The sequence below is a fragment of the Stenotrophomonas genospecies 3 genome, assembly GCF_054473855.1.
This window is the reverse complement of sequence record NZ_JBTMUR010000008.1, coordinates 57,132-114,608: the sequence shown is the minus strand read 5'-3', so window position 1 is coordinate 114,608 and position 57,477 is coordinate 57,132. Positions and strand designations below refer to the sequence as shown.

49 protein-coding genes (2 of these 49 running past the window's edge) are annotated in these 57,477 nt (G+C 63.7%); 14 read left to right on the top strand and 35 right to left on the bottom strand.

All coding sequences use genetic code 11. The annotated features are described in order from the left end of the window. The 8 genes from ACX9OT_RS12315 to ACX9OT_RS12280 all read right to left on the bottom strand — a co-directional run. Positions 1 to 505, bottom strand: the 5' end (the start) of a protein-coding gene (locus tag ACX9OT_RS12315) for an amino acid ABC transporter permease/ATP-binding protein (protein ID WP_459002307.1). The gene continues 1,241 nt to the left of window position 1, outside the view; only the first 505 of its 1,746 coding nucleotides appear in the window; it begins with the start codon at positions 503 to 505; its stop codon lies off the left edge, out of view. Then, positions 502 to 1,053, bottom strand: coding sequence for a GNAT family N-acetyltransferase (locus tag ACX9OT_RS12310; protein WP_459002305.1), 552 nt, complete (start codon positions 1,051 to 1,053; stop codon positions 502 to 504). Before ACX9OT_RS12310 ends, ACX9OT_RS12315 begins: the two co-directional genes overlap by 4 nt. Then, positions 1,050 to 2,270, bottom strand: a complete 1,221-nt coding sequence (locus ACX9OT_RS12305; RefSeq protein ID WP_459002303.1) for a M20 aminoacylase family protein — start codon at positions 2,268 to 2,270, stop codon at positions 1,050 to 1,052. The genes ACX9OT_RS12310 and ACX9OT_RS12305 overlap by 4 nt, the downstream gene beginning before the upstream one ends. 4 nt (positions 2,271 to 2,274) lie before the next feature. Further along, on the bottom strand, positions 2,275 to 3,618 hold the full coding sequence (locus ACX9OT_RS12300) for an LLM class flavin-dependent oxidoreductase (protein ID WP_459002301.1): 1,344 nt from the start codon (positions 3,616 to 3,618) through the stop codon (positions 2,275 to 2,277). Between the two features lie 18 nt (positions 3,619 to 3,636). Next, complete coding sequence (locus ACX9OT_RS12295; RefSeq protein WP_459002299.1) at positions 3,637 to 4,614, bottom strand: MsnO8 family LLM class oxidoreductase; 978 nt, start codon at positions 4,612 to 4,614, stop codon at positions 3,637 to 3,639. A gap of 14 nt (positions 4,615 to 4,628) precedes the next feature. Then, positions 4,629 to 5,006: a DUF3088 family protein gene (locus ACX9OT_RS12290; protein WP_219626372.1), complete on the bottom strand. Its 378-nt coding sequence runs from the start codon at positions 5,004 to 5,006 to the stop codon at positions 4,629 to 4,631. Between the two features lie 142 nt (positions 5,007 to 5,148). Then, positions 5,149 to 5,730: an FMN reductase gene (gene msuE / locus ACX9OT_RS12285; RefSeq protein WP_459002297.1), complete on the bottom strand. Its 582-nt coding sequence runs from the start codon at positions 5,728 to 5,730 to the stop codon at positions 5,149 to 5,151. A gap of 80 nt (positions 5,731 to 5,810) precedes the next feature. After that, positions 5,811 to 8,387 carry a TonB-dependent receptor plug domain-containing protein gene (locus ACX9OT_RS12280; protein ID WP_459002295.1) on the bottom strand — a complete coding sequence of 859 codons (2,577 nt, stop codon included), beginning with the start codon at positions 8,385 to 8,387 and terminating at the stop codon, positions 5,811 to 5,813. Positions 8,388 to 8,704: 317 nt separating this feature from the next. Here ACX9OT_RS12280 and ftrA point away from each other — a divergent pair, with 317 nt between their 5' ends. Continuing rightward, a complete protein-coding gene (gene ftrA, locus ACX9OT_RS12275; protein WP_459002293.1) occupies positions 8,705 to 9,706 on the top strand; it encodes a transcriptional regulator FtrA in 1,002 nt (333 codons plus the stop codon). Between the two features lie 79 nt (positions 9,707 to 9,785). Further along, complete coding sequence (locus ACX9OT_RS12270) at positions 9,786 to 11,030, top strand: hypothetical protein (protein ID WP_459002291.1); 1,245 nt, start codon at positions 9,786 to 9,788, stop codon at positions 11,028 to 11,030. A 43-nt stretch (positions 11,031 to 11,073) separates the two neighbouring features. On the opposite strand, the gene ACX9OT_RS12265 is transcribed toward ACX9OT_RS12270, so the two are convergent. Both ACX9OT_RS12265 and ACX9OT_RS12260 read right to left on the bottom strand, forming a co-directional pair. Further along, entirely contained in the window at positions 11,074 to 12,843 is a 1,770-nt protein-coding gene (locus ACX9OT_RS12265; RefSeq protein WP_459002289.1) for an oleate hydratase, read from the bottom strand. A gap of 142 nt (positions 12,844 to 12,985) precedes the next feature. Next, complete coding sequence (locus ACX9OT_RS12260) at positions 12,986 to 13,510, bottom strand: GNAT family N-acetyltransferase (protein ID WP_459002287.1); 525 nt, start codon at positions 13,508 to 13,510, stop codon at positions 12,986 to 12,988. 165 nt (positions 13,511 to 13,675) lie between these two features. On the opposite strand from ACX9OT_RS12260, the gene ACX9OT_RS12255 reads away from it, so the two are divergent. From ACX9OT_RS12255 to ACX9OT_RS12245, 3 genes are read left to right on the top strand one after another with little or no spacing between them, the layout of a single operon-like run. Further along, on the top strand, positions 13,676 to 14,131 hold the full coding sequence (locus ACX9OT_RS12255) for an SRPBCC family protein (protein ID WP_107432716.1): 456 nt from the start codon (positions 13,676 to 13,678) through the stop codon (positions 14,129 to 14,131). Positions 14,132 to 14,142: 11 nt separating this feature from the next. Continuing rightward, entirely contained in the window at positions 14,143 to 14,457 is a 315-nt protein-coding gene (locus ACX9OT_RS12250) for an ArsR/SmtB family transcription factor (protein ID WP_005416268.1), read from the top strand. Positions 14,458 to 14,459: 2 nt separating this feature from the next. Then, positions 14,460 to 14,921, top strand: coding sequence for an SRPBCC family protein (locus tag ACX9OT_RS12245; RefSeq protein ID WP_107432724.1), 462 nt, complete (start codon positions 14,460 to 14,462; stop codon positions 14,919 to 14,921). Positions 14,922 to 15,175: 254 nt separating this feature from the next. Here ACX9OT_RS12245 and ACX9OT_RS12240 read toward each other — a convergent pair whose 3' ends face one another. From ACX9OT_RS12240 to ACX9OT_RS12220, 5 genes are all read right to left on the bottom strand, one after another. After that, a complete protein-coding gene (locus ACX9OT_RS12240; protein ID WP_197655297.1) occupies positions 15,176 to 16,336 on the bottom strand; it encodes a hypothetical protein in 1,161 nt (386 codons plus the stop codon). A 269-nt stretch (positions 16,337 to 16,605) separates the two neighbouring features. Next, on the bottom strand, positions 16,606 to 17,388 hold the full coding sequence (locus ACX9OT_RS12235; RefSeq protein WP_049462069.1) for a 3-hydroxybutyrate dehydrogenase: 783 nt from the start codon (positions 17,386 to 17,388) through the stop codon (positions 16,606 to 16,608). Positions 17,389 to 18,753: 1,365 nt separating this feature from the next. Further along, on the bottom strand, positions 18,754 to 19,233 hold the full coding sequence (locus ACX9OT_RS12230; RefSeq protein WP_459002284.1) for a hypothetical protein: 480 nt from the start codon (positions 19,231 to 19,233) through the stop codon (positions 18,754 to 18,756). Between the two features lie 79 nt (positions 19,234 to 19,312). Continuing rightward, positions 19,313 to 20,044, bottom strand: a complete 732-nt coding sequence (locus tag ACX9OT_RS12225; RefSeq protein ID WP_459002282.1) for a hypothetical protein — start codon at positions 20,042 to 20,044, stop codon at positions 19,313 to 19,315. 98 nt (positions 20,045 to 20,142) lie between these two features. Next, positions 20,143 to 20,982: a type 1 glutamine amidotransferase domain-containing protein gene (locus tag ACX9OT_RS12220; RefSeq protein ID WP_459002280.1), complete on the bottom strand. Its 840-nt coding sequence runs from the start codon at positions 20,980 to 20,982 to the stop codon at positions 20,143 to 20,145. A gap of 96 nt (positions 20,983 to 21,078) precedes the next feature. On the opposite strand from ACX9OT_RS12220, the gene ACX9OT_RS12215 reads away from it, so the two are divergent. The 3 genes from ACX9OT_RS12215 to ACX9OT_RS12205 all read left to right on the top strand — a co-directional run bounded on the left by ACX9OT_RS12215 (position 21,079) and on the right by ACX9OT_RS12205 (position 23,957). Then, positions 21,079 to 21,996 (top strand): LysR family transcriptional regulator, encoded by a 918-nt coding sequence (locus ACX9OT_RS12215; RefSeq protein ID WP_459002278.1) that lies wholly within the window; start codon positions 21,079 to 21,081, stop codon positions 21,994 to 21,996. Positions 21,997 to 22,545: 549 nt separating this feature from the next. Continuing rightward, positions 22,546 to 22,902: a hypothetical protein gene (locus ACX9OT_RS12210; RefSeq protein WP_046430208.1), complete on the top strand. Its 357-nt coding sequence runs from the start codon at positions 22,546 to 22,548 to the stop codon at positions 22,900 to 22,902. Between the two features lie 212 nt (positions 22,903 to 23,114). Further along, positions 23,115 to 23,957, top strand: coding sequence for a hypothetical protein (locus ACX9OT_RS12205; RefSeq protein WP_201118837.1), 843 nt, complete (start codon positions 23,115 to 23,117; stop codon positions 23,955 to 23,957). Between the two features lie 102 nt (positions 23,958 to 24,059). Here the strand turns inward: ACX9OT_RS12205 and ACX9OT_RS12200 are convergent, their stop codons facing one another. The 11 genes from ACX9OT_RS12200 to moeB all read right to left on the bottom strand — a co-directional run bounded on the left by ACX9OT_RS12200 (position 24,060) and on the right by moeB (position 41,429). Continuing rightward, complete coding sequence (locus ACX9OT_RS12200) at positions 24,060 to 24,911, bottom strand: restriction endonuclease (RefSeq protein ID WP_236494419.1); 852 nt, start codon at positions 24,909 to 24,911, stop codon at positions 24,060 to 24,062. Between the two features lie 232 nt (positions 24,912 to 25,143). Further along, positions 25,144 to 26,085 carry a DUF5655 domain-containing protein gene (locus ACX9OT_RS12195; protein WP_459002275.1) on the bottom strand — a complete coding sequence of 314 codons (942 nt, stop codon included), beginning with the start codon at positions 26,083 to 26,085 and terminating at the stop codon, positions 25,144 to 25,146. Between the two features lie 142 nt (positions 26,086 to 26,227). Continuing rightward, a complete protein-coding gene (locus ACX9OT_RS12190) occupies positions 26,228 to 29,416 on the bottom strand; it encodes a type I restriction endonuclease subunit R (RefSeq protein ID WP_201118835.1) in 3,189 nt (1,062 codons plus the stop codon). Beyond that, positions 29,417 to 30,709: a restriction endonuclease subunit S gene (locus ACX9OT_RS12185; protein ID WP_459002272.1), complete on the bottom strand. Its 1,293-nt coding sequence runs from the start codon at positions 30,707 to 30,709 to the stop codon at positions 29,417 to 29,419. It lies immediately after the preceding gene. Then, complete coding sequence (locus ACX9OT_RS12180) at positions 30,706 to 32,682, bottom strand: type I restriction-modification system subunit M (protein WP_459002270.1); 1,977 nt, start codon at positions 32,680 to 32,682, stop codon at positions 30,706 to 30,708. Before ACX9OT_RS12180 ends, ACX9OT_RS12185 begins: the two co-directional genes overlap by 4 nt. Positions 32,683 to 32,910: 228 nt before the next feature. Then, positions 32,911 to 34,476 carry a glutamine-hydrolyzing GMP synthase gene (gene guaA, locus ACX9OT_RS12175; RefSeq protein ID WP_329916095.1) on the bottom strand — a complete coding sequence of 522 codons (1,566 nt, stop codon included), beginning with the start codon at positions 34,474 to 34,476 and terminating at the stop codon, positions 32,911 to 32,913. Then, positions 34,473 to 34,949: a hypothetical protein gene (locus tag ACX9OT_RS12170; RefSeq protein ID WP_459002458.1), complete on the bottom strand. Its 477-nt coding sequence runs from the start codon at positions 34,947 to 34,949 to the stop codon at positions 34,473 to 34,475. The genes guaA and ACX9OT_RS12170 overlap by 4 nt, the downstream gene beginning before the upstream one ends. Before the next feature lie 107 nt (positions 34,950 to 35,056). Beyond that, the gene (guaB, locus tag ACX9OT_RS12165) at positions 35,057 to 36,514 is read right to left on the bottom strand and encodes an IMP dehydrogenase (RefSeq protein ID WP_005409308.1); all 1,458 of its coding nucleotides are present in this window, start codon (positions 36,512 to 36,514) and stop codon (positions 35,057 to 35,059) included. Between the two features lie 434 nt (positions 36,515 to 36,948). Continuing rightward, a complete protein-coding gene (folD, locus tag ACX9OT_RS12160) occupies positions 36,949 to 37,827 on the bottom strand; it encodes a bifunctional methylenetetrahydrofolate dehydrogenase/methenyltetrahydrofolate cyclohydrolase FolD (protein WP_014036908.1) in 879 nt (292 codons plus the stop codon). Positions 37,828 to 37,995: 168 nt separating this feature from the next. Next, positions 37,996 to 39,828, bottom strand: coding sequence for a monovalent cation:proton antiporter-2 (CPA2) family protein (locus tag ACX9OT_RS12155; RefSeq protein WP_180859368.1), 1,833 nt, complete (start codon positions 39,826 to 39,828; stop codon positions 37,996 to 37,998). A 464-nt stretch (positions 39,829 to 40,292) separates the two neighbouring features. Next, complete coding sequence (gene moeB / locus ACX9OT_RS12150; protein ID WP_459002266.1) at positions 40,293 to 41,429, bottom strand: molybdopterin-synthase adenylyltransferase MoeB; 1,137 nt, start codon at positions 41,427 to 41,429, stop codon at positions 40,293 to 40,295. Positions 41,430 to 41,518: 89 nt separating this feature from the next. Between moeB and ACX9OT_RS12145 the strand changes: the two genes are divergently transcribed. From ACX9OT_RS12145 to ACX9OT_RS12135, 3 genes are all read left to right on the top strand, one after another. Beyond that, a complete protein-coding gene (locus tag ACX9OT_RS12145) occupies positions 41,519 to 42,334 on the top strand; it encodes a helix-turn-helix domain-containing protein (RefSeq protein WP_459002264.1) in 816 nt (271 codons plus the stop codon). Between the two features lie 74 nt (positions 42,335 to 42,408). Further along, entirely contained in the window at positions 42,409 to 43,044 is a 636-nt protein-coding gene (locus ACX9OT_RS12140) for a LysE family translocator (protein ID WP_459002262.1), read from the top strand. A 94-nt stretch (positions 43,045 to 43,138) separates the two neighbouring features. Then, the gene (locus ACX9OT_RS12135) at positions 43,139 to 43,921 is read left to right on the top strand and encodes a lysine transporter LysE (RefSeq protein ID WP_459002260.1); all 783 of its coding nucleotides are present in this window, start codon (positions 43,139 to 43,141) and stop codon (positions 43,919 to 43,921) included. A gap of 137 nt (positions 43,922 to 44,058) precedes the next feature. Here the strand turns inward: ACX9OT_RS12135 and der are convergent, their stop codons facing one another. From der to ndk, 7 genes are all read right to left on the bottom strand, one after another. After that, positions 44,059 to 45,456, bottom strand: coding sequence for a ribosome biogenesis GTPase Der (gene der / locus ACX9OT_RS12130; RefSeq protein WP_049453247.1), 1,398 nt, complete (start codon positions 45,454 to 45,456; stop codon positions 44,059 to 44,061). A 17-nt stretch (positions 45,457 to 45,473) separates the two neighbouring features. Further along, complete coding sequence (gene bamB, locus ACX9OT_RS12125) at positions 45,474 to 46,682, bottom strand: outer membrane protein assembly factor BamB (protein WP_032130494.1); 1,209 nt, start codon at positions 46,680 to 46,682, stop codon at positions 45,474 to 45,476. Beyond that, the gene (locus ACX9OT_RS12120; protein WP_049399466.1) at positions 46,682 to 47,320 is read right to left on the bottom strand and encodes a YfgM family protein; all 639 of its coding nucleotides are present in this window, start codon (positions 47,318 to 47,320) and stop codon (positions 46,682 to 46,684) included. The genes bamB and ACX9OT_RS12120 overlap by 1 nt, the downstream gene beginning before the upstream one ends. A 65-nt stretch (positions 47,321 to 47,385) precedes the next feature. Next, entirely contained in the window at positions 47,386 to 48,258 is an 873-nt protein-coding gene (locus ACX9OT_RS12115) for a RodZ domain-containing protein (RefSeq protein WP_032130492.1), read from the bottom strand. Positions 48,259 to 48,276: 18 nt separating this feature from the next. Then, positions 48,277 to 49,062 (bottom strand): type IV pilus biogenesis/stability protein PilW, encoded by a 786-nt coding sequence (gene pilW / locus ACX9OT_RS12110; RefSeq protein WP_458074200.1) that lies wholly within the window; start codon positions 49,060 to 49,062, stop codon positions 48,277 to 48,279. Beyond that, on the bottom strand, positions 49,049 to 50,254 hold the full coding sequence (gene rlmN, locus ACX9OT_RS12105) for a dual-specificity RNA methyltransferase RlmN (RefSeq protein WP_005409296.1): 1,206 nt from the start codon (positions 50,252 to 50,254) through the stop codon (positions 49,049 to 49,051). The genes pilW and rlmN overlap by 14 nt, the downstream gene beginning before the upstream one ends. Positions 50,255 to 50,264: 10 nt before the next feature. Further along, positions 50,265 to 50,690 (bottom strand): nucleoside-diphosphate kinase, encoded by a 426-nt coding sequence (gene ndk / locus ACX9OT_RS12100; RefSeq protein WP_008265389.1) that lies wholly within the window; start codon positions 50,688 to 50,690, stop codon positions 50,265 to 50,267. 325 nt (positions 50,691 to 51,015) lie between these two features. Here ndk and ACX9OT_RS12095 point away from each other — a divergent pair, with 325 nt between their 5' ends. From ACX9OT_RS12095 to ACX9OT_RS12085, 3 genes are all read left to right on the top strand, one after another. Beyond that, positions 51,016 to 51,681, top strand: a complete 666-nt coding sequence (locus ACX9OT_RS12095) for a TetR/AcrR family transcriptional regulator (protein WP_241882127.1) — start codon at positions 51,016 to 51,018, stop codon at positions 51,679 to 51,681. A 26-nt stretch (positions 51,682 to 51,707) separates the two neighbouring features. Beyond that, positions 51,708 to 54,080: a 3-hydroxyacyl-CoA dehydrogenase/enoyl-CoA hydratase family protein gene (locus ACX9OT_RS12090; protein ID WP_329914417.1), complete on the top strand. Its 2,373-nt coding sequence runs from the start codon at positions 51,708 to 51,710 to the stop codon at positions 54,078 to 54,080. Between the two features lie 105 nt (positions 54,081 to 54,185). Continuing rightward, positions 54,186 to 55,394, top strand: a complete 1,209-nt coding sequence (locus ACX9OT_RS12085) for an acetyl-CoA C-acyltransferase (RefSeq protein WP_005409292.1) — start codon at positions 54,186 to 54,188, stop codon at positions 55,392 to 55,394. A 494-nt stretch (positions 55,395 to 55,888) separates the two neighbouring features. On the opposite strand, the gene galU is transcribed toward ACX9OT_RS12085, so the two are convergent. After that, the gene (gene galU, locus ACX9OT_RS12080; RefSeq protein WP_019336276.1) at positions 55,889 to 56,767 is read right to left on the bottom strand and encodes a UTP--glucose-1-phosphate uridylyltransferase GalU; all 879 of its coding nucleotides are present in this window, start codon (positions 56,765 to 56,767) and stop codon (positions 55,889 to 55,891) included. Beyond that, positions 56,764 to 57,477, bottom strand: the final stretch of a protein-coding gene (locus tag ACX9OT_RS12075; RefSeq protein ID WP_032130079.1) for a polysaccharide biosynthesis protein. 1,200 nt of this gene lie beyond the right edge of the window; 714 of the gene's 1,914 nt are visible here — the last part of the coding sequence; its start codon lies beyond the right edge, outside the window — the gene reads right to left on this strand; the stop codon is at positions 56,764 to 56,766. The genes galU and ACX9OT_RS12075 overlap by 4 nt, the downstream gene beginning before the upstream one ends.

The following is a 57,477-nucleotide window of genomic DNA, read 5'->3' as shown; positions in this document are numbered from 1 at the left end:
TCAGGCCCAGCACTGCGGCGGTGAACACACCGATCAGCTGCGTGGTCGGGTACGAGAACAGGCTGATGCCGGTGAACGGCACCCCCAGCTCGATGGTGCTGTACAGGTAGCCCAGGTTGTTCAACAGCAGCAACAGCACCAGCAGCGGGATCGAACGGAACAACCACACATAGCCCCACGACACCGCCGACAGCAGCGGCGAGCCGGACACGCGGGCCAACGCCAGCAAGGTACCCAGCGCGAATCCCAGTCCGGTACCCAGTGCGGTCAGCAGCAGTGTGCGACCCAGGCCTTCCATCACCGGGCGTGCGAAGAACCATTCGGCGAAGGTGCCCCAACCCCAGCGCGGATTGCCCAACACTGATTGCAGCCCGATCAGGATCAGCGCCAACGCGAGGAGGGTTCCGACCACCTGCAGCGGATGCCGGGCCGGCACGATCTTCAACGCCGGGGTTGGCGCCGGGCGTGTGGCAATGCCATCCAGCGCAGTCGAAGGCGTGCTCATGCGTGGGCTCCGTGCCGCTCGGTCTGTGATGGCACGGCGGCTGGCGCAGATACGCCCAGGTGCTTCTCGAACGGCAAGTGGGCGATGGATTCCGGATCGGCCTCCAGATCGAACAGCGCGGTGTAGCCGTGGCTGAGGTACAGGCCGACGGCTTCAGGCTGGCGGAAGCCGGTGGTCAGGAACACCCGTCGGTAACCCTGGCGCGCCGCCTGGTCCTCCAGTTCCTGCAGTACACGCCGCGCGATGCCCTGGCGGCGCAGGCCCGGCAGCGTCCAGATGCGCTTGAACTCGGCGGTGTCCGGATCGCGGTGCGGCATGAAGGCACCGCCGGAGATCGCCACACCATCGCGCAGCAGCAACACGAACGCCCCTACCGGCGCCGCGAACGCCTGCGCCGGGTAGCGCTGCAGTTCCTCGCGGGCGCTGCCGCCGATGCGTCGACGCACGTCGGCGTAGCGGCTGTCGTACTCCTGCTCCAGGCCATCGAACAGCGGCCGCGCCAGAGGATCATCCACCGAGGTGTAGAGGAAGCGTTCGTTGCTGCTCATGCCACGTCCTTCACCAGATAGTCCTCGGCCAGCCGCGACCACAGGCTGGCGGCGGGTGCGATGGCGGCGTCGTTGAACACATAGCGCGGGCTGTGCAGCGGTGCGCTATCGCCGTTGCCGACGAACACGAAACTGCCCGGCCGCGCCTGCAGCAGGAAGGCGAAATCCTCGCTGGCCGTGCGTGGCGCGAATTCGGGCAGCACGTGTTCGCTGCCGAAGCCCTGCACGGCCACGTCGCGGATGTAGGCGGTCTGCTGCGGATGGTTGATCACGCTGGGGAAGCCACGCGGAAACGCGATCTCGGCGCGCGCGCCGAACGCCGCGGCCGTCTGTTCGGCGATTTCGGTGACCCGGCGCCGCAGCGTGTCGCGTACTTCCGGCAGGTAGGCGCGCACGGTCAGCTTCAGCTCGACGACGTCCGGGATCACATTGGCGGCCTGCCCGCCGTGGATCGAACCGACGGTGACCACGCCCATCTGCCGCGGATCGACATTGCGCGACACCACGCTCTGCAGCGCGGTGACGATGTGCGCCGCCGCCAGTATCGGGTCGACGCTGCCCTGCGGCTCGGCACCGTGGCCGCCCTTGCCGATCACCTTCAGCCGCGCCCAGTCCACCGACGCCATCGCCGGGCCATCGACAAAGCCGAAGTGGCCCACCGGCACGCCCGGCCAGTTGTGCAGGCCATAGATCGTGTCCACCGGGAAGCGCTCGAACAGGCCGTCGGCAATCATCTTCGATGCGCCCGAACCCGTCTCCTCGGCCGGCTGGAACACCAGCTGCAGGGTGCCGTCGATATTGCCGTGATGGGCCAGGTAATGCGCGGCGGACAGCAGGATGGCGGTATGCCCATCGTGGCCACAGGCATGCATCAGCCCTTCGTTCTGGCTGGCGTAGGCCAGGCCGGAGTCCTCGTGGATCGGCAGTGCATCGATGTCGGCGCGCAGGCCGAGACGACGGTTGCCCTGCCCACGCTGCAACGTGCCGACCACGCCGGTGCCACCGAGACCGGTGGTCACCTCGTAGCCCCATTGCTGCAGCAGCTCGGCTACTCGGGCGCTGGTGCGGTGCTCCTCGAAAGCCAGCTCCGGGTGCCGATGCAGGTCATGGCGGATCGCGATGGCCGCCTCGCCGCGTGCCGCGATTTCAGGCAGCACGCCAGTCGTTGGGGAATTCCGCCGGGCATGGCCCGGTGCTGCTGCCGATTCTCCGCTCATCGCCCTACCCCACCTTCCGCGCCGGTTCGGCATCGGTCGCATGGCGGCTGGCCTTGTACGGCAGGCCCAGATGCGCGCGCAGGGTCTGTCCTTCCAGCTCGCGCTGGTGGTAGCCGCGCGCTTGCAGGATTGGCAGCACCTGGGTCACGAAATCGTCCAGTCCTTCGCGCTGTGCGGCGAATCCAAGAATGAAACCGTCGCTGGCACCGGCATCGAACCAGCGGATCAGCTCATCGGCCACGTGCTCCGGCGTGCCGATGAAGTTCGGTCGTGGGCTCACGGCTTCCAGTGCCACCTGGCGCAGGCTCAGGCCCTTCTCACGCGCATCCTGCTTGATGCGGTCGGTGGTGGAACGGAACGAATTGCTGCCGATGTCACCCAGCTCCGGGAACGGCGCGTCCGGATCGTACTGGCTGAAATCGTGATGGTCGAAGAAGCGCCCCAGGTACGCCAGCGCATCCTCCAGCGTGGCCAGTGCGGCGATCGCCTGGTACTTGGCTTCAGCCTCCTCCGCGGTGCGACCGACGATGGGGCCGATGCCCGGGAAGATCTTCACGTCATTGCCGCTGCGGCCGTGGGCGATCGCCGAGTTCTTCACCTTCTGGGTGAACGCGCGGGTCTCCTCCAGCGATGGCGAATGGGTGAACACCGCATCGGCGTACTTGCCGGCCAGCGCGATGCCATCGTCGGACGACCCGGCCTGGAAGATCACTGGCTGCCCCTGTGGCGAACGCTGGATGTTGAGCGGCCCTTCCACCTGGAAAAAGCGGCCCTTGTGGTCGAGGCGGCGGAACTTGTCCGGCGCGAAGAACGTGCCGCTGTCGCGCTCACGCACGAAGGCATCGTCGTCCCAGGAATCCCACAGCCCTTGCACTACGTCCAGGTACTCGTCGGCGATCTGGTAGCGCAGCGCGTGCTCCGGGTGCGGGCGACCGTAGTTGCGCCCCGAACCCTCCAGCGGCGACGTCACCACGTTCCACCCCGCACGACCGCCGCTGAGCAGGTCCAGCGAAGCGAACTGCCGGGCCACGGTAAACGGGTCGCTGTAGGAGGTCGACAGCGTGCCCGCCAGGCCGATCTTCTTCGTCGCCGTGGCCAGCGCCGACAGCAGCGAGATCGGCTCGAAGCGGTTAAGGAAGTGCGGGATCGACTTCTCGTTGATGTACAGGCCGTCGGCTACGAAGCCGAAGGCGATGCCGTTGTCCTCGGCGGTACGCGCGATGTCGATGTAGAACTGCAGGTTGACGCTGGCATCGACCGGATTGGAGGGATGCTTCCAGGCATGCATGTGGCTGCCAGGGCCCTGCAGCATGATGCCGAACGGAATGTGGCGCGGGGTCGTGCTCATGGGAATCGCTCCTGCAGGTCAGGCCACCGCCGCGCGCGGCGCGGGCGACAGCAGTTCAAGGGATGTCAGGCGTGCGTCGAGGTCGGCCACCGGCGTATCGAGAACGAACTCGCCCACACCGAAACGCCGGTGCAGTGCGTCCAGTTCGTCACGCACGTGCTGCGCATCACCGGACAACACGCTTGGGCGCGTTTCCTCGATGCGGAAGTCGGCCACGCCCACCTGCCGCGCATACTCGGCAGCTGCTTCGGGGCTGGGCAGATTCACCGTCTGCCCGGGACCGAGGTGCAGCTTGTAGACCCGCAACGCGCCGATGTGCCGGGCAGCGGCCTCGGCAGTTGGTGCGGCGAAGGCCACAGTGGCCAGCAACGGTGGCTGCGAGGAGACGCTGCGGTAGGCGTCGAACGCAGCTTCGATGTGCTTCGGGTCACCATCGAAATGCGCGGCATAGACAAAGCGCCAGCCCAGCTCGGCCGCCTGCTGCGCGCTCTGCGGGCTGGCCCCGAGCAGGAAGCGCTCCGGCGCCTGCTGCGGAACCGGCCGTGCCTGTGCGTCGGTGTCGGCGCCGGACAGATAGCCTTCCAGGTCACGCAGTTGCTGGTCGAAGTCGGCGAACGCCGGACGCCCGGCTGCCAGCGCCGCGGTCGAGGCCGGCAGGCCACCGGGGGCCTTGCCCACGCCCAGATCGACACGCCCCGGCGCCAGCGCCGACAGCAGGTTGAAGTTCTCCGCCACCTTGTACGGCGCGTAGTGGCGCAGCATCACCCCACCACTGCCGATGCGGATGCGCCGGGTCTGCGCCAGCACCCACGCAGCCAGCACTTCCGGTGCGGGGCTGGCCAGGGTCGGTGCGGCGTGGTGTTCGGCAAACCAGTAGCGGTGGTAGCCCAGCTGCTCGGCGCGCTGCGCCAGCTGCAGGCTGTTGCGCAGCGCCTGCTCCGGCGAGGCACCTTCGGCCACCGGACTCTTGTCCAGCACGCTGATCTGATAGCTCATGGTCGTGTCCTCGCTCAGGGGTGGGCCACGGGAATGCCGAGCAACCCGTTCAGCGCGGCCAGGATCGGCTCGGCACCGGAGATGTACTGGCGGTCCTGGTGCGCGCCACTGGCAAGCTCGCTGCGCACGCCCTGCGGCAGCACCAGCTTCGGCAGCGACTGGTCCTGCTCGCCGATCTCGGCAATCACCTCGCGGCGCGGCCGCGCGAAGCCGATGCGACGCACGTCCAGCTGCGCGTCCAGGCCATCGATGCTCGATAGCGCGCCCTCCAGCAACAAGCTGTGCCGACAGAAAAAGCGCTGGCCGGGAATCTGGCCGTCCTCGAACTCACGGTCGAGCAGGAACAGGATGGGTTTGCTTGCTGCGTCGAAAGTCACAGGGGTCGTCCTCATCGGGGCCGGCAATGCGATGCCGCTTCGATATCGATGCTAGAGATGCCAGCAGCCGCAGCAGCGACGGCTGGCGACAATCGGCGGTCAGATCCGGCCACGCAGATGCGGCGTAGCCATAAGCAAAGCGCTGCCGGTTATGGCGTCAGGCAATACGTCGCAGCGGCGCCGGAGCAGTCAGCGGCTGCGCGGCCAGATGGCCGGCTGCACGCTCGGTCGCCAGCGCGATGCGTGCCTGCAGGGCCGCACTGCTGATGTGCTCGCCATCGAAGTCGGCCGGGGTGGCATATACCCCGATCGGCAGCGTGTGCGCCTGCAGGAAACTGAACAACGGCCGCAGCTGGTGATCGATCACCAGCGCATGGCGCTCGCTGCCGCCGGTCGCTGCCAGCAGCACCGGCACATCCACCAGCGCCTCCAGCCCGATGAAGTCGACCAGGTGCTTGAACAACCCGGGATACGAGCCGCGATAGACCGGCGCTGCCACCACCAGCAGCTCGGCGGCCTCGATGGTCTGCAGTGCCTGTTCCACCGCCGGCTCCGCCTCGCCGCGCGACAGCGACTGGCCCAGCGCGCGCGCGATCGGCGCCAGCTCCACCAGGTCCACGCTGGCGTGCACCCGCTGCTGCAGCGACACCAGCAGATGCCGCGCCAGCAACAACGTGCGCGACGTCGCCGAGCTGGTCGGTGACCCCACCAACGCAACCACCTTCAATGCAGAAGACATGAACTGCTCCCATGTAGAGCCGAGCCATGCTCGGCTGCCTTTCGCTTTTGTAGAGCCGAGCCATGCTCGACTGCTCCAGATCAAAACCGGTAACTGACCCGGCCAAACCAATACGCACCCACATTGCTCAGCACATCGCCGCTGTCCCACGTGGTCTCGATACTCGCCACATCGGTGGCACTGCGCGCGTACTCCGGGACCTTGCGCGTGCGCTTGTCGAACACGTTGTTGATGCCCAGCGCCGCACTCCAGCCCGCGCCCAGCTCCACGCCACCGGAAAAATTGGTCACCAGCACCGGCGGCTGCTTGTACTCCACGCCGTTGTTCAGGCGCTTGATGGGGCCGTAGTAGGTGAAGTCCAGATTCGAGCGCCAGCGCCCGTTCTGCCAGCCCAGCCCCGCCACCTGCGTATAGCTGGGCGTGCGGAAGCGCAGCGCATACTCGCTGGATCTGGTCAGCAGGTTGATGTTCGGCAGGCCCTGCAGCGCCGCCGGAATGTCGCTGACCTTCTGGATCGTGGTACGGCCGACGTTGGCCGCGTAGCTCCAGCGCAGCTTTCCCCACGCCGTCTCCTGGTTCGCTTCCAGGGTCAGCTCCACACCGCGCGTGCGGGTGTTGCCCACATTGGTGAAGTAGCTGGCGTAGAACGCATCACCCGGCAGGATGCTGATGCCGGCCGAACCCAGCAGCGCATCGATGGTGTTCTTCTGCGCCGCACTCAGCACCGTGCCGCTGTTGTCGGTGACGCGCGCCGGATCCTGCGCGTTGTAGCCGATCTGGCTGGACTGGCCGAGCTGGCCGCGGATGTCGATCTGATAGGCATCCACCGCCAGATGGAACGCCGGGCTCGGGTCCCAGGTCACGCCCAGGCTGTAGTTGCTGGCCTTTTCCGGCTTCAGCGGTGTGGCACCCAACGCAATCGCCGCGGGCGAAGACACCTGCGCCACCAGCGTGGTGCCGCACGGGCAACTGCCGGTGGCCTGGTAGAACTGCGCACCCAGACTGGGCGCGTGGAAGCCATTGCTGACCGTGGCACGCACACCCAGCGCGTCGGTGAAGTCGAAGCGCGTGGTCAGGCGGCCGGTAGAGACACTGCCGAAATCCGAATGGTCTTCCCAGCGCGCGGCCGCATCCAGGTACCAGCGTGAGGTGATATTGGTGGCCGCACCCACGTACACCGCCTTGCTGTTGCGGGTCGCCTTCACCGCGTCGGCAGTTGAATAGCCGACGAAGGCTGCAGCGCCGAAGCCGGTATACGACTCCCACTGCCCTGCTCCACGCTCGTACTGTTCGTGCTGATACTCGGCGCCCGCGCTCACCTCCAGCGGCGAAGCAAATGCCGCCACCTCGAAGCCGCGGCGCAGGTCCAGGTTGGCGATGCCCTGCTGGTAGTCCAGCTTGCCGTCATAGAAGTCGGTGGGTGAACCGGGATACGGCAGCGAGTAGTTCACCGAGTTACGCGTATAGGTGCGCACGGTGCTGCGGTTGCCGGTCAGGCTGGCGTCGTAGTCCCAGCCAGCGATCTGGCCCTTTACCCCGGCGGTACCGGTGTACTGCTTTTCCTTGGTTTCCAGCACCGGCAGGAAGCCATCGGGAAACACGCTCAGAACGCCGGGAGCCCTGTAAGTGGTGAAGATGGTCGCCGGCAGACGGAAATTCTGGATCGCCTGTGCGGTGCGATCGCTGGCCGTAGCATTGGCGTAGAACTGCGCGCTCTCGCCCAGGCCATGGCCCACGTTCACCGCGAAGGCCTTCAGCGCATAGGACGGCGAGCTGAGGATGGTGTTGGCTTCGGCATTGCGGCTGGCCTCGGCCGGATTCGGCGTGGCACCTGCTGGCAAACGATTGTTCGGCCGCAGCGCCACCAGATTGCCGCTGCCATCCACTGCCGGATAGCTCAGGTAGCCGTCGATGTAGCGACGGGTACGGATCGCATGATGCTGGCGGGTGGTCTCGCCGGACAGGTTGATGAAGCCATCCTCGCCCCACGGCAGGCCGACGTTGGCGCGCACGCTGGTTCGCGAACCATCACCATCGGTGCTCTGCCCGCTCTCCACCGACACATCACCACCGTGCGCCTGCGACTTCAGGATCACGTTGACCACGCCGGTGATCGCGTCCGAGCCGTAGATGGCGGAGGCACCATCACGCAGCACTTCCACATGGTCGATGGCCGAGACCGGAATCAACGCCAGGTCCGCCCACGCATGGCCGGGGAAGCCGCCCCCATTGGCACCGCTCACATAGGCGCTGGCGTTGCGGCGCTTGCCGTTGACCAGCACCAGGGTGTAACCCGGCGACAGATTGCGTAGCTGATAGCCGCGGATCAGGCTCTCCTGATCGCTCTGGTAACCGCCGATCTGGCTCAGCGACGGCAGGCTGCGCTGCAGGGCTTCCAGCAGATTGCCCTGACCGGTGGCGGCGAGGTCTTCAGCGGAAATCACATCGATGGGCGTGGAGCTGTTCTTCACCGTGCGCGTGCTGGTGCGAGAGCCGGTGACCACCACCGCATCCAGCGTGGAGGCTGCCACATTGGCGGTGGCTGCAGTAGTGGCAGGGTCTGCATCGGCTTCCGCCGCATGGCTGGGCGATGCAGCGAGGGCAGCGGCGATCAGGACGGCAAGAGTGCTCAAGGCTGGGGCGTAGGCGGCAGGCATGGGGGCTCGTGGGGGTGGGCCGGAAACACGCTTCCATTCAAGGGCCTGTTCACCCACCGCGACAGGCGGGATCGCGTCACCCAGCCGTAACATCCGGCCACCCACATGACCGCTGGTAATGACGTTAGGCGGCCTGAACACACGGGGTCGGATCCCTTTCCAAAGGAAAGGGCTCTGACCCCAGGCACGCATCCCTCCACGGGGTCAGAGCCCTTCCTGCGGAAGGGATCCGACCCCGGCCTCCATATGCCCGCCCGGCATCACCTCATGCCCGTGCACCACTCAGCGCCACGCACCGCCACCCGTAGCATCAGGCCATGCCCAACCCACCCGCCGATCCCACCGCACCACTCGTCGCCATCGTCGCCTGCCACGGCCAGGGGCTGTTCGAGTTCGGCTGTGCGGTCGGCCTGTTCGCACCGATACGGCCTGAACTGGGCGTGGCCTGGTATCGCACCCAGCTGTGCGCGGGCGAACCCGGAGCACTGCGCATGCTCGGCAGCACCCAGGTGCAGCTGCCCTACGATCTCAGCAGCGTCGATGACGCCGACATCATCGTCATCCCCGGTTGGCGCGAGCCCAGCGAACGTCCGCCGCAGGCCCTGCTCGATGCACTGATCCGCGCCCATGCACGCGGCGCACGCATCGCCTCGATCTGCTCCGGCGCGTTCGTGCTGGCCTGGGCCGGGCTGCTCGATGGCCGCGAGGCCACCACCCACTGGCGCCTCACCGAAGCGCTGGCACGCGAGTTCCCACGCATCGATGTGCGCGAGGATGTGCTGTACGTGGACACCGGCAGCATCATCACCTCGGCCGGCTCGGCTACCGGCATGGACATGATGCTGCACATGGTGCGCAAGGATTACGGCGCGCGCGTGGCCAACCTGGTGGCCGAGCGATTGGTACTGGCGCCATGGCGTGACGCCGGGCGCAGCCAACGCGTCAGCCGCGCCATTCCCAATGGCGAGCCCACACGGTTGGCAAAGCTGATGGAATGGATGCGCCGCAACCTGCGCGAGCCACACTCACTCGGCAGCCTCGCCGAGCAGGCCGCGCTCAGCCAGCGCACCCTGCAGCGGCAGTTCCTGGAAGCCACCGGCCTGTCGCCCATCGATTGGCTGATCCGCGAGCGCGTGACCTTCGCGCGTGAGCTGCTGGAAACCACCGACCGGCCACTGCAGTGGATTGCCGAGCAGGCCGGCTTTGGTTCACAGGAGTCGTTCCGTCGGCACTTCCGTGGCCAGGTCGATGCCAGCCCCACCGAGTACCGCAGCCAGCATCGCAACGGCATCGGTGCCGACCGCCTGGTTGGCTGCTGAGCGCCCTCGTTCCCAACTTTCCACGCCATCACCACCACTGCACTATAGGGGCATGCCCCGCACTGCCGACGGACCGGTGATGACCGACAGCCCCTACAGGACCTACCGCGTCGGAATCGGCGTATCGCTGCTGTTGGCGGCACTGATCGCCACGCTCTCGTTGATTGCCGTGTCCAGCCCCAACCTGGGTTGGGGCGTTGTGGCGCTGGCCACCATCGCGATATGGGCCGGCGTCCCGCTGCTGCTGGTGCTTCTGCTGGCCTGGCTGCGCTACATGGTGCGTCAGCGCGGGCAGGTGCCGGGCCGCATACACGTGCTGATGTTCGTGCCAACCGCCGCCGCCATGCTCATCATTCCACTGTGGCACTTCCTGCAAGGCAGTGTGGACAGCCTGGCCGGCGGCTCACGCGCATCCATCGCCGAGCTGCACGTCAACCTCAGCGGGCAACCCCTTTGGCTAGACACCTCGCCGTATGCATCCACCGGTTCTGGCGCTGGCCCGGACCTGCCCATGCAGGGCGAAACGCCCCAGCGCTTCCTGGCCTTCCACCGCTACCCCAACCCGCAGTCCGACGCAGACAGGGCCTTCCCGTATGAAGATGCGCGCCTGAAGCCCTCCGTCGACCACTACCGCTACGCCACACCGTCTGGAGATCGCGCCGTCACCGATGTGCCGCTGGTCCGTCGGCCGTACCCCGACCTTGCGTCATTCAATGCGGCCTGGCGACGCGCGGGTACACCCGAGCTCGTGCATATCTACTACCACTACAGCGATCACGTAGAGGTCGCGCCCGCGCTCGCACGCCTCAGTGGCTTCACCACCGATGATCTGGAGCGCAGCCGCTTCGAAGGCCTGGCGCTGTTCAAGATCCACAACTACGGCAGTGCGCCCATCCTGCGGATGGAAGTCAATGGCCTCACACTGGACATCGGCGACGGGGCCATCGCGAACATCCCGGAAGCGCCCCGGGATTGCACAGCCTACGGCTACCCGGTCAGCCCCGCGCTGTTGCCGCTCAACCTGCCCCTGCAGGTGCGCTGGCAGACTGCAGACGCGCCGACGCGGTGGCACAGCGCGCACGTGCAGGTGCCCGCGTTCCGGCAGCCGCAGCCACTGCAGGGGCAATCCACATTGCAGCGCGTCCTGCTGTACATGCTGCCCGATGACGCGCTGGCCGCCGAACGCTACGCCGAGGTCTTTGACGGCGATTCGCGGCGCGGCATCAAGGCCACTGGCCTGCCAGCCAGCGCTGCCACCTATGCGGTGTGTGGCAGCGCCAAGGCAACCTATCGCGAAGGTGTAGGTACCGTGCTGGCCGACTGATCCGCGGTGTTGCCAGGACGCTCCCCTCCACGCCGACCTCCGCTCAGTCCTCCTGCACCAGCTTGAACTCGCGCAGCAGGCCACCGATCTGGGTCTTGTCCAGCTTGTTCATCAGCAGGTTGCGCAGGAACGCAGGCCCGGGAATATCCAGTTCCTTGCCATCGCGCAGGCGACCGGTCGCCGCCAGCAACGAGCGCACGTCATAGGTGGAATTGAACACCTCGGGCACACCGCGCTCGATCCCCAGCAGGGTGTACACCGCTTCCATCGGTGTGCGCACCGAATACTCAGTGGTGAAGATGCAGTCGCGCTGCTTCGATTCGGCAAACTGACCTATGAAGGCGAAGTTCACCGCACCCTCCGGCACCACGTCCGGGCGATCACCGGCCTGGCGCGGCATGAAGAACGCGGTGATGTACGGCATCATCACCGGCACCGTCTTCGCGCCGGTCGCGGCCAATTCGTCGATCTCCTCCACCGGCACGCCCAGGTGGTACAGCCACTCGCGGGTGACCTCTTCGCCGGTGCAGTCCTGCATCGGCTTCTTCACGTAGTCTCCAGGCGTATCCACGAACAGCGAATACACCCAGACCACGATCTGGTCCTTGGGCTGGTTCTTGAAATGCGGCTGGCGGTTCACGGTCCAGCTCATCAACCAGCGCGAATCGCGCACGCTGACGATGCCGCCGGTCACCACCTTGCCACTGAACGGGTCGCGCTTGGCGATCTTCTGGATGTAGTCCGGAATGCGTGCATCCAGCGTGGTCACCGTCGCCGATTCCCACTTGGTCTGCGGAATGTGCGCGCCGAACACGTCCGGGTGGCCAAAGGCCTCGTCCTTCGCGGCAATGCGGCGCCACAGATCCCAGGCCGGCGCCGCGCCTTCATTCAAACGCGCAGCCGTGTGGTGGTCGCCGTTGTCCGAGTTCTCGGTCAACGAACCGATCGTCATGAAAACAAGGTCATCCGCGCTCAGATCCACGCCACCGGCCTCGCCCTCGCGCGTCCAGTGGATGCGCGTGGCCTGCTTGCGGCCGGCCGCCAGATCGAAGTCGACGTCGGTCACCTCGGTGCCGTACTGGAACACCACGCCGTGGTCCTGCAGCCACTTCACCAGCGGCAGCACCAGCGATTCGTACTGGTTGTACTTGGTGAACTTCAGCGCCGAGAAATCCGGCAGGCCGCCGATATGGTGGATGAAGCGATGCAGGTACAGCTTCATCTCCAGCGCCGAATGCCATTCCTCGAAGGCGAACATGGTGCGCCAGTACAGCCAGAAATTGCTGTCCAGGAAGTCGCGGCCCAGCACCTCGTCGATGCGCTTGTTCTCCATCTCCTGCCGGGTGGCCAGGAACAACGCGATGATGTCCTTCTGCGCCTGTTCGCTCAGGGTGAACAGGCCGTCGGTGTGCGCATCCTCACCGCGATTGATCGTGGCACGCTGCAGCGAATAGTTCGGGTCGTCCTTGTTCAACCAGTAGAACTCGTCCAGCACACTGGCATCTTCAATCTCCAGCGACGGAATCGAGCGGAACAGATCCCACAGGCACTCGAAGTGGTCTTCCATCTCGCGGCCGCCACGGATCACGAAGCCCTTTTCAGGCACCTTCAGGCCATCCAGCGCGCCTCCGGCAATCTGCTGCTGCTCGAGAATGGTGATGCGCTCACCGGCCATGCGGCCATCGCGCACCAGGAACGCGGCGCCGGCCAGCGAGGCAAGGCCCGAACCGACGAACCATGCGCGCTTGTCATCGACACCGGCGGGCTTGCGCGGGCGCGCAAAGGCTTCGTAGTTGCCACTGCTGTAGTACATGCGTTGCTCCTTCCTGGAGGGGGTTCATCAGGAACCCGCAGTGGAATGACACAGCCATTCCATGCAGGTCATGCCCCTACTCTAGCGCCGAACCGATGTACCGTTTCCTGCACACAGGCTGCGACCGAATGACGCAGCCACGTCAGAGCTGTCGCCCCAGCAGCATGCCCGGCCAGCCATCCACATTGAACGGCGCGATTCGCGTGTAGCCGCAGGTCTCATAGAAGCGCACCAGATCACCGTTGCCACCGCCGTAGCAGTCCACACGCAGATGGTCGAGCCCGGCAGCGCGCGCCTGCTCATCGGCAAAGGCCATCAAGCGACGGCCGATGCCGCGCACGCGGGCGTCACGCGATGCCACCAGTACCCGCACATACAGCTCCGGCACGGTGGGCGCCGGCACATAGGGCATCGATTCGCCCAGCACCAGGAACGCGCGCACGTCACCCTGCTCGTTCTGCGCCACCCATGCACCCGGCAGCGCGCAGGCATCGGTCACCTGGGTGATCCGGCGCAGCATCGTCGACCACGGTTCGCTGCCCCACTGCTGCAGGTTGCCGATCGACACGAACCATTCGATGACTTCGTCGAAGAGCATCAGCACCGCAGGGGCATCGTCTACGTTGGCGCGGCGGATGTTCAAGATTTCCTTTCCAGCTTCAGTCATGCCTGCACTCCTTGACGTCCCGTAGATCCAGTAGTGCCAGGCCATGCCTGGCAGGTGCCCAGTGTATTGATCCAGCCCCCCGTCCACCGGATTTGACATGCAGGCATTTACCTGCCTATAGTCCACCCAAGGACGGCGCCTGTCCGCCCAAGCGAGGAACCTGCAATGGTCGATATCGCACACAGGGTCGGCATCAAGGCCCATGCAAGCCAAGTGTACGAGGCCTTGGCAACCCCCGAAGGCGTCGCCGCCTGGTGGGCTGAAGACACCCACGGCGACCGCGAAACCGGAGGCTCGGTCAACGTGCGCTTCACCGCCAATGGCCAGGAAATCGGTGCCATGGAAATGAAACTTGAGCAGCTTGTTCCAGGCGAGCTCGTGCTCTGGCAGTTCGTCGCCGGCCCTGCCGAATGGATCGGCACCCACGCGCGCTTTGTGCTGAAACAGGAAGGTAACTACTGCATCGTGCTGTTCACCCATGAAGGCTGGAAAGAGCGCGTCGAGTTCACCTCCCACTGCAGCACCAAGTGGGCGGTGTTCCTGCTCAGCCTCAAGGCGCTGGTGGAATCCGGCAAGGGCCAGCCCAACCCACACGACATCAGGATCGACAACTGGAACTGAAGACGCCCCGCATGAATGCAGACAAGGTGTTCAAGGCACTGGCCGACCCCACGCGCAGGACGCTGCTGGATCTGCTCTGCGAAGACAACGGGCAGACGCTCGGCCAGCTCTGCGAGCACCTGGACATGGCCCGGCAATCGGTCACCCAGCACCTGGGCCTGCTGGAAGACGCCAACCTGATCAGCACCGTGCGCCGTGGCCGCGAGAAGCTGCACTTCATCAACCCGGTGCCGCTGCACGAGGTGTACGAACGCTGGGTACGCAAGTTCGAGCAGCAGCGCCTGAGCCTGCTGCATGACCTGAAACGAGAACTGGAAGGAGAATGACGATGTCCGCAGAGTCCACCCGCTTCATCCACGTGATCTACATCGCCTCCACGCCGCAGAAGGTGTTCGAGGCCATCACCCTCCCCGAGATCGCCAGCCGCTACTGGGGCCACGAAAACGTCTCGGACTGGAAACCCGGCTCGCGCTGGCAGCATGTGCGTGCCAACGAAACGCGCTCGGTCGAACTGGTGGGCGAAGTGGTGGAAAGCACCCCACCCTCGCGACTGGTCATCACCTGGGCCGCCGCCTCGCAGGCGGAGAACCCGGACGCCTACAGCCGCGTCACCTTCGACATCGTGCCCTACCAGGACATGGTGCGGCTGACCGTCACCCACGACGAACTGGAACCGGGCAGCGGCATGGATACCGGCATCCGCCAGGGCTGGCCGATCGTGCTGTCGAGCCTGAAGTCGTTGTTGGAGACGGGCAAGGGGTTGGATGTGTTTGCGAAGCCGACAGGTTGAGCCTGCAGCGCTACGCTGCCACCGCCGCCCCCGTCTCCGCCCATTTCGGCATTCCTTCCCGCAGAGAACCATGTCTACCGGCATCTGCGGCGCTGCGACCGACGCAGTACAGGGCGTGGCGGAGAGCAGCTTCCAGACCAGATCGCTGCTGCTTATGCGTTTGCACCTGCTCAACTGTTGGCCAAGCACACTCAACAGGGTCGCGGAGATGGCTTTGTCGTTGCCAGAGTTCAACCTCGCTGCGAGCAAGCCATCTAGCCTACACCCTGTGGCGCTTGATAAAACTCCCCACCCTTCAGGTAGGGCACGAAAAAATATTTGTAAACGGCCGAATTGTTGTATTCGTCCGGCTCAAAGCCAAACAGACGTGCAGATGACATATGCGGCTGCACCAGCGCCTCATCCTTGGCATACATCGAAGTGGCAAACAGAGACTTCCTCACGACATCCCTGGTCTTCACCGAGCTAATCAGAGCCGAAGGGGGCTTTACTTGCTGATGGGCCTTGAAGGAATGAAAGAACATCAAATCCTCACGCAAGGTTATTTGATAAATTGCAGCCACGCCGACGGATTCAATTATATCAACATCAATGGTATCGGTATTTTTTCTAGTGGGGATTTTTTTTCTCATTCTCAACCGCACCCAGGATTCCTCTGGAGTGCTCACCTCGCCGCCATTGACGGAAACCCCGTAACTACTCCTCATGGTGACACTCTGGCACTGGATTTCCCCGTCCCCAGAAGATGCTTCGCCGCGGAGATCAGAGAAGTCGAGGTCCCCAGAGCCAATTGTTGCGTCTACTGAAATGGGCAAAGTGCTGTCACCAAAGCAGAGTTCACTCAGCACACCGTACCAGGGCTGGCTATAGGGCAGCAGCATCGAATCATTGATGACGATTATGTAATGCGCGCCGTCTGGCACATGCCCGGCAGCCTTGTGACGCTCAAACTGGTCCAGCTTGCTCCTGATAGCCGATGTGACCGACAGCAATCGCTCACGGAAAACCGCATCACGATCTTCCGGCTCCAACCTTCTCTGCTCAATGAGATTTCTGACGTCGGATTGTGGCGTTGGAGTGACCACCTCGAAACAGAACGTCTCCCCATTGCTCATTGCAATAAAGTCAGGCCCGGCATCATCGCTCCTGATCTCATCGAAACCCATTCCGAGAAGCTGATAGTAGAACAGCATTTCGGCCATCCTCTGGGAATATATGCCGACATCATCGTGCATGACTTGCGCATTGAACTGAGTATCCTTCAACTCCGAAAATATCAAGAAGATAGATTCCAGGCCTTGAAGTATGCAGTCAATGACCAACTCCATACGCTGACCACATTCCGGCGACTTCTGGAAGAAGTAGTCAAACCTCTTGGTCAGGATCTTCCGCCATTTGGCGCGAAGATGAGCCATGCACCTATCGTTGTCCCTGTTCTTTCTTGCAGACCCACGGTTGCCAGGAATTTTCACTTCATTGCTTGACATGACGATCGGGCTCGCGAATCCAGATTGTTGATATGGCATACAGGATTGGAAAAAAGCTACTGCTCTGTAGCATGCGAACACTGACCTCATGCCTGCAAGCACGGGGCAAGCGCACCGGCACGTCACCTGGGCACGTCAGAGTTTGGTGGACACTCACTCAGGAAACACGCAGTTGCCGCAGTTGAAATCTCAGCCCGCTAGCGCGCCGTCCAGCCCCCATCCACCGGCAGCGCCGTGCCAGTGATCTGCGCCGCAGCGTCCGAAGCCAGGAACACCACCATCTCCCCCAGCTGCTCGGGCGTCACGAACTGCAACGAAGGCTGCTTCTCGGTCAGCAGCGCACGCGCAGCGGTCTCCTGATCCGTGCCCTCGCGCTCGGCCAACGCGGTGATCTGCTGCTCGACCAGCGCCGTTCGCACCCAGCCCGGGCAGATGGCATTGGCGGTGATGCCGGTGCCCGCATTCTCCAGCGCGGTCACCTTGGTGAATCCCACCACGCCGTGCTTGGCCGCCACGTAGGCCGACTTGTTCACCGAGCCCACCAACCCGTGCACGGATGCGATGTTGATGATGCGGCCGGCGCCCTGCTGCTTCATGTGGGGCAAGGCCGCCGCCGTGGCATGAAACACCGCCGAGAGATTCAGCGCCAGGATCGCATCCCACTTCTCGACCGGAAACTCCTCGATCGACGCGGTGTGCTGGATGCCGGCATTGTTCACCAGGATGTCGATGCGGCCCATCGTCGCGACGGCGCGATCGATCAGTCCGCGCACCGCCTCGCCACGGGACAGGTCGGCACCGTCATGCGCCACGCGAACACCGAACTCGGTTTCCAGGTTGGTACGGATGCGTTCGATTTCCGCCGCATCGCCGAAGCCGTTCAGCACGATATCGGCGCCTTGCCGCGCCAGCGCGGTGGCGATGCCAAGGCCGATACCACTGGTGGAGCCGGTAACCACCGCAACCTTTCCACTGAACATGGGTGAGCTTCCATTGGGCGTAGGTGGCCAGTGTAGCTTCACCGGCGCGCCCCTTTAAGCGACGCTACCTTGGTCAATCAACGGTTAGAACGCGTTAGGCACCCGCCGAGGGAAGTGTCCAGCGTTCATTCAAAACGGACGGTACACCTCAGAGGGGGCACAGTCGTGGCCTCCTAGCGATACTGTCCGACTCCGACATAGGGCAATGCATCCATGCTTTGCCCGGCGGATCGAAATCGAACAGGTCCGAAAATAGCTTCTGCGGCCGTTCTACTCCCCCCACCGCCAACCGGGCGGGGCGCCTTTCATCCAGCAGATAAGGACAAGGACCAACACTACGGCCCACGTGTAGAGCTGAAACGCGATGGGCTCGCGAAATGGAGAGAACAGAAACGGACCCGCCAGCAGCAGGCCGAATGCGACTGCGTACACGAGCCAGCCCTGCCACGCGCACGGCATCCCCCAACCCCATCCGTACTTTTTCCTGGTAAACCAGTACTTCTTGCTGATCATTGCAATCTTCCTCGATGGCCGCCGGTCTCACGTACCTGATCCAAGCATGCTTTGAACTGTTCGTGAAGACGTCGGTCCAGAATCAAGTCAGTATCCCCTCTGGTTGTGACGAGAACAGAGCTACGGTCCGTGCGCAGCACGAAGACGTTGCGACCGTTCTGCATGCGGAACTTGCCAAGTTCAACGCCCCCTGTGCTGGTCCCAAGTTGCCGGTGAGGCAGCGTGATCCTTGAAGCATCGGAAGCGTCCTGCCACGAGACACTGGAAAGCGGGAGCTGCAGTCGGACAAACGCTGCTGACCCAATCAGCTGGCCATCTGTAACGGCGATGTACGCTGTCCGCGCTTGATATACGAGGCCAAAGGCAACTACGACAACAACGGCCAGCGCCGAGCCGAGCGCAATATTCCTGGCTGGCACCCCGCCAGAGCGGGATGCAAACCATATTGCAATCAGAACCACGGCTGCTGCCACGCATATGCCGAGAGGAAGCGCGTAGGCGTGAATCAGGGGTACATCCAGCGTCGATCGGCACATCATCAGGAACTACTCCGCAGAGATTGACCGCATGCCATAAACGTAAATCGTCTCGACAATTGTCTCAAATGCGTCTTCGTCACAGGTGACAAGGCCCACGCTTCGCATCGCGCGCAGAAACGAGCGGACCTCGTTCCATGTTACGGGCTTTGCGTGTTCATCGCAGATCATACTTGCACTGCCCCGCATGAGAATGCTTCGGCATCAGATACCGCGCAACAAACGCCCATTTCTCATCGATCACATCGGTCGAACAGGGGCTGCGCGCTGTGATGCCATTGCAGTGACACTGTTCATACCGAACTTCAAACACGCTCTAGAAGATGACGCTTGCCCGCTCAACGGTCGCGAGCGGATTGACCTTCCGCACCGCCTCCAGGAACAGCAGGAAGTCGCGGTTGAACAGCGTCAGGTTGTTGGTAAACGTCACGCACTTTCTGCCCGATGCCTTGCTGAAGCACACCTGCCAGACATAGCGCCCGTAGATCTTGTCGGACGTTCGTGTGACTGAGGTGATCTGCGAAAGCGGAACCGCCGTGGGCACCGGCCCACGTCGCAGGTAGAAGGATTCTGTATCAAAGAAATAGTGCTCGCGATCCTCTTTGCCATCCACCATCACCAAGGTCATGGACTTGCCAGAAATCCGGCGAGGGGGATCCAAACGCAGCCCTGATCCCAATGCAGAACGCGCGGTCGCTGACATTCGCCGAAGGGTGAACCAGAGGATCACCAACGGAAGTGCCGCAAGGACAATGAAGCCTACGGTCTTCAAAACAGTTTCCAGCGTGCTGGGCACACAGATCTCCAGGATGAACTTTCAGGCGATGCCCAAGTAGATCCACGCCACGCGTGGATGGCTCTCCTTCAACGCCCCATCACTTCCAATGATCCGGACCCAGGAACGGCAGGCTCAACACAAACACCGGAACCGCCACAGGAATCAACGCCGCGCCCAGCACCTTCCCAGCCGCCGTCCCAACACCCGGCTTGCCCTCCCTTTCCGGCAGGATCCGCTGGGCCCGTGCACTGATCGGCTGCGCCAGCTTCCCCTTCTCCGCCAGCGCAGCAGCGTCCGGCAACTTCACCCGCTCGCCGTCGCCCTCGAACAGCGCGCTGTAATAGCTGCCGCCCTTCTTTGAAAGATTACAGGCCCGATCAAACGCCAGCGCATAACGGCTCCGATCCTGCGGCAGGTAGTAGCGCGCCCGCTCATCCACATACTTCGCCTCGCGCGGGAGCACCTCAATCCGCTCCAGCTTGAACTGCGCGGCCTGTTCCGGCGTCACCTGCTCCGGCCGCAGCAGCAGCGCATAGCTGCCGTGCACCTTGGCCTTGTTGGCCGGGTCGCGCCAGTCCTCATGGAAGTACATCTGCGCGCAGGCCACCGCCTCGCGTAGCGGGCTGTCCATTAGCGCGCGGTACTCGCGGAACGGTGCAGCATTGAAGCGCATCGGTTCTTCAAAGCGCGGCAGCAGGTACAGCTGGCCATCGTCGGCCACGAACGCACCCGTGATCTCGCGGCTTGAAGCATGCTCCTCCGGACCACTGGCACAGCCAGACAGCAGGCCAAGGCACAGGGCGGAGAGAATGAAAAGAGACGTTCGCATGTCGTGTTCGAGGGCTTCCCAGGGAAAACGGCCACGCCCGGGAGGACGAGGCCAGCCCGTCATGGTGCCACGGCACCGCATGCGATGCAGAGCCCGCCTTACTTCAACCGCTCCACCAACCGCTGCCCCACCTCCAGCGCCGACGCCGGGTTCTGCCCGGTAATCAGCTCGCGGTCCGCCACCACATGCCCGGTCCATGGCGTGGTGTTGCTGCTGAACGTCGCACCCGCCCGCTGCAACGCGGTCTGCGGGTAGAACTTCATCTCGCCACCACCCAGCAACGGCTTGGCCTGCTCTTCTTCCTGGTTGCTGATCACCGTCATCTGGTAGCCGCTGTAGATCCACTTCGGCGTGGCCGGGATCGCACCCGCTTCCAGCTTTGCCACGAAGCCCGCAGCATCCGGCAGCGTGGACAGCAGCGCGATCGGCCCGTGGCAGACCAGCGCGGTGGTCTTGTTGCGCTGGTGGAAGTCGGCCAGCAGCCGGCCCAGCGCCGGGCTCTTCAGCAGGTCCTGCATCGGCGCGTGGCCACCGGGAATGTAGACCGCATCGAAACGCGCGTAACCCTGCTGCTCGACGCGCGCCAGGCTGACCACAGGCGAGGCCGTCGGCGAGGTCAGCGCCAGTTTCTCCATCAGGTCCTTGTGCAGCTTCAGCTGCGCGGCATCGTTGCCGAAGTACGCCTGCGTCACCGAGGACGCATCCACGGTCGGCGCGCGCCCCTGCGGCGTGGCGAAGGTCACCTCGTGGCCCGCGTCCAGCAGCAGCTTGACCGGCTGCATCAGCTCGTTGAGATAGAAGCCGGTGGACAGCACCTTGCCGTCCTTCAGGTCCAGGTGGTTTTCGTCGGACAGCACCACCAGCACGTTGGCGGCATGCGCGCCGCTGGCGGCCAGGGTCAGGGCCAGCGCTGCGGCCAGCCGGGTCATCAGGTTCATGCGGAGCTCCTATCGGGGTATGGCGGCCACTTTATTCACCGCCCCAGCGGCGATAAATTGGCCCCATCGCAAAACATCTGTTCCCCGGAGAGCCAAATGAGCCGCAAGTTCGACTACCTGGGCGATGTGGAGGTGTTCCTGGCGGTAGTCGAGCACGGCTCGTTCACGGCTGGCGCGGTGGCGCTGTCCACCACGCCCTCGGTGCTGAGCCGCGCGGTCACCCGCCTGGAAGCGCGGCTGGGCCGGCAGCTGCTGCAGCGGACCACCCGCCGCGTGGGCCTGACCGACGCCGGGCGGCTCTACCTGGAACAGGTGCGCACCGCCTTCGGGCTGCTGGACGACGCCGAGCGCGACGTACTGGCCCAGGACGGTGCGCTGGCCGGCCGCGTGCGCCTGAGCGTGCCCACCACCTATGGCCACTACCGGCTGCCGCCCGTGCTGGCGCGCTTTGCGCAGCAGTACCCGCAGGTGCAGGTGGAACTGAACATCACCAACCGCAACGTGGACCTGGTGGCCGAAGGCTTCGACCTGGCCATCCGCCTGGGCCAGCTGCCGGACAGCGGGCTGGTGGGGCGCAAACTGGAAGACGCCCCGCTGCTGCTCGTGGCCGCGCCGGACTACCTGCAGCGCCGCGGCACGCCGCAGACGCTGGACGACTTGCAGCAGCACCTGTGCCTGCCCTTCGTGATGCCGCGTACTGGGCGACTTGCGCCGTGGATCTTCCGCGACGGCGGGCGCGACGTGGACTGGCTGCCGCGTTCGTCCATCGAGACTTCCGACGATGTGCTGGGCGTGGTGTCGCTGGCCGAACAGGGTATCGGCATCTGCCAGAGCTACAAGTTCATCGTGCGCGAGCGGTTGCAGCGCGGGCAGCTGGTGGAGGTGCTGCCGCAGTTGCGGGGGAGATCGCGCCCGTTTTCGGTGATCTATGCGCCGCATCGGCGGCAGTCGGCGGCGGCGCGGGCGATGATTGAGTTGTTGGTGGGGAATGCGGCTGAGGATCGCGTTGGTTGAAGTTGGGAGGATCGTTGGCGGTGTCGGGTTTGAACCGCTTTTCGGGATGTGCGGCTGATCGCGTGCCGCTGCTTGGCGAGGCGGACTAAGAACTGTTGCAAAGAAGGCTGTCGCGCTATTCGCTTGTGGCATGGGCGATTGCGCCACTTTGATTCGCCATCAGCAGAGCAGCTGCGCGAATACGTCTGCTGGCGTCGCGTGCTGCACGAATGGCGCATGCAACAATAGTTCTTCGCTCTCGGATTCGACGATTCCTTCGCGAATTTCTATTGGCATTCGGAGCGGCGGCGTAAACACCATGGCGCGCCACCGACAACGGGTGGCTCGGGTCTGCAAACCCGAAGAAAGCGATGTCTGTAGTTTGCGCTTGCCCGTCGGCACCGTGCTGAACCGGTGCCGGCGGGCAATCCGTCGGCCTTTCTGGCGGGCGGTGCGTGGGGGCTTTCGGGCCCACCGGTTTATGACATCGCTTCTTCCGGTTTGCAGCCACGCATCGTCCGCCACCTCTTCACGGTGGCGCTGTTAAGCACAGCCACGGAAGCCGACGCCATGAACGAATCCGACACCTTCTCCTCGTACACCGTTGTTGAACCCATCAACGACGACACTCCCCTGCCCGACCTGAACTCCCTGCTCGGCATTCTCAAGCGCATGCGCGGCTGCGAGGGTGCAGATGGGCACCCCTGGCCAGAGACCGATGTGTCACCTGGCCGCCGCGTGAGCCTGGCGAGGAGCGAGCGCGCGATGGTGGGGGCGCTGACTGTGCTGGAGCTTTTGCACGCGGCGGACCGCTGCCGGGTGGCAGCGGACCCGGAGCGGCATTTGGATGAGGGGGTGGTTGATGGGCTGTTTCTGGCCTGCAGGGGGTTGGTTGAGTGGGCTTGTCGGGAGGTTAGGCCGGAGTGACCCTCGCGCGCCCCTTGACGACATCGATACCGTTCGTTACTCAAACGTCCGCCTCCGGTCAGAAGCGGTCGGTCGTTGAAGATACGTCAGACAATGGCCCGCTCCGCCCTTGCAGCACCAATTGTGCACCGCGCTAACAATGCCGTTGAGTCAAAATTTCGATCCAATGCCGTTAAAATAGCCAGCTAAATAATGCCCCCGCAGGAGGAACTATGGAAAAGGAAATCATACAGAGGTCGGTCAGTCGGCTTGCCAACACGATGCGCATCTATGCGGAGCGACATCTTCTGTACAAGGGATTGGTGGCAGTAGACAGAGAAGAGGCAATCGAGAATCTGGATAGAGCATGGGAAGCAATACTTGAGGCTTTTCACACTTTATACGACGTCTCCAAGAATGAGTTCGACTACTTTGCGACCGCAGATACGTCATTGCTGATCTCATTGCGCAATGCGCTGCACCATCGCGATCATTCATTGTTCTCTAGTTTACTTCCGGAATTGTGGCTGTGCGAATCCCCTGAGCTGCGAGAAGGTGCGGCATACTTGTTGGCGAGTCATAATTCTCTGCGGGGCCGGAAGTCCCCAATGCATCACTTTATCAAGCTGGAGGACATATACTCTCGCCTAGACCCTAGCAAGAAATCCCCTGAGCTTGTACGAATCGGGAAGATTCCTGAACTCCAGCAGAGATTCAATCTAATTGCGCAAGACCTTGGACTTGAAATTGTCATAGCGGAGGCGAAGGCCGAGCGATATCCTGAGAAACAAGTTTATATTGACATCGTGCCAATACTTATATCCGGCGTGCGCAGGGCATTCAGGAATCTCAAAGAACTGGGGGTTGAGTTCAAAGGATACGACGCAAAAACCTACGAGAATTGTTTCGTCGAAGAGTTGGAGATTGACCTCACATCCTTTGAGTTCAAAATGCTCAGAATGAACATGATTCAGCTCCACCTCGGCCCGGCCTTGACAATTAATGAGGCAGCAATCTCATATGATCGCAAAGAGCGCTCCAACAAAGTTAGCATTGACCCCTTAATCACGCAGTAATTTGCTGGTTTTCACAATCAAGCGAAGGCGGTCGCACGTCACATTTCAAAGTACTTGAGCTTCGACCGGCCGGAGTTTCCAACGAGGCCTTGCTGCAACCAACTACCCAACCTCCGGCTTGCGCATGATCGCCCGAGCCATAATTTCTGTAGTGTAGGCCTCTCGTGCTTTAGTCCGATCCGTACGCGGATTGTACTTTCCGTCCTTATACATGCGCCACTCCGCGTTAAGAAGACGCTCGTCCAAATGGTTCAAGTTCAAATTCAGCCAGTTGCAAAGTTGCTGAAAATTGTCAGCAACAGCCTCGCCTTTGCGCACCGTCAGAACCATTTCCAGGTCGATAGGATAATTGCGATCTTCTGCCGCCATGATTGCACTTCTAGCGGTCCTCAGAAGCTCTTGACCCGTGAAAGTGAACACATTATCAAGAATATCATGCCGCAGGCCATACTCAATTCTCGCAGACTTCGAGTGCGACCAGTATCTATCCTCTAGCAAATTCACCCTATCAAGATACGTTTTCAGAATCTCGAATTCCGCATATCCCCTAGTGTCAATAACCAACTCTTCAAAGGTTTTTAGCTTAATGTTGGTTTTCTCGGCAGCCTCAAAAGCCCCTTTCTGAAAACCATTTGTTGAAACTATGAAGCCACGGTCAGCACCAACGTCCTCAGCAATTGCCCTGAGCGCTAACACCTGAGCCTTCGTAACCTTAGCCTTCCAGAATTTGGCCTCGACCAGCCATATTAAATCCTCTCCAAGGAACCTGGTTCGAACAAACACATCTATGTCATGGCATGTCCTAACGCCTTGCACGCGAACATTTGTTTGGGCTTCGGCACCGAGCGACACAAAGTGATCCTTTATTCGCTCCTGAAATTCAAACCAATCTTTTGGCATAGGGAAACTCATAGATTGAATGAACAGGCGGGCAACACCATTACGCCAAGCCAAGATTATGAATCAACTTATACATCAAGTGGGGACTGATCGCCGAGATAGGCTATTCTCCGACGTCCCCACTCTCTCCAACAGGCTGTGCATTAACGCCGTAGTGATAGTCTTGTTGCGGAAGACTACAGCTTAGACTGCTTCGATAATTGTAGTTGATCCGTCAGAGAACCATTTCAAGATCGAGGAGCATTGCTCCACGTGCCTGCCACATCCAGCCACGCAGCCCCTCTAGCTATGCCCTGCCCGCGTATGCCTGCACGATGAACGGCTTCGCTTGCTCGAGTTCTTCAAAACTGGAGATTGTAACCTCCAGATCACCCGTTCCCCAGTGACCAAATGCCCTCGCATCACGCATATTGGGTGCAAGTGGCATGAGAGAATCTGGGTCCACGTGTAAAAATAAAAGCAGACGGCTCTTCTGAGGAACAACCGTTGCGAAGTTCTTCAGACGCTTGAAGGCCATGTACAACTTCAGCTCTTTTCGCTGAACGTCATCACCAAGCGATCCGATGAAGTCATCCAGTGAGCTGACCAACTCTTTCATATCCGGCCCAAACAAGCCCATCCATTCTGCATAGCTACGGTCGCCAGTAGCTCCAACTGGTCGAGTCCCACTCGCAGGCTGGGCCTCAACCTCTTGGATCCGCGGCCTCGGCTTGGATCGCGGGCCGCCGACAGTGTTGACCTGCTCAAAGAGCAGAAGATCAGCACCAAAACGGCGATACCGGATCAGCTCCACGCCCTGATTGATCTGCTGAACGGCATGCGCATCGAACTTTGTGAAATCAGAGGCGATACAAAGAACTCGCGGTGAACTCCAGTCAATCTGTGCAGCCACATCCATGCCAAGAGTGTCCATCACTTGGAGCTTGAACTCCGCTTGGTGGTCCATCAACCAGTTCAGGTAGTAGAGACCCTGGTTGATTACGTTCTCGCCGAGGGAACGCTTGTACTCAAGAATCACAGGACTATTGTTCTCGTCCAGGCCCAGTGAGTCGATACGGCCGCCGTGAGTTTTCCCCGTAGCATATTCGGTGGCAACGAAACGGATACCCAACATGGGCAATAGATTGGCTTCGATAAGCGATTGAAGCGGCCTCTCCAAGTCGGACGCACTTCCGCGCAACTCCATCGCCTTGCCATCTACCAATCTAAAGAGTTTAACGTCGCTCACTTTCTCTATACCCGTCTCTTCAAATTAAGGTCATTTTTTTATTGCTAGAGCCCATAGCCCGCGAAGTGCAAACGATGGCCTCGCCAGAGCAAGTGAGACCCAACTAGACTCTCACGCAACACCCGCAACGAGACGTCGGTGGCTACTCAAGCTTGCGAGTACCAACGGCCGTCTTGAGCATCTTCAGAATCACCAGCGCGAATGCACGGCTCTTGCTTTCGCTATCCAGCACTTCCAGCGACAGCTTCTCGTGGTCAGTCATGGCGTCGAGAACGGTGTCGAGAACGCGCTTGGGGAACAGCCCATGCATCACCTGCTCCACCGAGTGGTTGTTTACCTGGGCCATTACATCTTCCTGACGGCTAATGCGCTGAGCGATGCCAGTGAGGAACTGCAGCTGATCGTCATCACTAACTTCCGCACCGAAGATATCGTTCAGCGCTTCGATGATTTCCGATAGGCGCTTCTTTTCAGGGTCATGTGGGTTGCCGCTGCCCACGTCACTACCGGGCTTTAGGGTGTATTCGCCCTCCTCCTCACTCAAGCGCAGGCAGTGCTCAGCGCGCTTGCTTAGACGGTAATGACTCAATTGCAGCTCGCCCACGTCCACATCGTCTTGTTGCAGACGGTCCACGCGCAGTAACGGATGGAGGTGCTTGGCGTACACGCAGAGCTGCTCCAGTTCCCGGTCCTCGTAGGGCACAATCTGCGAGAGGAACTCGTACAGGCGCACAAAGCTCTGCAGGTTCTTGCGGAACAGGTCGAGCTGGTCCACCTGCTCGCCGGCCTCTTTCAGTGCGTGCTCGGCTTTCTTCAGGCCGGCGCTGTCGCCATTGGCTTCGGCCGTGCGCTTGTAATCCAGCGCTTGTTGGCGGGACTCCACGGAGAAGGCATAACGCTTGGCAAAGCGCTCCTTGGCCGGTGTGCAGTAGTAGCTGAGCTTGCTGGCCGCCGCCTTGGGGTCGAAGAAGGCCATGGCGAACGCCTCGACCTCCTGCCAGTGATAGATCCCCTCAGCATCCAACTTCTTCTGCAGGTCATAAATGATCTGCGGGTCGGTCACATCGGTCAGCTCGGCCTTGGCGTAGTACGGCAAGAAGGCGTCGAGAATATCCTGCGGTTCGTTGAAGAAGTCGAGGATGAAGGTTTCCTTGCTATCCCCAAAGGTGCGGTTCAGTCGCGACAGGGTCTGCACGCAGTCCACGCCTTGCAGCTTCTTGTCCACGTACATGGCGCAGAGCTTGGGTTGATCGAAGCCGGTCTGGTACTTGTTGGCCGCGATCATCACATTGAAGTCCTGGGTATCGAAGGCGTCCGCCAGGTCACGGCCATTCAGGCCGGCGTTGAGTAGACTGCTGCTTTCCGTCACCTCTTCGGGAATCACCTCATCCGATAACACGCTGCCGGAGAACGCCACCAGCGGGTGCACATCGCTGTAACTCATCTGCTGCACATAGGCCTTTACCGCCAACTGGTAACGCACAGCCTCCTGGCGGCTGCTGGTTACCACCATGGCCTTGGCCTGGCCACCCAGCAGGCCACGGATATTGGCGCGGAAGTGCTCGACGATTACCTCGACCTTCTGGCTGATGTTGTAAGGGTGCAGACGCACCCAACGGGCCAGCTTGATGCGCGCCTTCTTGCTGTCCACCTCGTCATCATCGCCATCCGGATGGGCGATCTTCCAGGCGGTGCTGTAGGTGGTGTAGTTGCGCAGCACGTCGAGGATAAAACCTTCCTCGATGGCCTGGCGCATGGAGTACAGGTGAAACGCCTCCGGCTTGTTGGTGGAACTGGGCGGCAACGTCGGATCGGCTGGGCGACCGAACAGCTCCAGGGTCTTGGCCTTGGGCGTAGCGGTAAAGGCGTAGTAGCTGATGCGCTCATTCGGTTGGCGCGCCTGCACGGCGGCGTCGAGCAGCTCTTCGGCGCTGGCTTCCTCGGCCTCCAAAGCATCGCTACCAAGAATCTGTTTCAGCTTGCTGGCCGATGAGCCGGTCTGCGAGGAATGCGCCTCGTCGGCGATTACCGCATAGCGCCCGCTGGCCAGCTTGGGGTATTTGTCCAGGGCGTCGAACAGCGCCGGGAAAGTCTGAATGGTGACGATGATGATGCGCGTCTGTTCGGCCAACGCCTCGGCCAGTTGTTCGGATTTGCTCTGGTTGCCGACATCACGGCTGATCGGTTTGACTACACCCTGAGCGTGCTCGAACTGGTAGATGGTGTTCTGCAGCTGGCTGTCCAGAACCGTACGGTCGGTGACCACGATCACCGAGTCGAACAGCCGTTGGCCGGCATAGTCATACAGCGAGGCCAGTTGATGGGCGGTCCAGGCGATGGAGTTGGACTTGCCCGAGCCGGCGCTGTGCTGGATCAAGTAGCGCTTGCCCGGCCCTTCGGCACGGGTGGTGTTGATCAACTTGTTGACCACTTCCCACTGGTGGTAACGCGGGAAAATCATCATCTCCTTGGTTACCGGCGTGCCGTCAAAGCTTTCGCTGGTTTTCTTGTCCAGGTGCAGAAAGCGCCCCAGCACCTTGAGCCAGGCATCCGGTTGCATCAGACGTTGCCACAGGTAGCTGGTCGCGTACTGGCTGTCGTCTGCAGGCGTTGGGTTGCCCGCTCCGCCTTCTTCGCTGCCAAGGTTGAACGGCAGGAAGAAGGTGTCCTTACCCGCCAGTTGGGTGGTCATCGCCACCTCGTTCTGGCCGACGGCAAAGTGCACCAGCGCACCGCGCTTGAAGGTCAGCAACGGCTCCGGCTTGCGCGTCAGCGGGTCTTTTACCGGGCGGTCGTAACGGTATTGGCGCTTGGCGTTTTCCACCGACTGCTTGAACTCGCTTTTCAGCTCCAGCGTGGCCGTGGGGATACCGTTGACGAACAGCACCAGATCCAGCCGTGGGTTGTAGCTTTGCCCGCTGCTGCCCGCCTCACGCGCATGCGGCGAATAGGACACCTCCGGCACCACGCGCAAGCGGTTGCACTGGTAGCGCTTGAGGGTATCCGGGTTCATGCCGTGGTCGGGCTGGAAGCTGCACAGCTCCACCTTCACCGCCGGCAGCTTAAAGCCATGGCGCAACACATCCAGAGTGCCGCTCTGCTCCAGCTCGCGCACCAGCTTTTGCACCAGCACCTCTTCCGGCGCATTAGGGTTGGCCTTGGCGAGCTTGTCCCAGCGCTCGGGCCAGGCGTCCTTGAAGTAGCCCAGCACATCTTCGGTATACAACGCCGTGCGCCGGTCATAGCTGCTAGCAGTACCCACCAGCCAGCCTTGGGCAGCCAGGGCGTCGATAATGTCGCGTTGAAACTGAGCTTCCTTGCTGCCCGCCATTTATACGGCCTCTACTTCTATCGTGGGGACTTGCACGCTGACCGGAGGCTGCCAGTCGCGCACGTCGATTTTGCCTGTGACGGCGGCGGAAATTAGGGCGGAGCGGCGCTCGTGCAGTAATAATACGGCCTGATTTGTTTCGCTTATGAGGCCTGAATATTTTCGCTTCAACTCGGATACTAGTTCATCGATCTGCACCTGCTCGCTCACTGGAGGGATAGCAACTGGAATGTCATAAATTTGTTCTACACGCAGATGCGAAACTGTACTTCCATGCGCAACGCTTTCGATGTATCGGGCAAGGCAATCTGAGGTAAGAAAATCAAACAGAAAGGTCGCGCAGCCCAAGTCGTGCGGAATAATGTTCATCATTCTCTGACCAAGACATAAAGGAACCGCCTCGGGCACTAAACACACCTCACCCGCCGGAGCCTCCCGGGTGAACAGAATCGAGCCAGCCGGAGGAACACCGCGCTGCGTCCATATTCTAAAGTTGGCCTCATCCGTATAAAGACCCCCATCAAGACTAAGAGCTTGATTTTTAACATTTGATGTTCTGACGACCAAATATTCACCATCGTCTACATATTCCGGCGTTCTATTTTTACAGTCGATAATTGTAGAAACGAATTTTAGCCGACTTACGTTCCAATGCACCGGCACCTCCCCCAACCATTCCACGCCGGAATCTTTCATCGGCACCGTGGGGTCGAGGCCTTTGGTGACGGCATGGGAAATTACGGCTTGGCGCTTTTCCTTAAGCAGTTCGATCAGGCGCTGCTGCTCTTCGATCAGCGCGTCGATGCGGGCGGTTTCGTGGTCGAGGAAGCGGGCGATTTGGGTTTGTTCAAAATTAGATGGAATTGCTGCGGGATGATTTAATAAATCTTCTTGCGTCATACTCGGCAGAGCAGTGCTCGTCGAGTAAAACTCAAAGGGTATTGTAAGAGCGTAGTAGTAAAGAAATTTCGCAGAAGTTCCCTTGGCGACCTCCGTGTAGAACATAGTATCCACGGTCCAAAATCGACCATTTATATAGAGAGGCTTATTAATAGTACCTTTCCGCCCCAGCAGGACGGACTCACCATCATGCAGATACTGACTGGCTTTGGAGAACATGCCCCCAGAGCCAATGACCGGATACTCACCATCAGTGCTTTCAACGTCCTTGTAGTCTTTGCCATTACGTATCCAAGCCAGATTTTTCAGTGAGCCTCTGATCCAGTGCGCCGGCACCTCTCCCAACCATTCGACGTCAGAATTCTTGTATTCCGGGTATTTCTGAAACATCATGCCGACAGCCCCTCAATCATCTGCTTGATACGGTCGGTGCAGACTTTTAGGTTACGGTCGATCTCGACCAATGGGCGCGGCGGCTGGAATACATAGAAGTGGCGGTTAAAGGGGATCTCGAAGCCGACAATGCCGACTTCGCCGTCCTGCGCATCGGATTTGCTTTCGTCGATCCAGGCATCCGGCACATGGGGCATGACTTCGCGCGCAAAGTACTCATGCACAGATTCGCCCAACGGCACGTTCTCGTTATCGCGCAGGCCGGCGTCGGCTTCCGGCTGGCCTTTGGTCATGCAGATATCCGCCTCGGGGTCGCGCTCGCTTAGAGCGCTCATCAGGGCTTTTACCTCCGGTGTGCTGAGACTAACGCCGTGCACGGCGAGGGCTTTTTTCAGCAGTTTGCTAAACTTCTCGCGGTTGCGGTGCAACACACAGGCGTCCATCGTTCGCAGGGCGACTATCAGTTGCTGTTGGACGGCGCTGTCGAGTTTCTGCAGGACTCTTTCTTCCAGCACTCTAGCGATGCGCTCGGCGCTGGCTTGGAAGTTCAGGCGCAGCGGGCGTTCGACGGTGATGCGGCGGTAGCCGAAGGCGTCGATGGGGAAGATTTTGCTCAGCGTGGATTGCTCGAAGCTGCCATACAGGCGCACAAGCTCGCTGATTTGATCCTCGGTGATGTACTGGCGCTTACTGCCCAGCGACTTGCGCATTTTGGCGTAGTGCTGGGTGCCGTCGATCAACTGCACCTTGCCCTGGCGAGCAGCGGTCTTGTGGTTGCTGAGTATCCACACATAGGTGGCGATGCCGGTGTTGTAGAACATGTCGGTGGGCAACGCGACGATGGCTTCGACGAGATCGTTCTGCAGCAGGTAGCGGCGTATCTCCGACTCACCCGAACCTGCACCGCCGGTAAACAATGGCGAGCCATTGAGGATGATGCCGATGCGCGAGCCACCGTCGCGCGGGTCACGCATCTTGCTGACCAAGTGGAGAAGAAACAGCAGCGAACCGTCGGACACCCGAGGCAGACCGGGGCCGAAGCGGCCGTCGAAACCTTTGTGGCTGTGCTCGTCGGTGATCTGCTTTTGCACCTTCTTCCATTCCACGCCAAACGGCGGATTGCTGAGCATGAAGTCGAAGCGCTTATCGGCCAGCAGGTCGTTGGATAGGGTATTGCCGAGCTTGATGCTGGCCACGTCCTGGCCCTTGATCAGCATGTCCGCCTTGCAGATAGCGTAGGACTCGGGGTTGAGCTCCTGGCCGTGCAGCGACACGCTGACCTTTTCGCTGATGGACTGGATGTACTCATCACCCTCGGACAGAAAGCCGCCGGTGCCGGCGGTTGGATCATAGATGGTGACGATGCTGTTGGGCGCGAGCTTGTGGTCCTGATTGGTGATCACCAAGGAGGTGGTGAGGTGCACGATATCGCGCGGCGTGAAGTGCTCACCGGCGGTTTCGTTAGAGCTCTCCGCAAACTTGCGGATCAGCTCTTCAAAGATGATGCCCATGCCGAAGTTGCTGATGCGCTCCGGGCTCAGATCCGCAGCTGCGAAACGCTGTACCACTTGATAAAGCAGGTTGGCAGTTTCCAGCTGCTGAACGAAATCTTCAAAATGGAAGTGCTCGAAGATCTCACGTGCATCCCTGCTGAAGGCTTGCACATAGCTCATCAGATCGGCTGCGGTCTGCGTATCAGATAGAGTGCTGAGATTGAGCGATGACGCATTAAAGAACTGCTGGCCTGAAGCGCGCAGCAGCAGCATCTCTCGCACTTGATCTGGCCGCCCTTGCTGAGCCGAAACTTGTTTGATCACCTTGCCCTTGGTCGGCGCGAGCACACACTCCATTCGGCGCAAAAGAGTAAACGGCAGAATGATTCGACCGTACTGGGACTGCTTGAAGTCACCACGCAGAAGATCAGCAATCGACCAGAGGAATGCGGCCGTTTGGGAGTGATTTTCCGTGTTCACGCAACAACACCTTGGATCGAATGCAAGGCGAAAGTCTACACTCAAGGCTGACCGGCGGAGCAACGAACCGCCTCCCCGCCCCGCCCCTTTTCCAGAGCCCCCCCCCTTGGCATCGGCTGCCGGCCAGCGGCCGGCACTACCGCATCCAGATGGCACATCAGCACCAATGTCTGCGAGGCCATCCCCTCAAACAACAAGGGCGCCTCTCGGCGCCCTCATTCTTTCAACTCACTCCCACTCAATGGTCGCCGGCGGCTTCCCCGAGATGTCATAGACAACCCGCGACACCCCCCGCAACTCATTGATGATCCGGTTGCTCACCGTCCCCAGGAACTCATACGGCAGGTGCGCCCAATGCGCCGTCATGAAGTCGATCGTCTCCACGGCCCGCAGCGCAATCACCCACTCATAGGCCCGCGCATCGCCCACCACGCCCACCGACTTCACCGGCAGGAACACGGCAAACGCCTGGCTGGTCTTGTCGTACAGATCCGCCTTGCGCAGCTCATCAATGAAGATGGCATCGGCCTTGGCCAGCAGTTCGGCGTATTCGCGCTTCACTTCGCCCAGGATACGCACGCCCAGGCCCGGGCCCGGGAACGGATGGCGGTAGACCATGGTGCGCGGCAGGCCGAGCTCGACGCCCAGGCGGCGCACTTCGTCCTTGAACAGCTCGCGCAGCGGCTCCACCAGGCCCAGCTTCATGTGCTCCGGCAGGCCGCCCACGTTGTGGTGGCTCTTGATCACATGCGCCTTGCCGGTCTTGCTGCCGGCCGACTCGATCACGTCCGGGTAGATGGTGCCCTGCGCCAGCCACTTGGCGTTCTTCAGCTTGTTCGACTCTTCGTCGAAGATCTCAACGAACAGGTTGCCGATGATCTTGCGCTTGGCTTCCGGGTCGCTCACGCCTTCCAGTGCGGCGAAGTAACGGTCGGCGGCATTCACGCGCACCACCTTCACGCCCATGTGCTCGGCGAACATCGCCATCACCTGGTCGCCTTCCTGCCAGCGCAGCAGGCCGGTATCCACGAACACGCAGGTCAGCTTTTCGCCGATGGCCTTGTGCAGCAGCGCGGCCACCACGGACGAGTCGACGCCGCCGGACAGGCCCAGGATCACTTCGTCATCGCCCACCTGTTCGCGCACGCGGGCGATCTGGTCGTCGATGATGTTGGCGGCGGTCCACAGGGTCTGGCAGCCGCACACATCCACCACGAAGCGGCGCAGCAGCGCCTGGCCCTGCAGGGTGTGGGTCACTTCTGGGTGGAACTGCACGCCGTACCAGCGCTTTTCTTCGTTGGCCATGGCGGCCACCGGAATGCGGTCGGTGGTGGCGGTGATGGTGAAGCCCGGCGGTGCAACGGAGACGTGGTCGCCGTGGCTCATCCAGACATTCAGCTTCGGCTCGCCGCCGTGGTCGCTCAGGCCCTTGAACAGTGCATCGGGGTTGATCACGTTCACTTCGGCGTGGCCGAATTCGCGCTGGTCCGCCGCTTCGGTGGCACCGCCCAGCTGGGCGGCCAGGGTCTGCATGCCGTAGCAGATGCCGAAGATCGGCAGGCCGCTGTCGAACACTTCCTGCGGTGCGACCGGCGCACCCGGCAGCGTGGTCGATTCCGGGCCACCGGACAGGATGATGCCCTTGGCGCCGAACGCGGCGATCTCGGCCGGGTTGTGGTCCCACGCCCAGATTTCGCAGTAGACGCCCAGCTCGCGGATGCGGCGGGCGATCAGCTGCGTGTACTGCGCGCCGAAATCGAGGATGAGGATCTTGTCGTTATGGATGTTGGTCATGGTGCCGTTCCAGTGGTGTTTTTCGCAGCGCCCGGCGCTTCAAGGCTCTGCGTCAGCGTGGCGATGAACGCCTCGCGTTGTTGAATATGTGAGGGGTCTTCCTCGTCCCAGCGCAGCATCAGCAGACCGTGCGGTGCGTTGGGGTTGGCGCGGTCGGCGCGCGGCAGCTCGGCGACTTCCTGCACTTCGCTGCCCGGCACGATGCGCCGTTGCAGCGCCGCCATCGAGATGCCCGAATCCGCAGCCCCCCAGGATGCCCAGCGCACACTCATCCGTGCGGGCTCCAGCGCGCCCAGTACCGGTGTCAGCACCGGATCATCCGGCCCGTGCAGCAGCTCGGTAATGCATTGCAGCGTGACCTGCAGCGGGCGCTCGCCGGTGCCTTTCAGCAGCCAGCGCTGCTCGCCGGCGGCCTGCACCTGCCAGCCCTTCGGCAGCGAGAACGCGTTCTGGCACGCCCGTACGTCCTGCAATTGCGAAACCGCCGCGCCCGGAGACCCGGAGCGCGGCGGCGGTTCGGACAACGAACAGCCTGCCATCAGCAGGCTGCCCGTAATCGCAAGAGCAGTTCGCAAGCGCATCAGGCGCGGTAGTTCGGCGGCTCTTTGGTGATGGTCACGTCGTGGACGTGGCTCTCACGCTGGCCGGCGCCGCTGATCTTCACGAACTTGGGCTTGCTGCGCATGTCTTCGATGGTGGCGCAGCCCACGTAGCCCATGGTGGCGCGCAGGCCGCCCATCAGCTGGTGGATGATGCCGCCCACCGGGCCGCGGTACGGCACGCGGCCTTCGATGCCTTCCGGCACCAGCTTGTCGGCGGTGGCAGCGTCCTGGAAGTAGCGGTCCTTCGACCCCTTCTCCATGGCAGCCAGCGAACCCATGCCGCGGTAGCTCTTGTACGAACGGCCCTGGTACAGCTCGGTCTCGCCCGGCGATTCCTCGGTACCGGCCAGCAGGCCACCGACCATGATGGTCGAGGCGCCAGCGGCCAGCGCCTTGCCGATGTCGCCCGAGTAGCGGATGCCACCGTCGGCGATCAGCGGGATGCGGTCCTGCAGCGCTTCGGCCACCAGGTCAATGGCGGTGACCTGCGGCACGCCGACGCCGGCAACCACGCGCGTGGTGCAGATCGAGCCCGGGCCGATGCCGACCTTCACGGCGTCCGCGCCGCTGTCCAGCAGCGCCAGTGCGGCTTCGCCGGTGCAGATGTTGCCACCGATGACCTGCACGTTCGGGAAGTTCTTCTTGACCCAGCTGACGCGGTCCAGCACGCCCTGCGAGTGGCCGTGCGCGGTATCAACCACGATCACGTCCACGCCGGCGGCGACCAGCGCTTCCACGCGGCGATCGGTATCGCCCCCCACGCCGACGGCAGCGCCGACCAGCAGGCGGGTCGACAGATCCTTGGCAGCGTTCGGGAAGTCGGTGTTCTTCTGGATGTCCTTGACGGTGATCAGGCCACGCAGTTCGAACGAATCATTGACCACCAGCACCTTTTCGATGCGGTTGCGGTGCAGCAGCTGCAGCACTTCGTCGGAGGCGGCGCCTTCCTTGACCGTGATCAGGCGATCCTTCTTGGTCATGATGTGGCGGACCGGATCGTCCAGCTCGGTCTCGAAGCGCATGTCGCGGTGGGTCACGATGCCGGCCAGCAGGCCGTCGCTGCCCACCACCGGCACGCCGGAGATGTTGTGCGCCTGGGTCAGGGCCAGCACGTCGCGGATGGTGGTTTCCGGGCCGACGGTGATCGGGTCGCGGATGACGCCGGCCTCGAACTTCTTGACCTTGGCCACTTCCGCGGCCTGCTGTTCCAGGCTGAGATTCTTGTGGATGATGCCCATGCCGCCGAGCTGGGCCATGGCGATGGCCAGGCGGGCTTCGGTGACGGTATCCATGGCTGCGGACAGGATCGGAAGCTTCAGCTTCAGGTCTCGAGTCAACCGCGTTTCGAGGTTGACGTCCTTGGGCAGGATGGTCGAGTGGGCGGGGACGAGCGAGACGTCGTCGTAAGTGAGTGCTTCAGCCTGGATGCGCAGCATCGGCATACCCGAGATGTGGGGAAGCGCGACATTTTACCCCTTTTTCGCGTCCTGTGGCAGGGGGTAGATGCGACGCAGTGTCGCGCGGGCGGTGATTGGTTCAGGGGGCCATCCGGGCCCGCGCATACCGCCTTTGGTAGGTGCCAACCTTGGTTGGCACGGCCCATCCGGCACCTGGACCCCAGATGGGCCGATGACCCCGATGGATGTGCCGACCAACGGTCGGCACCCACCTTAAGAGGATCACTCGGGCCAGTCCTGGAACTGCCTTTGGTAGGTGCCAACCTTGGTTGGCACGATCCGTCCGGCACCGGTGCCCCAGATGGGCCGATGGCCCCGATGGATGTGTGCCAACCAAGGTTGGCACCTACCAGGAGCGGGTCATCCGCATGTCCACATTGTGCCGACCAACGGTCGGCACCCACCCCAAAAGGTCAGCTCAGCGCTTCCGCCGCTTCCAGGGTGTTCTGCATCAACGTGGCCACGGTCATCGGGCCCACGCCACCCGGCACCGGGGTGATCCAGCTGGCCCGCTGGGCGGCCGCTTCAAACCCGACATCGCCCACCAACCGGCCGTCATCCAGCCGGTTGATACCGACGTCGATCACCACCGCGCCCGGCTTCACCCACTCGCCCGGCACGATGCCCGGGCGACCGACCGCCACCACCAGGATGTCGGCGTTGCGCACGGCCTGTTCCAGTACGTCCTTGGGGGTGAACTTGTGGCAGCTGGTCACGGTGCAGCCGGCGATCAGCAGCTCCAGGCCCATCGGGCGGCCGACGTGGTTGCTCACGCCCACGATGGTGGCGTTGCGGCCGCGCACCGGCTGGTCGGTGTGGCCCAGCAGCGTGGTGATGCCGCGCGGGGTGCACGGGCGCAGGCCGAACTCGCGCAGGGCCAGGTGGCCGACGTTTTCCGGGTGGAAGCCGTCCACGTCCTTGCGCGGGTCGATGCGCTGGATCAGCCGGCGCGCATCGGGGATGCCCGGCAGCGGCAGCTGGATCAGGATGCCGTTGATCTTCGGATCGGCGTTGAGCTGGTCGATCAGGTCGAGCAGCTCGGCCTCGGTGGTACCGGCCGGCAGATCGTAGTCGTGCGCCTCGATGCCGACCTTCTCGGCGGCGCGGCGCTTGTTGCGCACGTACACGGTCGAGGCTGGGTCGCCACCGACCAGCACCACGGCCAGGCCCGGACGGCTGCCGCCGGCGGCGACGCGGGCGTCGACGCGCACCTTCAGGCTGTCGAGCAGGTCCTCGGCGATACGGCGGCCATCGAGGATACGGGCAGGAAGCTGGGGGGCGGAATCGGTCATCGGGAGCGGGCGTGGGGCGGCGGGGACGCTATTGTCCCCGATTCAGGCCCCCTCGCCCACCGCCACGGCTTGGGTAATTCCCCACCTGGTAGTGCCGGCCGCTGGCCGGCAACCTCATGACGTCGGAACGTTCCCGTATCTGCCGGCCAGCGGCCGGCACTACCGGGGCTACTCTTCCTCTTCCGGCACATCCTGCGGGTTCAGCGTCTTGCTCTCCCGCTTCGGTGCGGTGAACGGCGTCGGCGTCGGTACGCCCTGCGGGCTGTTGCCGTAGATCATCCGCGCGCCGGCATTCAAACCACCGCCGGCAATCTCCAGCTCGAAACGCTCGGCATCGCGACGGCGGATCTGCTCGGCAATCTCCACCGCGTCGTCCTCATCCGCCCCCAGCTCCACCAGTGCGGCCTGGCCGAACAGCACTGCCGATTCAAACGTCTCGCGGATCTGGAAATCGACACCGGCATGGATCAGCCGCAGCGAATGCTCGCGGTCGAACGAACGCACCATCAGCTTGGCCTGCGGGAATTCATGCGCCACCAGTTCGACGATGCGGTCAGCCGCCTCGGCCTTGTCCACGCACACCGCAATCGCCCGCGCGGTGGCGGCACCCGAGGCATGCAGCACATCCAGACGCGTGCCATCACCGTAATAGATCTTGAAACCGAACCGCGCCGCGCTCTGGATCATCTCCACATCGTTGTCGATGATGGTCACGTCCACGTCGCGCGCCAGCAGCGACTGGCTGGCGACCTGGCCGAAGCGGCCGAAGCCGATCAGCAACACGCTGCCGGACAGGCCATCGGCCTCGTCCACGCCATCCATGTTCACCGTCGGCTTCGGCGCGATGCGCTTGTAGACCAGTACCACCAGCGGAGTCAGCGCCATCGACAGCACCACCACGGCGGTGAAGTTGGCATTGATCTCCAGGTCGATCACGCCGGCCGATGCGGCGGCGGAGAACAGCACGAAGGCGAACTCACCGCCCTGCGCCATCAGCACGCCGCGATCCAGCGCCTGCGCGTGGTCGCTGCCCATGATGCGCGCCACCACATAGATGCACAGCGCCTTGGCCGCCATCAACGCCAGCACCAGGCCGAGGATCAGCTGCCAGTGCGCGGCCACCACGCTCAGGTCCAGCGCCATGCCCACGCTGAGGAAGAACAGGCCGAGCAGGATGCCGCGGAACGGCTCGATGTCCGCTTCGATCTGGTGACGGAAGGTCGACTCGCTCAGCAGCACGCCGGCCAGGAACGCGCCCATCGCCATCGACAGGCCGGACAGCTGCATCAGCAGCGCTGCGCCCAGCACCACCAGCAGCGCGGCGGCAGTCATCACTTCGCGCGCCTTCGATTCGGCCAGCACGCGGAACAGCGGGTTGAGCAGGAAGCGGCCGACCAGCACCAGGCCGACGATGGCACCGACGCCAATCGCCACCGACAGCCAGCGAGAACCCTCGCCATCGGCACTGCCTGCGCTCGGGCCCATCCAGGCCACCAGGGCCAGCAGCGGCACGATCAGCAGGTCTTCGAACAGCAGGATGGAAACGATCTTCTGCCCCGACGGCAGCGCGATGTCACCGCGCTCGGCCAGCAGCTGCATCACCACCGCGGTGGAGGTGAGCACGAAACCGGTGGCGCCGATGAAGGCCACCTGCCACGGCAGGCCGAACAGCTTGGCGATGCTGGTCAGCACCACCGCACAGGTGACGATCTGCAGCGTGCCCAGCCCGAAGATTTCCTTGCGCAGGCTCCACAGGTGCGAGGGCCGCATCTCCAGGCCGATCACGAACAGGAACATCACCACGCCGAGCTCGGCGGTATGCAGGATGGCCTGCGGGTCGGAGAACCAGCCCAGCCCGAACGGTCCGATCGCCAGGCCGGCAGCGAAGTAGCCCAGCACCGAGCCCAGGCCGGCCCGGCGGAACAGGGGCACCATCACCACCGCCGCGCCCAGCAGGGCCACGACCTTGACCAGCTCGCTGGTCGCTGCTTCTACCGCCATGCGGTGTGTTCCCCAAGATCCAGAATCGGGTTCAACAATAGAGCAATGCCGATGACGGCAATAGCACGCATGTTGCGCCGGATTGTCTTGGAGGTGGAACGATGCAGGGAGCGACCCCCAGCATCATCCCGAAACCCGATACATCCATCCACGCATGGCGTGGATCTACCGAAGCATTAGTAGATCCACGCCATGCGTGGATGATTCCCCGGCCAGCCTCACCCGCCCCGGCAGAACGCGGCGTAATCGATATACCCCGGGAACGGCACGCCCGGCGCGCACACCGGGCAATGCGGGTCCGGCCGGATGCGGGATCCTGAAACCATGCGCCGCTTCGGTAGCTGACAACCATGCGCCCGCTTCGGTAGGCGCCAACCATGCACCCGCTTCGGTAGGTGCCAACCTTGGTTGGCACGAGAGCGCCGACCAAGGTCGGCATCTACCAAGGCATTCCCCGGCCAGCCTCACCCGCCCCGGCAGAACGCGGCGTAATCGATATACCCTGGGAACGGCACGCCCCGCGCGCACACCGGGCAATGCGGGTCCGGCCGGATGCCGGTCTCGCGGAAGCGCATGCCCAGCGCATCGAAGCGCAGCAGGCGGCCGACCAGCGGCTCGCCGATGCCCAGCAGCAGCTTCAGCACCTCGGTGGCCTGCAGCACGCCGGCCAATCCCGGCAGCACACCCAGCACGCCGGCCTCGGAACAGTTCGGCGCGAACTCCGGCGGCGGCGGCTCGGGGAACAGGCAGCGGTAGCACGGCGCCACGCCGCGCTGGCGGCCAGCGTCAAACACGCTCACTTGGCCGTCAAAGCGCTCGATGGCGGCGTAGACCATCGGCTTGGCGTGCTTGATGCAGGCATCGTTGAGCAGATAGCGCAGCGGGAAGTTGTCCGACCCGTCCAGCACCACGTCCACGCCTTCCAGCAGCGCATCCACGTTTTCGGAGGTGACCCGCTCCGGCACCGCCTCGACCTCAATCGACGGGTTCAGCGCCAGCAGCCGCTCGCGCGCGGAATCGACCTTGAGCTGGCCGACGCTGGCTTCGGTATGCACGATCTGCCGATGCAGGTTGCTGCGCTCCACGCGGTCGTGGTCGGCGAAGCGTAGGTGCCCTACTCCGGAGGCGGCCAGATAGAAGCCAGCCGGCGCACCCAGCCCGCCCGCGCCCAGCACCAGCACACGCGACTGCTGCAGCGTGCGCTGGCCAGCCTCACCCACCTGCGGCAGCAGCAGGTGGCGCGAGTAGCGATCAAAGAAGTCGCGGTCGGCGGCGCTGGCCAGCGGCTGCACCAGCGGCAGCGACTGCTCGCGCCAGGCCACGGTACCGCCGGTCACGGAAGCCACATTGGTGTATCCAGCCTCCAGCAGGAACTGCGCGGCATCGGCCGAGCGCTTGCCGCTCTGGCAGATCAACAGGATTTCCTGGTCGTGCCGCGGCAGATGCGCGGCCGGGTCGGCCTGCAGCTCGCCCTTGGCCACGCCACGCGCGCCCTCGGCCATGCCCCCGGCCCGTTCGTGCGCTTCGCGCACATCGATCAGCACCGCGCCGTGGGCCAGGCGCTCGCGCGCCTGCGCGGGGGAAAGCTCTTGGATGCTCATGGCCGCATTATCGCGCAGACACCTTCGCCGCGCCTTGCCCCGAACATGGCACCATGCGGGCGTTGCCCCCTGCATCCCGGAACCGCTGCATGCGCTCTGCCACCGAATTCTGGCGTGACCCGCGCATGCCCTTCGTCGAAAGCCGACGGGCGTGCGACAGCCGCGCCTGCCATCGCCCGCACAGCCATGACACCTTCTCGATCGGCGCCGTGGACGCCGGCAGCAGCCTGTTCACCGGTGCTGTGGAAGGACCGCGCCTGCTGCAGCCTGGCAATCTGGTCGGCGTACCCGCAGGCCGCGTGCATGCCTGCAACCCCCTGCCCGGCCAGCGCTGGAGCTACCAGATGCTGCACCTGGATGCGCGCTGGATGGCCGAGGTCCGCGCCGAGTATGACGGCCTGCCCGGACCGGACTGGCAGCAGGAACCGATCCGGATTTCCCACCATCGCCCGCGCTACCAGCAGTACTGCCAGCTCAACCAGACGCTGTTCTCCGACGATCCGGTCAGCGTCAAGGAAGCTGCCCTGATCGCGTTCGTCGGCGATCTGGATGAACACGATGGTGTAGCCGTGGCCGGCCCACCTGAAGATGCCGCACTACAGCAGCGGATGCAGCCGGTGATGGACATTCTGCGCCAGCGGCTCGAACACACCCCGGCCCTGCAGGAGCTGGCATCGCTGGCAGGCATGAGCCGCTACCAGCTGATCCGCGCCTTCCGACGTGCCACAGGCCTGACGCCACACGCCTGGCAGATCGACCAGCGCATCCAGGAGGCTCGCCGACGGTTGTGCGAAGGCCAGGCACTGGCCGTGGTCGCGCATGCACTGGGCTTTGCCGACCAGAGTCATTTCCAGCGGGTCTTCAAGGCCCACGCCGGTGCGACCCCGGGCCAGTACCGGCGCTGAGCCTGCAATAACGTTCAATACCACCGCGCGGCACATCCCCAGACTGGCGCCCCAGCCAGCCGCCGCCGGACCCGATGGAACAGTTCCTGATCATCGCCACCGTTCATTTTCTCGCCCTGCTATCACCCGGCCCCGACTTCTTCCTCGTTGCACGCACCGCGATCATCTCTGGCTGGCGCACCGCCAGTGGCGCCTGCGCAGGCATCGCCGTTGGCAACGGCGTCTTCATCGTGGCGGCTTTCACTGGAATGGCCATGCTGCGCGCGGGCAGCGCAGGGTTCATTGCGGTGCAGTTGGCGGGCTGCGGGTTCCTGCTGTACCTCGGCACGCTGTTCCTGCGCCATGCGGGTTCGACGACGCTGCAGGCACCTGACGCTGCCGCCGGATCGCGAGCGGACGGTGCCCACGGATGGTGGAAGGCGGCAGGGCTGGGCGCCCTGTCTGCGCTGCTGAACCCGAAGAATGCGCTGTTCTACGCAACGTTGGCGGCAATGCTCAATGGCCCGCAGGCCAACGCCGCAACGAAATTCTTCTATGGCGCGTGGATGTTCGGCATCGTCCTGCTTTGGGATCTGCTGGTCGCCGCGCTGGTCGGCCACCCGTGGGTGCTGGGCCGATTCGCACGCGCCCTGCCCTGGCTGGAGCGCGCCGCAGGGCTCCTGATGATTGCGCTGGCGCTATGGATCGTCGTGTCGCTGTGGGTGGGCTGATGCCGGCGATTCGCGCCTGTCGCAATGGCGTTCAATACCGCGCGTTCACACCCGCCCACACTCTGCACTTTCTATAGGTCAGTGGCAGGTTTACGTGCAGCAGTTCTTCATCGTCGCGGTGCTGTACGGATTCGCCATGCTCCTGCCTGCTTCGCATCACGCGAAGATCCTGCGCACCGCGATGGGCGCGGGCGGGCACGCCGCCATGGCCGCGTCGTTCGGTATCGCCATCGGTACGGGCGTCATCTGTGCGACGGCTTTCGTTGCAGCGGGCATGCTGGGAAACCGCGGCCTGTGGACGCTGGCGATGCAGTGCGCGGGCTGCCTCCTGCTGCTGCGCCTGGCGGGCATGTGCCTGCGCGACGCCGGCTTGACCCCGTTCTCTCCGCTTTCCCTGCAGATGCCCTTGGGCCTGCGCGCCCGCTCCCGTTGGCCGCACGCCGAAGCAGGATGCCTGCTGGCGCTCGCCAGCAGCAGCAACTGGATGCTGCAGTTCGCGATTGCAGCCCTCGTTACCGGCCTCGTAGCCGACACTGGCACCCAGGCCGCTTACGTGGCCTGCCTGAGTGGCGTCGCGCTGTCGCTCGGCCTGCTGATGGCGTGGCTCGGCAGCCATCCGCGCAGGGCACAGGGGTGTTGCCGATTGCTTCCATGGCTGGAGCATGCCGCGGGCCTGCTGATCGGGGCGGTGTCGGTGGCGTACCTGGCAGGTGCACTGGGTACGACCCTGGTCTGGGCAAGCATCTCGGGGCAGGTGCAGCTGCCGGAATCGATCCCCGCCACAAGCCAGGTGCAACCGGCTTCAACATCGCGGCGCGGCCGAGGCATGCCATGCGCGTTGCCGCATTGCCGCGCACGTCGCAGCAGTCCGCTCTGATCGAGATCTGTAGAGACACGGTAGTGCCGGCCGCTGGCCGGCAACCTCGTGAACACGCCAGGCATCATCGGGTTGCCGGCCAGCGGCCGGCACTACCACAAACAAGAAAGGCGGCCCTGCGGCCGCCTTTCTCTGCATCACTTGCCCTTGACGTGCTTCATCAAGCGCCGCTTGGCCTTGACCTGCCGCTCGGTGAGGACGTTCTTCTTGCCCTCGTACGGGTTGGTACCCTCGCGGAAGATGAAGCTCACCGGCGTGCCGATCAGCTTGAAGCGCTTACGGAAGAAGTTCTCCAGGTAGCGCTTGTACGATTCCTGCAGCTCCTTCAGGCGCGTGCCGTGCACGATGAAGGTTGGCGGGTTTGCCCCGGCCGGGTGTACGTAACGCAGCTTGGAGACATGGCCGCGGATGGTCGGCGGCGGGTTGGTCTCGTACGCCACTTCCAGCGCCTTGTTCACTTCGCTGGTGGTGAAGGTCTTGTTCGCCGATTCGTGCGCGCGGTGCACCGCGCGGAACAGCTCACGCAGGCCCGAGCCATGCTTGGCCGAGATGCGCACCGACTCGGCCCACGGCACGAAGCCCAGCTTCAGCGACAGCATGGTTTCCGCCTGCTCGCGCTGGTACTCGGTCAGGCCATCCCACTTGTTGATGGCGATCACCAGCGCGCGGCCGGCGTCGAGCACGGCACCGAGCACGGTGGCGTCCTGGTCGGTCACGCCTTCGGTGGCGTCGAGCATCAGCACGGCCACCTGGCACTGCTCGATCGACTGCATGGTCTTGACCACCGAGAACTTCTCGACGACCTCGTCCACGCGCGAACGACGGCGCAGGCCGGCAGTGTCGATCAGGCGGTACTCGCGGCCATCACGCTCCAGGTCCACTGCGATCGAGTCGCGGGTGGTGCCCGGCACGTCGGAGGCGATCATGCGCTCCTCGCCGAGGATGCGGTTGACCAGGGTGGACTTGCCCACGTTCGGGCGGCCGACGAAGGCGATGCGGATGCGGTTCGGATCGTTGTCCAGCTCTTCGCCGCTGCCTTCTTCCGGCAGGCGCTGGACCACTTCGTCCAGCAGGTCGTCCAGACCCTGGCGGTGCGCGGCCGACACGGTCAGCATCTCGCCGAAGCCGTAACGGGCGAACTCCGAACGCACGGTGTCCTCGTCGGTGCCGTCGATCTTGTTGATCAGCAGCAGCGTCGGGCGCGACAGCTTGCGCAGCCAGGCCAGGATCTCGTCGTCCATCGCCGAGGTACCCTCACGGGCATCGACCACGAACAGGATCAGGTCGGCTTCCGCCGCAGCGGCACGGGCCTGGCGGGTGGTAGCCCCTGCCAGACCCTCTTCCTCTTCCGCGATACCGCCGGTGTCGACGACGAGGAAATGATTGTCCTCGTCCAGACGGCAGACACCGTAGTTGCGGTCGCGGGTGACGCCGGGCTGGTCATGGACCAGCGCGTCACGGGTGCGCGTAAGCGCATTGAAAATAGTCGACTTGCCGACATTCGGCCGTCCAACCAGGGCGACCAAAGGCAGCATCGCGATTACTCCAATTTTTAATTTGCCAACCGGAAGGCGGTCAGCTTGCCATCAACGTTCTGCACCAGCAGCACCCCGTCTACGACGATTGGCTGGGCCAGCAGGGCGTCACCGCCGCTCTTTGCCCGTGCCGCCATCGCACCATCGGAGGTCTGCAGCCAGTGCACGTATCCCTTGTAGTCGCCGACCACGACGTAGTCGCCGTGCAGTGCCGGGCCGGTCAGCGAGCGACGGGCCAGTGCGGTCTGCGACCACATCGCCGCGCCGCTGGCCTTGTCCAGGCCGAACACGCCGCCCTTGTTGTCGGTGACGAACACATTGCCAGACGAGACCGCCACGCCACCGGCACCGCCATGGTCGCGCGCCCACAGCGGGCGACCGGTCGGGCCTTCGATGGCCATCGTCTGGTTCTTGAAGCTGCTCACGAACAGGGTATTGCCATCCAGCACCGGCGCACCGTCGACATCGGCCATGCGCTCCAGCTCGGTACGGCCTTCACCGTTGCCCACATTCTGTTCCCACAGGGTGCGGCCATCCTGCTGGGCCAGGGCGGCAACCGCGCCCTCGTCCTTGCCGATGAACAGCACGCCCGGGCCGGTCACCACCGGCGCGTTGCCACGCACGGTCAGCGCCGGCAGCTCGCTCGGGTTGAACCACTTCTGGGTGCCGTTGCCGGCATCGAACGCGGTGATGCGGCCGTCATTGCTGCGCACGTAGACCGCGCCCTGGGCGATGGCCGGCGCGGCGATGACTTCACCCGGAACACGGGCGCGCCACTTCTCGCTGCCATCGTTGATGTCCAGGGCGATGACCTGGCCATCGAGCGTGCCGATCACGACCAGGTTCTCACCGACCCCCGGGCCGCCGGACAGGCGCAGCTTGGCCTTCTTCTTTTCCTTCTTCGGCTCCCAGGTCCAGACCTTCTTGCCGGTCTGCAGGTCGATGGCGTGCACGCCACCGGTGAGTGCCGCAGCGAACACGTGGCCGTTGGCCACGGCCGGGCCCTGGCGCACGCCGATGCGGCGCTCGCCCTTGCCGAGGTTGACCGACCAGGCCTTGTTGACCTTCACGGTCGGCTCGAACTTGACCAGCTCAGCCGGTTCCTGTGCCTTCTTCGCGGCCGCGTCCTTGCCGGCGAACCAGCCCTTCACGGTGCTGCAGCCGGTCAGGGCCATGCCCATCAGGAGCACGGTGGCGACGCGGGTGATCATGACCTTCTGACTCATCAAACCGACTCCGCAGGGGCGGCAACGGTGCCGCCGGCGTCCATAACCTTGGTTTCCAGCAGGCGCCGCTGCGGCGCTGCCACGTCCAGCGACTTCAGCGCTTTCTCGTACTGTGCACGGGCGTCGTCACGCTTGCCCTGCGCCATCAGCGCGTCGCCATGGATTTCCAGGCTGCTGCTGTCGGTGGCGCTGCCCAGCAGCTTGATCGCCTCGTCACTCTTGCCGGTGGCCACCAGCAGGCGGGCCACACGCTGGTCGACCACGCGCTGCAGGTCACCTTCGACCTTCACGCCGCGCAGGGTGGCCAGGGCTTCTTCGTTCTTGCCGGCGTCGACCTGGGCCTTGGCCAGCTGCAGCGCCGCGAGGTCGCCGTAGATGCTGGACGGGCCGGCTTCGAGCGCCTTGACCGCCTTGGAGGCGTCGTCGAGCTTGTTCTGCTGCAGGCCAACGAGCGCCTTCTGGTACTCGACATTGGCCGAGGCCAGCTTGCCGCCCTGATCCTTCTGGTACCACTGCCAGCCGGCAATGGCACCGATGGCGATGACTACGCCACCGAGGATGCTGGCGCCATTCTTCCGCAGCCAGCTGCGGACGCGTTCACTTTGTTCGTGCTCGTCGAGCAGATCGTCGATCGCCATGCGTACTCTCGCCCCGCCCATCGGGAGGGACCATTGGGATTAATCGAAGGTGGTGAAACCGCGCCTCAGTGCGAAACCGGGACTACGGAGCCTTCAGAGGATACCTGAAAGCGTGCCACGTTGGCTCGCTGGTAGGGGGTCAGATCGACGATAGCGCCGTTCTGCTGAACCTGGACCGCCGAGGCGTTGCCCAGGGTCACCCGGGTCACCTGGCCCGGCGTGAAGCTGCGGCTCTCGCCGGATTTGATCAGCGCCTTCTCGACGGTAGCGCCGTCCGGGCCGCCGATATCGACCCAGCTGTCGCCGCTGAACTGCATGTCCAGCGTGTTGGCGGCAGCCGCTGGTGCCGGGGCTGAACGCGGCACCGGGGCCAGCGAGGCTACGTACGGGGTGGCGGCCGGCTTGCTGGCCGGGGCGCTCGCCACGTCAGCCACGGCGGCCGGCTCGACGCCGGCGGCAGACGGGGTCACCGGCACAGCGGCCGGGATCGCGTCCAGCGAAGCGGTGTTCGGCGACGGCGTCGCACTGCCATCAAAATGACCACGGGTGGCGAACCACACCGGCACCGCCAGCACCGCGGTGATACCGACATACAGGACGCGACGGCCGAGATTCTCGGCAATGCGGCGCGCACGCGGGGTATGGGTATGGCTGACCAGGGTGGGCGGAACCACCGGGCCGACCTGGGCCTGCTCCAGCAGCTGGCTCACATCCACGTCCAGCAGGCGCGCGTAGCTGCGCAGCTGGCCGCGCACGAACACCGGCGCCCCCAGCTTCTGCCATTGTTCCTCTTCCAGCGACTTGACCACCTGGACCGGCATGCGCAGGCGCGAGCCGACATCTTCGAGGGTCAGTCCGGCCGCCTCGCGGGCCTGGCGCAGGCGGCTGCCGCAGCCGGCCGCAGTCTCGAGAGCGCTCACAGTCTGGTCATCAATCACAATGCATCAACCCTGGAGTTAGGAGCCCGCTTCCTGCGGAAATTCCTGTCGAATGCGCTGAAGATAGCGGTCAGATGCCGCCCGATCTCCCAGCCGCGCTTCGATTTGAGACGCAAGTTGTAACACGGAACGCGTTGCGGGTGCAGCCGCAATCCTACGTTCGGCGAAGGCCCGGGCCTCCATGAAGCGGCCCTGGCGGAAGCTGAGCTGGGCCATCGCCTCCAGCGCGACCGGGTTTCCCGGCAGCGTTGCCAGCGCCGCACGCAGGTCGCGCTCGGCACGTTCGAACTGGCCGGCGTCCAGCGCACAGCCCCCGGCATTGGCCTGGGACTCGGCCGGCGTGGCGTAGCCCGGCGCCTGCAGCGCACGATCGAACCAGGCCAGCGACTCGGCCGGCCGGCCCTGCTGGCACAGCCACGCGCCGTAATTGTTGAGAATGTCCCCGCGCTGCGGTGCCTGCTCGGCAGCCCTGCGGAAGCTCTCGCCAGCCTGCTGGGTCCGGCCACGGCGCTCGTCGATGCCGGCCAGCAGCACCAGCGCATCGGGCGACTCGGGGGCCAGCTTCAGCGCCTCGCGCGCCTTGCGTTCGGCCGCATCGAGGTTGCCCACCTGCATGTCGCGGGCGGCCAGGGCCAGCAGGTCCTGCAGGCGCACCTGGCGCCGCACGCTGTCCGGATCACGGACCGAGTAGACCGGCGCCTCGCTGGGGCCCAGCTTGGCCTTGGGATGGGATTTGCAGCCGCCGACCGCAACGGCCAGCACGCCTGCGAACAGAACCAGCCAGAGGCGGTCAGGCCGCGGCATCGCTCCCCTTCCCCGCCTGCAGCGTCTTGTTGAACTCCGCCTGGCGGCGGGTGCGGTCCATCACCTGGCCCTTGAGCTGGCCACAGGCGGCGTCGATGTCGTCGCCACGGGTGCGGCGAACCATGGTCAGCACGTTGCTGTCGAGCAGAATCTTCTGGAAGGCACGGATGTGCGCTTCTTCCGAACGCTCGTAGCGGGTGCCCGGGAACGGGTTGAACGGAATCAGGTTGACCTTGCCCGAATCCTTGGCCTGCACCGCGTTGTCGAACTGGCGCATCAGGCGGGCCAGCTCGCGGGCATGCTCGGGCTTGTCGTTGATGCCCTTCATCAGGGTGTATTCGAAGGTGACCGATTCGCGGCGCTTGTTGGCGCGCAGGTAACGTGCGCACGAGGCCATCAGCTCGGCGATCGGGTACTTCTTGTTGAGCGGCACCAGGGTCTCGCGCAGCGCATCGTTCGGCGCATGCAGCGACACCGCCAGCGACACGTCGCTTTCGGCAGACAGGCGGTCGATCTGCGGCACCAGGCCGGAGGTCGACAGGGTCACGCGCTTGTTGGCCAGGCCGTAGCCCAGGTCGTCGCGCATCACGCTCATGGCGCGCACGACGTTGTCGAAATTCATCAGCGGCTCGCCCATGCCCATCATCACCACGTTGGTGAGGCGGCGCATCTGGTGCGGCACGTTGCCCAGGTGGCGTGCGGCAACCCACACCTGGCCGATGATCTCGGCGGTGGTCAGGTTGCGGTTGAAGCCCTGGGTGGCGGTGGAGCAGAACGTGCAGTTCAGGCCGCAACCGACCTGCGAGGACACGCACAGCGTGCCGCGGGTCTTGTCCGGGATGTACACGGTCTCGATGGCGTTCTTGCCATCCACGCCCATCGCCAGCAGCCACTTGTGGGTGCCGTCGGCAGAGGGCTTGTCGAACACGATGTTGGGAACCAGCACCTCGGCATGGGCCTGCAGCTTGGCGCGCAGGACCTTGCCGAGGTCGGTCATTTCATCGAAGTCGGTGACGTAGCGATGGTGGATCCACTTCATCACCTGATGGGCACGGAACTTCTTCTCGCCGAGAACCTCGACGAAAAACTTCTCCAGGCCCGCGCGATCGAGGTCGAGCAGGTTCTGCTTGCCAGCCGTGGGTGCCGACTTCGGCAGCGGCTGGATGGCGGGGGACTGTACGACCTCGTTCACGGCATTACTCTCAGCGCGAAACGACTTCGGTGGCGGCGAAGAAGTAGGCGATTTCAATCGCGGCATTCTCGACCGAGTCCGAGCCGTGCGCGGCGTTGGCATCGATGGATTCGGCGAAGTCGGCGCGGATGGTGCCCGCAGCGGCTTCCTTCGGGTTGGTGGCGCCCAGCAGGTCGCGGTGGGCCAGGACGGCGTTCTCGCCTTCCAGGGCCTGGATCATCACCGGGCCGGAGATCATGAACTCGACCAGCGCGTTGAAGAACGGACGCTCGCGGTGCACGGCGTAGAAGCCTTCGGCTTCACGGCGCGACAGCTGCTTGTACTTGGCGGCCACGACCTTCAGGCCGGCCTTCTCGAAGCGGGCGTAGATTTCGCCGATGACGTTCTTGGCAACGGCGTCCGGCTTGATGATCGAAAGGGTGCGCTCCAGCGCCATGGGATGTCTCCAATGGAATCGGGCCGCTGATGGCCCGAAGGGTAACATGAAAAAAACCCGCGTCGGGACGCGGGCTTAGCCTGATAAACGTAGGCGAATTGTAAAAGATAAAGCGGCAGCGTGGTAGTGCCGGCCGCTGGCCGGCAGGCTGGCGCCCCACGGGCTGCCTGCGGTTGCCGGCCAGCGGCCGGCACTACCCCTTGCGCCTATTCACCCACCTGAGTGAAATCTGACCGGTCCGGGCATTTTTGCTGCACTGCAAAATGCCATACGCTACCGTCTGGTCCTAGTATCAAACAATCGTTTGATTGAGGTCCGCCCGCCGATGGCCAAACCCGCCCACTTCTCGACCAAGGACCGCATCCTCGGCGCGGCCGAGGAGCTGTTCGCACAGCACGGCTTCGCCGGCACGTCGCTGCGCCAGGTGACCAGCCAGGCCGACGTCAACATCGCCGCGGTCAACTACCACTTCGGCTCCAAGGAAAACCTGGTCAACGAGGTGTTCCGCCGCCGCATGGACGAGATGACCGGCGCGCGCCTGGCGCAGCTCGAGCGCGCCCGCAGCGAACACCCCGGGCAGCTGCGCCCGGTGCTGGCCGCCTTCGTCGAGCCGGCACTGGCGCTGGCCCAGGACCGCCAGAACGGCGGCGCCTTCGTGCGCGTGATCGCCCGCGCCTACGCCGAGAAGAACGACAACCTGCGCAAGTTCCTGTCCGACCACTACGGTCACGTGCTGCGTGCGTTCGGCAAGGCGATTGCCGAATGCGCACCCGACCTGAGCAAGGAAGAGCTGTACTGGCGCCTGGATTTCCTGGCCGGCTCGCTCACCTATGCCATGGCCGACTTCGGGCTGATCAAGCGTCCCGCCGGTGTCACCGAAGCGGCGCATCGTGCCCATGCCGCCCACGAACTGATCCATTTCGCCGAAGCCGGGTTCCGCGCCGCCGCACGCGCCAGCGCCCTGCCCGCTTCCCTTGATTCCACCCAGTAACTGCTGACCAACAAAGGCCCTACACCATGTCCAATTCCCTGCTAGTCCGCCGCGCCGCCGTGCTGGGTGCCGGCGTCATGGGTGCCCAGATCGCCGCCCACCTCACCAACGCTGGCGTCGACACCGTGTTGTTCGACCTGCCCGCCAAGGAAGGTCCGGCTGACGGCATCGTGCTGAAGGCGATCGCCAACCTGGGCAAGCTGAGCCCGGCGCCGCTGGCCAGCAAGTCGCTGGCCGAAGCCATCACCCCGGCCAACTACGAGTCCGGCCTGGAGCAGCTGAAGGACTGCGACCTGATCATCGAGGCCATCGCCGAGCGCATGGACTGGAAGCAGGACCTGTACAAGAAGATCGCGCCGTTCGTGGCCGACCACGCGGTGCTGGCCTCCAACACCTCGGGCCTGGGCATCAACAAGCTGGCCGACGTGCTGCCCGAGCAGCTGCGCCACCGCTTCTGCGGCGTGCACTTCTTCAACCCGCCGCGCTACATGCACCTGGCCGAGCTGATCCCGGCCACCACCACCGACGCCGCCGTGCTGGAAGGCCTGGAAGAATTCCTGGTCACCACCCTGGGCAAGGGCGTGGTGTACGCCAAGGACACCCCGAACTTCATCGGCAACCGCATCGGCGTGTTCTCGATCCTGTCCACCATCCACCACACCCAGCAGTTCGGCCTGGGCTTCGATGAAGTGGACGGCCTGACCGGCCCGCTGGTCGGCCGTCCGAAGTCGGCCACCTACCGCACCTCCGACGTGGTCGGCCTGGACACCATGGCGCACGTCATCAAGACCATGGGCGACACCCTGCCCAACGACCCGTGGCATGAATTCTTCAAGTCGCCGAAGTGGCTGGACGCGCTGATCTCCAAGGGCGCGCTGGGCCAGAAGACCGGCGCCGGCATCTTCCGCAAGGTCGGCAAGGACATTGTGGTGCTGGACCTGGAGAAGCAGGACTACCGTCCGGCCGACCGCGCCGCCGCACCGGAAGTGGTCGAGATCCTGAAGATCAGGAACCCGGCCGAGAAATTCGCCAAGCTGCGCGAAAGCCAGCACCCGCAGGCGCAGTTCCTGTGGGCGACCTTCCGCGACCTGTTCCACTACAGCGCCTACCATCTGGCCGACATCGCCGAAACCGCGCGCGACGTCGACCTGGCCATCCGCTGGGGCTACGGCTGGTCGCTGGGCCCGTTCGAAACCTGGCAGGCCGCCGGCTGGAAGCAGGTGGCGCAGTGGATTGCCGATGACATCGTCGCCGGCAAGAGCATGAGCAACGCCCCGCTGCCGGATTGGGTCTTCGATGGCCGCGACGGCGTGCACGCCGCCGAGGGCAGCTACAGCCCGTCGCGCAACGCCAAGCTGCCGCGCTCGTCGCTGCCGGTGTATCAGCGCCAGCGCTTCCCCGATCCGCTGCTGGGCGAGAAGTTCGCGCCGGGCGAGACCGTGTTCGAGAACGACGGCCTGCGCATGTGGCACGACGGTGATGGCATCGCCGTGGTCAGCTTCAAGACCAAGATGAACACCGTGTCCGACCAGGTGCTCGACGGCCTGCAGGAATGCGTGTCACTTGCCGAAAAGAGCTTCCAGGGCCTGGTGATCTGGCAGCAGAAGGAACCCTTCTCCGCCGGCGCGGACCTGGCCGGTGCGCTCGGCCTGCTGCAGGCCGGCAAGGTCGACCAGTTCGAAGAGATGGTCGCCAACTTCCAGCGCACCAGCCAGCGCATCAAGTACTCGCTGGTGCCGGTGGTGGCTGCCGTGCGTGGCCTGGCGCTGGGTGGTGGTTGCGAATTCCAGATGCACAGCGCCAAGACCGTGGCCTTCCTGGAAAGCTACATCGGCCTGGTCGAGGCCGGCGTCGGCCTGCTGCCGGCCGGTGGTGGCCTGAAGGAACTGGCCGTGCGCGCCTCGCAGGCCGCGGGCCCGGGCGGTGACGTGTTCGCCGAACTGAAGAAGACCTTCGAAACCGTGGCGATGGCCAAGGTGTCCAACTCGGCGGTCAACGCCAAGGAACTGGGCCTGCTGCGCAGCACCGACAAGGTGGTGTTCAACAGCTACGAGGCCCTGCACATCGCCAAGGCCGAAGCGCGCGCCCTGGCAGAAGCGGGCTACCGTCCGCCGCTGCCGGCACGCCGCATCCAGGTGGCCGGCGACGTGGGTATCGCCACCTTCAAGATGATGCTGGTCAACATGCTGGAAGGCCGTTTCATCAGCCCGTACGACTACGAGATCGCCGAGCGCATCGCCACCGTGCTGTGCGGTGGCAAGGTCGACCGCGGCACCCTGGTGGACGAAGAGTGGCTGCTGACCCTGGAGCGCAAGCACTTCGTCGAACTGGCCCAGCAGGAAAAGACCCAGGCCCGCATCGCGCACATGCTCAAGACCGGCAAGCCGCTGCGTAATTGATCGCCCCTCCCTGCTTTCGGTGGGTGCCGACCGTTGGTCGGCACTCCCTGATGTGGCAGTCGAGCATGGCTCGACTCTACAAAACCTATTCGAGAGATCACTGCAATGACCAAGCAAATCCAGGACGCCTACATCGTCGCCGCCACCCGTACCCCGGTTGGCAAGGCGCCCAAGGGCATGTTCCGCAACACCCGCCCCGACGACATGCTTGCGCACGTGCTGCGCAGCGTCGTCGCCCAGGCCCCGGGCGTGGACGTCAACCGCATCGATGACGCGATCATCGGCTGCGCCATGCCGGAAGCCGAGCAGGGCATGAACGTGGCGCGCATCGGCGTGCTGCTGGCCGGCCTGCCGAACACCATCGCCGCACAGACCGTGAACCGCTTCTGCTCCTCCGGCCTGCAGGCCGTGGCGCAGGCCGCCGACGCGATCCGCCTGGGCAATGCCGACCTGATGCTGGCCGGCGGCACCGAATCGATGTCGATGGTGCCGATGATGGGCAACAAGATCGCCATGGCGCCGAGCGTGTTCGACAACGACCACGTGGCCATCGCCTACGGCATGGGCATCACCGCCGAGAAGGTCGCCGAAGAGTGGAAGGTCTCGCGCGAAGACCAGGACGCCTTCGCCCTGGCCTCGCACCAGAAGGCCATGGCCGCGATCCAGAACGGCGAGTTCAAGGACGAGATCAGCCCGTACGAGATCGTCTCGCACCTGCCGGACCTGGCCGATGGCCAGCGCATCATCACCCGCAACAAGATCGCCGACACCGACGAAGGCCCGCGCCCGGATTCCTCGGCTGAAGGCCTGGCCAAGCTGCGCCCGGTGTTCCGCAACGGCCAGTTCGGCGGCACCGTCACTGCTGGCAACTCGTCGCAGATGAGCGACGGCGCCGGTGCCGTGCTGCTGGCCTCGGAACAGGCGATCAAGGACTACGGCCTGACCCCGCTGGCTCGTTTCGTCAGCTTCTCGGTCGCCGGCGTGCGTCCGGAAGTGATGGGCATCGGCCCGATCGCCGCGATCCCGAAGGCACTGAAGCAGGCCGGCCTGACCCAGGACCAGCTGGACTGGATTGAACTGAACGAAGCCTTCGCCGCGCAGTCGCTGGCGGTGATCCGCGATTGCGGCCTGGACCCGAGCAAGGTCAACCCGCTGGGTGGCGCGATTGCCCTGGGCCACCCGCTGGGTGCGACCGGCGCGATCCGTACCGCGACCCTGCTGCACGGCCTGCGTCGTCGCCAGCAGAAGTACGGCATGGTGACGATGTGCATCGGCACCGGCATGGGCGCAGCGGGTATTTTCGAGGCGCTGTAAGGTTCAAAGCGTTGCCGGCGGGATGTCCGTCTGCTGCGGGGCCCGGGTGGGTGAGACTACCCGGGACACGCCGTGAACCCGTCCTTGGGGGCTTGGCAGCGGCATCCATGCCGCTGACAGTCCCGGCCAGCCTCACCCACCCACGCCATCCATCATTCCGCGCGGCGGAGGGGTGAGCAAAGGCAGGGGCAAAGGCAGGGGGCAGAGCCCTTTGCAGCGCAAAGGGATCTGACACCGACTCGACGCTCGCGGAAACAGAAAAGGCAGCCATCGGCTGCCTTTCTGCTTTTGCTCTTGCCTTTGATTCCGCCCTTCCCGTCCGCGCCCGCAGGAGACCTGACAGGTGGGATGGGTGGGCCTTTGCGGGACCGTTGGCGCCATGGATGGCGCCATCGAGCCCCCAAGGATGGGTTTACGGCGTGTCCTGCAAAGGCCCACCCGTCCCGCCCATCACGTATCAATCAAGGCGCAGCACGGAGCGCTTGATAGAACCCTTACTCCGCCAACATCGCCGTCAGTTTCTCCCGCGCCGGCCCTGCCAGCTTCGGGTTGTCCAGCGCGAAGCGGATCGTCGCCTCCACCAGCCCCAGATGCGTACCGCAGTCGAAGCGGGTGCCCTCGAAGCGGTAGGCATCGACCTCTTCGGTCTTCAGCAGCTGCGCGATCGCATCGGTCAGCTGGATCTCGCCACCGGCACCACTGCCGGTCTGCTCCAGCAGCTCGAAAATCTTCGGGCTCAGCACATAACGGCCAACCACCGCCAGATCGCTCGGCGCGTCCTCCGGCTTGGGCTTCTCCACGATCTGCGAAATGCGGCCCTTGCGGCCGTCGAACGCATCAGTGGCAACGATGCCGTAGCTGGCAGTCTTGTCGTGCGGCACGTCTTCAACGGCGATAACGCTGGCACCACTGGCCTCGTTGAGGTCGGCCATCTGCTTCAGTGCGCCGTCGCCGCGGTTCCAGATGAGGTCGTCCGGCAGCAGCACCGCGAACGGCTCGTCACCGATCACGGCCTTGGCGCACAGCACCGCATGGCCCAGGCCCAGTGCTTCGGCCTGGGTCACGAAGATCGCGCGCACGCCATTGGGCAGCACATGGCGGATCATCTCCAGCTGCTCCTGCTTGCCGGCTCGCTCGAGCTTCTGCTCCAGTTCGTAGGCCTTGTCGAAGTAGTCGGCCACGGCATGCTTGTAGCGGTTGGTGATGAACACCAGCGTGTCGCAACCGGCTTCAATCGCTTCATCGACCGCGTACTGGATCAGCGGACGATCAATGATCGGCAACATTTCCTTCGGAACCGTCTTGGTTGCCGGCAAAAAGCGCGTCCCGAGCCCTGCCACTGGAAAAACTGCCTTGCGAATTCGCTTGCTCATTGGTGCCTGTTGGCCTCACGTGCTGGAAAGGGCACGACTTTAGCGGATGAAATGTAAGCATCCTGTTCGATGGGAGAGAACTCCGGCATCGTCGCGAACAGGATCTCCTGGATGCTGGTCGTGTCATAACCAGCCACGGCATCGCGCAGGCGCGGGACATTGCCCAGCACCAGGTCACGCGAGAACGTACGTACACCGGCCTCGAGAATCTTCGGGTGCGCGGTGGAACGGTAGTCCTCGTCCGAATAGAACAGCGTCTCGTGCAGCTTCTCGCCCGGACGCAGCCCGGTGTAGATGATCGGAATGTCCTTGTACGGCTGCTTGCCGGCCAGGCGGATCATCTGCTCGGCCAGCACGCGGATCGGCACCGGCTCGCCCATGTCGAGCGTATAGATCGCACCATGCGATGCCGAAGCGGCCGCCTGCAGGATCAGCTGGCAGGCCTCCGGGATGGTCATGAAGTAGCGACTGACTTCCGGGTCGGTGACGGTCACCGGACCGCCACGCAGGATCTGTTCGCGGAACAGCGGCACGACGCTGCCGGCCGAGGCCAGCACGTTACCGAAGCGCACCGTAACGAAACGGGTATGCGTGGACTTCTGGTCCAGGCTCTGGCAGATCATCTCCGCATAGCGCTTGCTGGCGCCCAGTGCATTGACCGGGTCGACCGCCTTGTCGGTGGAGATGAACACGAAATGCTCAACGCGCGC

What these genes read in the sequence shown, in the direction of transcription:
- ACX9OT_RS12205 (WP_201118837.1), top strand. Translation starts at nt 23,115, where the DNA reads ATGGAAAAGGAAATCATACAGAGGTCGGTCAGTCGGCTTGCCAACACG.
- pilW (WP_458074200.1), bottom strand. Translation starts at nt 49,062, where the DNA reads ATGCCGCGGCCTGACCGCCTCTGGCTGGTTCTGTTCGCAGGCGTGCTG.
- guaA (WP_329916095.1), bottom strand. Translation starts at nt 34,476, where the DNA reads ATGACCAACATCCATAACGACAAGATCCTCATCCTCGATTTCGGCGCG.
- ACX9OT_RS12185 (WP_459002272.1), bottom strand. Translation starts at nt 30,709, where the DNA reads ATGATGTTTCAGAAATACCCGGAATACAAGAATTCTGACGTCGAATGG.
- ACX9OT_RS12265 (WP_459002289.1), bottom strand. Translation starts at nt 12,843, where the DNA reads ATGTACTACAGCAGTGGCAACTACGAAGCCTTTGCGCGCCCGCGCAAG.
- ACX9OT_RS12260 (WP_459002287.1), bottom strand. Translation starts at nt 13,510, where the DNA reads ATGACTGAAGCTGGAAAGGAAATCTTGAACATCCGCCGCGCCAACGTA.
- moeB (WP_459002266.1), bottom strand. Translation starts at nt 41,429, where the DNA reads ATGAGCATCCAAGAGCTTTCCCCCGCGCAGGCGCGCGAGCGCCTGGCC.
- ACX9OT_RS12245 (WP_107432724.1), top strand. Translation starts at nt 14,460, where the DNA reads ATGTCCGCAGAGTCCACCCGCTTCATCCACGTGATCTACATCGCCTCC.
- ACX9OT_RS12145 (WP_459002264.1), top strand. Translation starts at nt 41,519, where the DNA reads ATGCGCTCTGCCACCGAATTCTGGCGTGACCCGCGCATGCCCTTCGTC.
- ACX9OT_RS12305 (WP_459002303.1), bottom strand. Translation starts at nt 2,270, where the DNA reads ATGAGCGGAGAATCGGCAGCAGCACCGGGCCATGCCCGGCGGAATTCC.
- ACX9OT_RS12220 (WP_459002280.1), bottom strand. Translation starts at nt 20,982, where the DNA reads ATGAACCTGATGACCCGGCTGGCCGCAGCGCTGGCCCTGACCCTGGCC.
- ACX9OT_RS12210 (WP_046430208.1), top strand. Translation starts at nt 22,546, where the DNA reads ATGAACGAATCCGACACCTTCTCCTCGTACACCGTTGTTGAACCCATC.
- ACX9OT_RS12290 (WP_219626372.1), bottom strand. Translation starts at nt 5,006, where the DNA reads ATGAGGACGACCCCTGTGACTTTCGACGCAGCAAGCAAACCCATCCTG.
- ACX9OT_RS12215 (WP_459002278.1), top strand. Translation starts at nt 21,079, where the DNA reads ATGAGCCGCAAGTTCGACTACCTGGGCGATGTGGAGGTGTTCCTGGCG.
- ACX9OT_RS12190 (WP_201118835.1), bottom strand. Translation starts at nt 29,416, where the DNA reads ATGGCGGGCAGCAAGGAAGCTCAGTTTCAACGCGACATTATCGACGCC.
- ACX9OT_RS12250 (WP_005416268.1), top strand. Translation starts at nt 14,143, where the DNA reads ATGAATGCAGACAAGGTGTTCAAGGCACTGGCCGACCCCACGCGCAGG.
- ACX9OT_RS12270 (WP_459002291.1), top strand. Translation starts at nt 9,786, where the DNA reads ATGACCGACAGCCCCTACAGGACCTACCGCGTCGGAATCGGCGTATCG.
- folD (WP_014036908.1), bottom strand. Translation starts at nt 37,827, where the DNA reads ATGACCGATTCCGCCCCCCAGCTTCCTGCCCGTATCCTCGATGGCCGC.
- ACX9OT_RS12120 (WP_049399466.1), bottom strand. Translation starts at nt 47,320, where the DNA reads ATGGCGATCGACGATCTGCTCGACGAGCACGAACAAAGTGAACGCGTC.
- ACX9OT_RS12090 (WP_329914417.1), top strand. Translation starts at nt 51,708, where the DNA reads ATGTCCAATTCCCTGCTAGTCCGCCGCGCCGCCGTGCTGGGTGCCGGC.
- der (WP_049453247.1), bottom strand. Translation starts at nt 45,456, where the DNA reads ATGCTGCCTTTGGTCGCCCTGGTTGGACGGCCGAATGTCGGCAAGTCG.
- ACX9OT_RS12280 (WP_459002295.1), bottom strand. Translation starts at nt 8,387, where the DNA reads ATGCCTGCCGCCTACGCCCCAGCCTTGAGCACTCTTGCCGTCCTGATC.
- ACX9OT_RS12155 (WP_180859368.1), bottom strand. Translation starts at nt 39,828, where the DNA reads ATGGCGGTAGAAGCAGCGACCAGCGAGCTGGTCAAGGTCGTGGCCCTG.
- guaB (WP_005409308.1), bottom strand. Translation starts at nt 36,514, where the DNA reads ATGCTGCGCATCCAGGCTGAAGCACTCACTTACGACGACGTCTCGCTC.
- ACX9OT_RS12240 (WP_197655297.1), bottom strand. Translation starts at nt 16,336, where the DNA reads ATGGCTCATCTTCGCGCCAAATGGCGGAAGATCCTGACCAAGAGGTTT.
- ACX9OT_RS12310 (WP_459002305.1), bottom strand. Translation starts at nt 1,053, where the DNA reads ATGAGCAGCAACGAACGCTTCCTCTACACCTCGGTGGATGATCCTCTG.
- ACX9OT_RS12095 (WP_241882127.1), top strand. Translation starts at nt 51,016, where the DNA reads ATGGCCAAACCCGCCCACTTCTCGACCAAGGACCGCATCCTCGGCGCG.
- ACX9OT_RS12235 (WP_049462069.1), bottom strand. Translation starts at nt 17,388, where the DNA reads ATGTTCAGTGGAAAGGTTGCGGTGGTTACCGGCTCCACCAGTGGTATC.
- ftrA (WP_459002293.1), top strand. Translation starts at nt 8,705, where the DNA reads ATGCCCAACCCACCCGCCGATCCCACCGCACCACTCGTCGCCATCGTC.
- msuE (WP_459002297.1), bottom strand. Translation starts at nt 5,730, where the DNA reads ATGTCTTCTGCATTGAAGGTGGTTGCGTTGGTGGGGTCACCGACCAGC.
- galU (WP_019336276.1), bottom strand. Translation starts at nt 56,767, where the DNA reads ATGAGCAAGCGAATTCGCAAGGCAGTTTTTCCAGTGGCAGGGCTCGGG.
- ACX9OT_RS12255 (WP_107432716.1), top strand. Translation starts at nt 13,676, where the DNA reads ATGGTCGATATCGCACACAGGGTCGGCATCAAGGCCCATGCAAGCCAA.
- ACX9OT_RS12300 (WP_459002301.1), bottom strand. Translation starts at nt 3,618, where the DNA reads ATGAGCACGACCCCGCGCCACATTCCGTTCGGCATCATGCTGCAGGGC.
- ndk (WP_008265389.1), bottom strand. Translation starts at nt 50,690, where the DNA reads ATGGCGCTGGAGCGCACCCTTTCGATCATCAAGCCGGACGCCGTTGCC.
- ACX9OT_RS12140 (WP_459002262.1), top strand. Translation starts at nt 42,409, where the DNA reads ATGGAACAGTTCCTGATCATCGCCACCGTTCATTTTCTCGCCCTGCTA.
- ACX9OT_RS12085 (WP_005409292.1), top strand. Translation starts at nt 54,186, where the DNA reads ATGACCAAGCAAATCCAGGACGCCTACATCGTCGCCGCCACCCGTACC.
- ACX9OT_RS12295 (WP_459002299.1), bottom strand. Translation starts at nt 4,614, where the DNA reads ATGAGCTATCAGATCAGCGTGCTGGACAAGAGTCCGGTGGCCGAAGGT.
- ACX9OT_RS12225 (WP_459002282.1), bottom strand. Translation starts at nt 20,044, where the DNA reads ATGCGAACGTCTCTTTTCATTCTCTCCGCCCTGTGCCTTGGCCTGCTG.
- bamB (WP_032130494.1), bottom strand. Translation starts at nt 46,682, where the DNA reads ATGAGTCAGAAGGTCATGATCACCCGCGTCGCCACCGTGCTCCTGATG.